The 56,884-nt window shown below is 54.7% G+C and carries 57 protein-coding genes, 1 other RNA gene and 2 riboswitches (2 of these 60 only partly in view); of the genes, 11 read left to right on the forward strand and 47 right to left on the reverse strand.

Annotated elements, in window-relative coordinates; all coding sequences use genetic code 11:
• The 10 genes from rlmN to Q3F21_RS04160 form a co-directional block, all read right to left on the reverse strand.
• Positions 1-284, reverse strand: partial view of a 23S rRNA (adenine(2503)-C(2))-methyltransferase RlmN gene (gene rlmN / locus Q3F21_RS04115; RefSeq protein ID WP_340250203.1) — the 5' end (the start) only. Its footprint begins 787 nt before the window's first position; 284 of the gene's 1,071 nt are visible here — the first part of the coding sequence; its start codon is at positions 282-284; the stop codon falls past the left edge of the window.
• A 201-nt stretch (positions 285-485) separates the two neighbouring features.
• Positions 486-1,832: a 16S rRNA (cytosine(967)-C(5))-methyltransferase RsmB gene (rsmB, locus tag Q3F21_RS04120; protein WP_340250204.1), complete on the reverse strand. Its 1,347-nt coding sequence runs from the start codon at positions 1,830-1,832 to the stop codon at positions 486-488.
• A 3-nt stretch (positions 1,833-1,835) separates the two neighbouring features.
• Entirely contained in the window at positions 1,836-2,786 is a 951-nt protein-coding gene (gene fmt / locus Q3F21_RS04125) for a methionyl-tRNA formyltransferase (protein ID WP_340250205.1), read from the reverse strand.
• A gap of 6 nt (positions 2,787-2,792) precedes the next feature.
• Positions 2,793-3,269, reverse strand: a complete 477-nt coding sequence (gene def / locus Q3F21_RS04130) for a peptide deformylase (RefSeq protein WP_340250206.1) — start codon at positions 3,267-3,269, stop codon at positions 2,793-2,795.
• A 16-nt stretch (positions 3,270-3,285) separates the two neighbouring features.
• Positions 3,286-5,718, reverse strand: coding sequence for a primosomal protein N' (gene priA, locus Q3F21_RS04135; RefSeq protein WP_340250207.1), 2,433 nt, complete (start codon positions 5,716-5,718; stop codon positions 3,286-3,288).
• Positions 5,715-6,950 carry a bifunctional phosphopantothenoylcysteine decarboxylase/phosphopantothenate--cysteine ligase CoaBC gene (coaBC, locus tag Q3F21_RS04140; RefSeq protein ID WP_340250208.1) on the reverse strand — a complete coding sequence of 412 codons (1,236 nt, stop codon included), beginning with the start codon at positions 6,948-6,950 and terminating at the stop codon, positions 5,715-5,717. Before coaBC ends, priA begins: the two co-directional genes overlap by 4 nt.
• A gap of 95 nt (positions 6,951-7,045) precedes the next feature.
• Positions 7,046-7,252 (reverse strand): DNA-directed RNA polymerase subunit omega, encoded by a 207-nt coding sequence (gene rpoZ, locus Q3F21_RS04145; RefSeq protein WP_340250209.1) that lies wholly within the window; start codon positions 7,250-7,252, stop codon positions 7,046-7,048.
• A 3-nt stretch (positions 7,253-7,255) separates the two neighbouring features.
• Positions 7,256-7,870, reverse strand: coding sequence for a guanylate kinase (gene gmk / locus Q3F21_RS04150; RefSeq protein ID WP_340250210.1), 615 nt, complete (start codon positions 7,868-7,870; stop codon positions 7,256-7,258).
• A 20-nt stretch (positions 7,871-7,890) separates the two neighbouring features.
• On the reverse strand, positions 7,891-8,151 hold the full coding sequence (gene remA, locus Q3F21_RS04155; RefSeq protein WP_003386147.1) for an extracellular matrix/biofilm regulator RemA: 261 nt from the start codon (positions 8,149-8,151) through the stop codon (positions 7,891-7,893).
• A gap of 25 nt (positions 8,152-8,176) precedes the next feature.
• Positions 8,177-9,064: a YicC/YloC family endoribonuclease gene (locus tag Q3F21_RS04160; RefSeq protein ID WP_340250211.1), complete on the reverse strand. Its 888-nt coding sequence runs from the start codon at positions 9,062-9,064 to the stop codon at positions 8,177-8,179.
• A 213-nt stretch (positions 9,065-9,277) separates the two neighbouring features.
• Between Q3F21_RS04160 and Q3F21_RS04165 the strand changes: the two genes are divergently transcribed.
• The 3 genes from Q3F21_RS04165 to Q3F21_RS04175 are packed head-to-tail and all read left to right on the forward strand — an operon-like array spanning position 9,278 to position 11,903.
• A complete protein-coding gene (locus Q3F21_RS04165; RefSeq protein WP_340250212.1) occupies positions 9,278-11,017 on the forward strand; it encodes an Rqc2 family fibronectin-binding protein in 1,740 nt (579 codons plus the stop codon).
• 35 nt (positions 11,018-11,052) lie between these two features.
• The gene (locus Q3F21_RS04170) at positions 11,053-11,397 is read left to right on the forward strand and encodes a DUF2512 family protein (protein WP_340250213.1); all 345 of its coding nucleotides are present in this window, start codon (positions 11,053-11,055) and stop codon (positions 11,395-11,397) included.
• Positions 11,398-11,429: 32 nt separating this feature from the next.
• Positions 11,430-11,903 carry a hypothetical protein gene (locus Q3F21_RS04175; RefSeq protein WP_340250214.1) on the forward strand — a complete coding sequence of 158 codons (474 nt, stop codon included), beginning with the start codon at positions 11,430-11,432 and terminating at the stop codon, positions 11,901-11,903.
• 94 nt (positions 11,904-11,997) lie between these two features.
• On the opposite strand, the gene ssrS is transcribed toward Q3F21_RS04175, so the two are convergent.
• The 5 genes from ssrS to Q3F21_RS04200 form a co-directional block, all read right to left on the reverse strand.
• A non-coding RNA gene (gene ssrS / locus Q3F21_RS04180) (6S RNA) lies at positions 11,998-12,192 on the reverse strand.
• Between the two features lie 74 nt (positions 12,193-12,266).
• Complete coding sequence (locus Q3F21_RS04185; RefSeq protein WP_340250215.1) at positions 12,267-13,037, reverse strand: enoyl-CoA hydratase/isomerase family protein; 771 nt, start codon at positions 13,035-13,037, stop codon at positions 12,267-12,269.
• Positions 13,038-13,063: 26 nt separating this feature from the next.
• Positions 13,064-14,194 carry a CaiB/BaiF CoA transferase family protein gene (locus Q3F21_RS04190; protein ID WP_340250216.1) on the reverse strand — a complete coding sequence of 377 codons (1,131 nt, stop codon included), beginning with the start codon at positions 14,192-14,194 and terminating at the stop codon, positions 13,064-13,066.
• Between the two features lie 616 nt (positions 14,195-14,810).
• The gene (locus Q3F21_RS04195; protein ID WP_340250217.1) at positions 14,811-15,743 is read right to left on the reverse strand and encodes a DMT family transporter; all 933 of its coding nucleotides are present in this window, start codon (positions 15,741-15,743) and stop codon (positions 14,811-14,813) included.
• A 23-nt stretch (positions 15,744-15,766) separates the two neighbouring features.
• Positions 15,767-16,711: a GntR family transcriptional regulator gene (locus Q3F21_RS04200; RefSeq protein ID WP_340250218.1), complete on the reverse strand. Its 945-nt coding sequence runs from the start codon at positions 16,709-16,711 to the stop codon at positions 15,767-15,769.
• A 142-nt stretch (positions 16,712-16,853) separates the two neighbouring features.
• Between Q3F21_RS04200 and Q3F21_RS04205 the strand changes: the two genes are divergently transcribed.
• Positions 16,854-17,024, forward strand: coding sequence for a YjzC family protein (locus Q3F21_RS04205; RefSeq protein WP_003386157.1), 171 nt, complete (start codon positions 16,854-16,856; stop codon positions 17,022-17,024).
• A 50-nt stretch (positions 17,025-17,074) separates the two neighbouring features.
• On the opposite strand, the gene Q3F21_RS04210 is transcribed toward Q3F21_RS04205, so the two are convergent.
• Entirely contained in the window at positions 17,075-17,311 is a 237-nt protein-coding gene (locus Q3F21_RS04210) for a hypothetical protein (protein WP_340250219.1), read from the reverse strand.
• Between the two features lie 87 nt (positions 17,312-17,398).
• Between Q3F21_RS04210 and Q3F21_RS04215 the strand changes: the two genes are divergently transcribed.
• Complete coding sequence (locus Q3F21_RS04215; protein WP_340250220.1) at positions 17,399-17,944, forward strand: DUF309 domain-containing protein; 546 nt, start codon at positions 17,399-17,401, stop codon at positions 17,942-17,944.
• On the opposite strand, the gene Q3F21_RS04220 is transcribed toward Q3F21_RS04215, so the two are convergent.
• Positions 17,908-18,114 carry a hypothetical protein gene (locus Q3F21_RS04220; RefSeq protein ID WP_340250221.1) on the reverse strand — a complete coding sequence of 69 codons (207 nt, stop codon included), beginning with the start codon at positions 18,112-18,114 and terminating at the stop codon, positions 17,908-17,910. The genes Q3F21_RS04215 and Q3F21_RS04220 overlap by 37 nt on opposite strands.
• Positions 18,115-18,312: 198 nt before the next feature.
• On the reverse strand, positions 18,313-18,996 hold the full coding sequence (locus Q3F21_RS04225; protein ID WP_340250222.1) for a CPBP family intramembrane glutamic endopeptidase: 684 nt from the start codon (positions 18,994-18,996) through the stop codon (positions 18,313-18,315).
• A 171-nt stretch (positions 18,997-19,167) separates the two neighbouring features.
• Between Q3F21_RS04225 and Q3F21_RS04230 the strand changes: the two genes are divergently transcribed.
• Together Q3F21_RS04230 and Q3F21_RS04235 are read left to right on the forward strand one after the other, a co-directional pair.
• Positions 19,168-20,370: an MFS transporter gene (locus tag Q3F21_RS04230; protein WP_340250223.1), complete on the forward strand. Its 1,203-nt coding sequence runs from the start codon at positions 19,168-19,170 to the stop codon at positions 20,368-20,370.
• A gap of 104 nt (positions 20,371-20,474) precedes the next feature.
• Entirely contained in the window at positions 20,475-20,960 is a 486-nt protein-coding gene (locus Q3F21_RS04235; RefSeq protein WP_340250224.1) for a CcdC family protein, read from the forward strand.
• A gap of 70 nt (positions 20,961-21,030) precedes the next feature.
• Here Q3F21_RS04235 and Q3F21_RS04240 read toward each other — a convergent pair whose 3' ends face one another.
• The 12 genes from Q3F21_RS04240 to Q3F21_RS04295 form a co-directional block, all read right to left on the reverse strand.
• On the reverse strand, positions 21,031-21,849 hold the full coding sequence (locus tag Q3F21_RS04240) for a VOC family protein (protein ID WP_340250225.1): 819 nt from the start codon (positions 21,847-21,849) through the stop codon (positions 21,031-21,033).
• Positions 21,850-21,907: 58 nt separating this feature from the next.
• The gene (locus Q3F21_RS04245) at positions 21,908-23,632 is read right to left on the reverse strand and encodes a glycerol-3-phosphate dehydrogenase/oxidase (protein ID WP_425341213.1); all 1,725 of its coding nucleotides are present in this window, start codon (positions 23,630-23,632) and stop codon (positions 21,908-21,910) included.
• A gap of 103 nt (positions 23,633-23,735) precedes the next feature.
• On the reverse strand, positions 23,736-24,302 hold the full coding sequence (locus tag Q3F21_RS04250) for a glycerol-3-phosphate responsive antiterminator (RefSeq protein ID WP_340250226.1): 567 nt from the start codon (positions 24,300-24,302) through the stop codon (positions 23,736-23,738).
• A 49-nt stretch (positions 24,303-24,351) separates the two neighbouring features.
• Entirely contained in the window at positions 24,352-25,122 is a 771-nt protein-coding gene (locus Q3F21_RS04255; RefSeq protein ID WP_340250227.1) for an HAD-IIA family hydrolase, read from the reverse strand.
• Positions 25,123-25,135: 13 nt separating this feature from the next.
• Positions 25,136-26,845 (reverse strand): ABC transporter permease, encoded by a 1,710-nt coding sequence (locus Q3F21_RS04260; RefSeq protein ID WP_340250228.1) that lies wholly within the window; start codon positions 26,843-26,845, stop codon positions 25,136-25,138.
• Complete coding sequence (locus Q3F21_RS04265) at positions 26,842-27,969, reverse strand: ABC transporter ATP-binding protein (RefSeq protein ID WP_340250229.1); 1,128 nt, start codon at positions 27,967-27,969, stop codon at positions 26,842-26,844. The genes Q3F21_RS04260 and Q3F21_RS04265 overlap by 4 nt, the downstream gene beginning before the upstream one ends.
• A gap of 12 nt (positions 27,970-27,981) precedes the next feature.
• On the reverse strand, positions 27,982-29,058 hold the full coding sequence (locus tag Q3F21_RS04270) for an extracellular solute-binding protein (RefSeq protein WP_340250230.1): 1,077 nt from the start codon (positions 29,056-29,058) through the stop codon (positions 27,982-27,984).
• Positions 29,059-29,340: 282 nt separating this feature from the next.
• Complete coding sequence (locus tag Q3F21_RS04275) at positions 29,341-29,928, reverse strand: copper amine oxidase N-terminal domain-containing protein (RefSeq protein ID WP_340250231.1); 588 nt, start codon at positions 29,926-29,928, stop codon at positions 29,341-29,343.
• Between the two features lie 79 nt (positions 29,929-30,007).
• Positions 30,008-30,388, reverse strand: coding sequence for a BlaI/MecI/CopY family transcriptional regulator (locus Q3F21_RS04280; protein WP_340250232.1), 381 nt, complete (start codon positions 30,386-30,388; stop codon positions 30,008-30,010).
• Between the two features lie 192 nt (positions 30,389-30,580).
• The gene (glpK, locus tag Q3F21_RS04285) at positions 30,581-32,074 is read right to left on the reverse strand and encodes a glycerol kinase GlpK (protein WP_340250233.1); all 1,494 of its coding nucleotides are present in this window, start codon (positions 32,072-32,074) and stop codon (positions 30,581-30,583) included.
• Positions 32,075-32,171: 97 nt separating this feature from the next.
• Positions 32,172-33,422 carry a homoserine dehydrogenase gene (locus tag Q3F21_RS04290; protein ID WP_340250234.1) on the reverse strand — a complete coding sequence of 417 codons (1,251 nt, stop codon included), beginning with the start codon at positions 33,420-33,422 and terminating at the stop codon, positions 32,172-32,174.
• 83 nt (positions 33,423-33,505) lie between these two features.
• Positions 33,506-33,617, reverse strand: a riboswitch (SAM riboswitch).
• An 81-nt stretch (positions 33,618-33,698) separates the two neighbouring features.
• A riboswitch (SAM riboswitch) is annotated at positions 33,699-33,810 on the reverse strand.
• Positions 33,811-33,878: 68 nt separating this feature from the next.
• On the reverse strand, positions 33,879-34,103 hold the full coding sequence (locus tag Q3F21_RS04295) for a hypothetical protein (RefSeq protein ID WP_340250235.1): 225 nt from the start codon (positions 34,101-34,103) through the stop codon (positions 33,879-33,881).
• Positions 34,104-34,434: 331 nt separating this feature from the next.
• Here Q3F21_RS04295 and Q3F21_RS04300 point away from each other — a divergent pair, with 331 nt between their 5' ends.
• Complete coding sequence (locus tag Q3F21_RS04300) at positions 34,435-35,637, forward strand: saccharopine dehydrogenase family protein (protein WP_340250236.1); 1,203 nt, start codon at positions 34,435-34,437, stop codon at positions 35,635-35,637.
• Positions 35,638-35,760: 123 nt separating this feature from the next.
• Complete coding sequence (locus Q3F21_RS04305; protein ID WP_340250237.1) at positions 35,761-36,906, forward strand: polyamine ABC transporter substrate-binding protein; 1,146 nt, start codon at positions 35,761-35,763, stop codon at positions 36,904-36,906.
• A gap of 60 nt (positions 36,907-36,966) precedes the next feature.
• On the opposite strand, the gene Q3F21_RS04310 is transcribed toward Q3F21_RS04305, so the two are convergent.
• The 5 genes from Q3F21_RS04310 to kynU form a co-directional block, all read right to left on the reverse strand.
• Positions 36,967-37,224, reverse strand: a complete 258-nt coding sequence (locus tag Q3F21_RS04310; RefSeq protein WP_340250238.1) for a hypothetical protein — start codon at positions 37,222-37,224, stop codon at positions 36,967-36,969.
• Positions 37,221-38,456, reverse strand: a complete 1,236-nt coding sequence (locus Q3F21_RS04315; protein ID WP_340250239.1) for a dicarboxylate/amino acid:cation symporter — start codon at positions 38,454-38,456, stop codon at positions 37,221-37,223. The genes Q3F21_RS04310 and Q3F21_RS04315 overlap by 4 nt, the downstream gene beginning before the upstream one ends.
• Positions 38,457-38,668: 212 nt before the next feature.
• Positions 38,669-39,364 (reverse strand): tryptophan 2,3-dioxygenase family protein, encoded by a 696-nt coding sequence (locus Q3F21_RS04320; RefSeq protein WP_340250240.1) that lies wholly within the window; start codon positions 39,362-39,364, stop codon positions 38,669-38,671.
• A gap of 65 nt (positions 39,365-39,429) precedes the next feature.
• A complete protein-coding gene (gene kynB / locus Q3F21_RS04325; RefSeq protein ID WP_340250241.1) occupies positions 39,430-40,065 on the reverse strand; it encodes an arylformamidase in 636 nt (211 codons plus the stop codon).
• A 46-nt stretch (positions 40,066-40,111) separates the two neighbouring features.
• Positions 40,112-41,398, reverse strand: a complete 1,287-nt coding sequence (gene kynU / locus Q3F21_RS04330; protein ID WP_340250242.1) for a kynureninase — start codon at positions 41,396-41,398, stop codon at positions 40,112-40,114.
• A gap of 150 nt (positions 41,399-41,548) precedes the next feature.
• Between kynU and Q3F21_RS04335 the strand changes: the two genes are divergently transcribed.
• A complete protein-coding gene (locus tag Q3F21_RS04335; protein WP_340250243.1) occupies positions 41,549-42,166 on the forward strand; it encodes a TetR/AcrR family transcriptional regulator in 618 nt (205 codons plus the stop codon).
• A gap of 111 nt (positions 42,167-42,277) precedes the next feature.
• Positions 42,278-42,892, forward strand: coding sequence for a YdcF family protein (locus tag Q3F21_RS04340; protein ID WP_340250244.1), 615 nt, complete (start codon positions 42,278-42,280; stop codon positions 42,890-42,892).
• Here the strand turns inward: Q3F21_RS04340 and Q3F21_RS04345 are convergent.
• The 12 genes from Q3F21_RS04345 to Q3F21_RS04400 all read right to left on the reverse strand — a co-directional run.
• Positions 42,883-43,770 carry a tetratricopeptide repeat protein gene (locus Q3F21_RS04345; protein ID WP_340250245.1) on the reverse strand — a complete coding sequence of 296 codons (888 nt, stop codon included), beginning with the start codon at positions 43,768-43,770 and terminating at the stop codon, positions 42,883-42,885. The genes Q3F21_RS04340 and Q3F21_RS04345 overlap by 10 nt on opposite strands.
• On the reverse strand, positions 43,751-44,203 hold the full coding sequence (locus Q3F21_RS04350; protein ID WP_340250246.1) for a hypothetical protein: 453 nt from the start codon (positions 44,201-44,203) through the stop codon (positions 43,751-43,753). The genes Q3F21_RS04345 and Q3F21_RS04350 overlap by 20 nt, the downstream gene beginning before the upstream one ends.
• 232 nt (positions 44,204-44,435) lie before the next feature.
• The gene (nfsA, locus tag Q3F21_RS04355; protein ID WP_340250247.1) at positions 44,436-45,176 is read right to left on the reverse strand and encodes an oxygen-insensitive NADPH nitroreductase; all 741 of its coding nucleotides are present in this window, start codon (positions 45,174-45,176) and stop codon (positions 44,436-44,438) included.
• A gap of 228 nt (positions 45,177-45,404) precedes the next feature.
• On the reverse strand, positions 45,405-46,049 hold the full coding sequence (gene pyrE, locus Q3F21_RS04360; RefSeq protein WP_425341209.1) for an orotate phosphoribosyltransferase: 645 nt from the start codon (positions 46,047-46,049) through the stop codon (positions 45,405-45,407).
• 22 nt (positions 46,050-46,071) lie between these two features.
• Complete coding sequence (gene pyrF, locus Q3F21_RS04365; protein ID WP_425341210.1) at positions 46,072-46,839, reverse strand: orotidine-5'-phosphate decarboxylase; 768 nt, start codon at positions 46,837-46,839, stop codon at positions 46,072-46,074.
• 18 nt (positions 46,840-46,857) lie between these two features.
• On the reverse strand, positions 46,858-50,070 hold the full coding sequence (gene carB, locus Q3F21_RS04370) for a carbamoyl-phosphate synthase large subunit (protein WP_340250248.1): 3,213 nt from the start codon (positions 50,068-50,070) through the stop codon (positions 46,858-46,860).
• Positions 50,054-51,151 (reverse strand): carbamoyl phosphate synthase small subunit, encoded by a 1,098-nt coding sequence (locus Q3F21_RS04375; protein ID WP_340250249.1) that lies wholly within the window; start codon positions 51,149-51,151, stop codon positions 50,054-50,056. The genes carB and Q3F21_RS04375 overlap by 17 nt, the downstream gene beginning before the upstream one ends.
• A 12-nt stretch (positions 51,152-51,163) precedes the next feature.
• The gene (locus tag Q3F21_RS04380) at positions 51,164-52,447 is read right to left on the reverse strand and encodes a dihydroorotase (protein ID WP_340250250.1); all 1,284 of its coding nucleotides are present in this window, start codon (positions 52,445-52,447) and stop codon (positions 51,164-51,166) included.
• Positions 52,417-53,361, reverse strand: a complete 945-nt coding sequence (locus Q3F21_RS04385; protein ID WP_340250251.1) for an aspartate carbamoyltransferase catalytic subunit — start codon at positions 53,359-53,361, stop codon at positions 52,417-52,419. The genes Q3F21_RS04380 and Q3F21_RS04385 overlap by 31 nt, the downstream gene beginning before the upstream one ends.
• 190 nt (positions 53,362-53,551) lie before the next feature.
• A complete protein-coding gene (locus Q3F21_RS04390) occupies positions 53,552-54,907 on the reverse strand; it encodes a solute carrier family 23 protein (protein ID WP_340250252.1) in 1,356 nt (451 codons plus the stop codon).
• A gap of 154 nt (positions 54,908-55,061) precedes the next feature.
• The gene (gene pyrR, locus Q3F21_RS04395) at positions 55,062-55,601 is read right to left on the reverse strand and encodes a bifunctional pyr operon transcriptional regulator/uracil phosphoribosyltransferase PyrR (protein ID WP_340250253.1); all 540 of its coding nucleotides are present in this window, start codon (positions 55,599-55,601) and stop codon (positions 55,062-55,064) included.
• Between the two features lie 248 nt (positions 55,602-55,849).
• Positions 55,850-56,884, reverse strand: partial view of a hypothetical protein gene (locus Q3F21_RS04400; protein ID WP_340250254.1) — the 3' portion only. It continues 333 nt past the right edge of the window; the window shows 1,035 of its 1,368 coding nt (coding positions 334-1,368); the start codon falls outside the window, past its right edge — the gene reads right to left on this strand; its stop codon occupies positions 55,850-55,852.

The raw sequence follows: 56,884 nt of genomic DNA on the forward strand, positions 1-56,884 counted from the left end.
CCGTCAACGAGCTTGAACAAAAACTTGACGGTCCCGTCCTGCGAGGTTTGGTGGGTGATCTCTTCCATCGCCTCGATCCGGAAGGTTTCCGCGAGCTTTTGGCGCAGGTTCTTTGACAGGTTGGTCATTTCCTCAAAGGAACGGACGCGCTTGACGTACAGCCAGTCAAAAATCTGCTGGGCGCGAAACGCCTTGTCTCCGATTTCAACGAGCCATTCTTTCATCTCGTCCGGTGTCAAACTGTATATGAGCGGCTTTTCGCTCGTATAGGAAGTAAGTGGCATTCTTCTTTTTCACATCCTCAAGTCATTGGCTTGGTGCAAATCGTCATCTTATCATTGTACCCTGCATTGTCTGCCGCATCAAACAAGAAATCGGCGGCACACCCGAAAATGCATCGCTTCTCCTAGTGTAAACCATTCTACCCGAGTACAAACGGCAAGGGAGCGGCTTATCCGGAAAACGGCATGCCACCCCCTTGTTTCCTACGCTTTTCGCTTCAGTCGGGCGATGAAGAAGCCGTCACTTTCAAAGTGGTGCGGCAATACTTGCACAAAGCCCTTAGCTGCATTGATTTTATCACAAACAGACTTAGGCAGATCATCCGCAAGCGTACCATCCAGCTCAAACGCCGGGTGATTCTGCACAAACCGCCGAACGACCATCTCGTTTTCCTCCGGCTCGATCGTGCACGTGCTGTAGACGAGCAATCCCCCGGGAGCCAAGAGCTCCGCCACGCTCTGAAGGAGCCGGTACTGAAGCTCTGCTATCGCTTTTACATCATCGGGCGTCTTGTTCCACTTGAGATCCGGCTTTCTCCGAATCACGCCAAAGCCGGTACACGGCGCGTCCAGCAAAATCCGATCGAACAAGCCCAGTTTTTTCTCGCCAAGCGCAAGTGCGTCGGAAACGATCGGCTCAATCATGGTGATCCCCAGCCGCTTTGCATTTTGCGCGATCAAATCGCGCTTGTGCGGATGCACATCGCTGGCGATTATTTCTCCTTCATTCTTCATCAGTGCGGCGATATGGGTCGTTTTCCCGCCCGGAGCCGCACAGGCATCGAGCACTCTCATACCCGGAGCGACAGCCAGCGAGGGGGCTACAAGCATGGAGCTTTCGTCCTGAACCGTAAAGTACCCCTGGCGAAACAGCTCCATCCCCGCCGCGTGTCCGCCCTCCATGACAAGGCCATCGGGGCTGACGGCGGAAGGCACTGCCTGCGGAAATTGCTGCTTCAGCTTGCCGAGCAGCTCGTCTCTCGTCGTCTTCAGCGTGTTGACCCGAATGGAAGTGCGTGGCGGACGGTTGTTGCTTTCACAGATCAGCCTGGTCGCCTCGATACCGTACTGCGCCGTCCACCTGCGCACGAGCCATTCCGGATGGGATTGCTCGACCGACAGCCGCTCTACCGCATCTCCGCTCCCGAGCTTGTCCCAAAGATCGGGACTGCGAAGCGCATTGCGCAAAACGCCGTTTACCATCGAGGCGATACCTTGATGTCCTCTGCGTTTGGCGATTTCCACCGCCTCGTGGACGACCGCCCGATCGGGAATCCGGTCGAGGAAGCGGATCTGATACAGACTGAGACGGAGCAAATTCTTCACCCACGTCTGCACCTTCTTGCCCCGTATGAAACGATCCAGCGCCGCATCCAGCGTCAGTCGGCGCTGGATCGTGCCATACACCAGCTCCGTCACCAGTCCGGCGTCGGGAGCGCGCAACTCCTCGCGGTCCAGGACGTGTTTAAGCTCGAGATTGCTGTACGACTGATGTTCCTCCACCCGGTTCAGGACATCGAGGGCAATGTCACGCGCACCTTTTTTTGCCACTTGTCATTCTCCTACCTTTGTGCCGATTTCCAAGCTGCCGCCCGCTCCCCGCAAGAAGTCGAGAGCGCTCATCCGTTTTTTCCCTTCCGGCTGCAATTCCGTGATCTTGACCGCTCCGCTGCCGCAAGCAATCACCAAGCCGTCCTGTTCCAGGCCGATAATCGTCCCTGGCTCTGCGCTCTGGCTGGTTGAAGAATGCTTTTCCACCCGCCATATCTTCCAGCTTTTCCCTTGGTACGTAGTAAAGGCGACCGGCCACGGGTTAAGCCCTCTTACCTGGTTGTACACGTCTTCCGCCGCTTTCGTCCAGTCGACCTTCTCCTCGGATCGTTTGATCGTCGGTGCAAATGTCGCACGCTCATGGTCCTGCGGCTCAGGTACGATCTCTCCCGCCAGGAGTCCGGGAAGCGTTTTTACGAGCAGCTTGGCGCCTTCTGCCGACAGCTTTTCAAACAGCGTTCCCGCCGTGTCCCGCTCTTCGATGGGGACTGCGACCTTGGACAGCATGTCGCCGGCGTCGAGAGCTTCAACCATATACATGATCGTCACGCCCGACTCCTTTTCTCCCGCGATGATCGCTTTATGGATCGGAGCCCCGCCGCGGTATTTGGGGAGCAAGGAAGCGTGAACGTTAATGCAGCCGAGTCTTGGGGCGTCGAGCAATTGTTTCGGCAGGATTTGCCCGTACGCTGCAGTGACGATCAAATCGGGACGAAGCGAAAGCACTTCCTCCAGCGCTTCAGGCGCTTTGATCTTCTCAGGTTGCAGTACAGGGATGCCGTGCCGCAAAGCCGCCTCCTTCACTGGCGGCGGCGTCATCACTTGTTTGCGTCCGACAGGCCGATCCGGCTTGGTGACGGCCGCGACGATCGTATAGCCCTCCGCGATCAAAGCCTCCAGGCAAGGAACGGCGAAATCGGGCGTTCCCATAAAGAGTATGCGTACGTCTTTCAATTCGAGTTATTCCCCTTCCTCATCCGGGTTCACCGTATAAACCCGGTCTGCCACATCGATAAACAGAATGCCGTTCAGATGATCGATCTCGTGCTGGGCGCAGCGGGACAAAAGGTCATCGGCTTCCATTTCAAAGACATTGCCGTTGCGGTCTTGCCCGCGCAGCTTGATCCATTTGTGGCGGCGAACATCCCCGCGCAGTCCCGGAATGCTCAGGCAGCCCTCGGGATAGTCAAACTGCTCTCCCTTGTGCTCGATGATTTCCGGGTTAACCACTTCGATCAGACCCTCTCCGCAGTCCATCACGATGACTCGTTTGGAAATGCCTACCTGCGGGGCTGCCAATCCTACTCCGTCCGCATCGTACATCGTATCCGCCATATCGTCGAGCAGCTTGTGCAAATTGGCGTTGAAATTTTTGACCGGGATTGCTTTCTCCCGCAGAATCGGATCTGGGTGTTTGACAATTGTGCGAATAGCCATCTGTTGTTTATCCTCCCTAAAGCAGCACGTACGGATCGACGTCAATCGTCATCAGTACCCTCTGCTGTTTGTTCCATTCTTCAAATGCGGATGTCGCCTGTGCCAAAAGGTCCGGCAACCGCGATTCATCCCGATATTTTAACATGATTTGGAACCGAAATCTATCTTTGACGCGTGCGATGGGCGAGGCGACAGGTCCCAGCAGGATCGTCGTCTCCGCCAAATGGGGGCGCAAGTAATCGGCGACCAGATGCGCCGCCTTGATGACGACCGGCACGTCTTCGTGGGAAAACGTGATCAGGACGAGCCGGTAATACGGCGGATAGCCCGTTCGCCTGCGCTGTAGCATCTCTTCCCGGTAAAATGAGGGATAATCATGCCTGGTCGCGTGAATGATGCTGTAATGCTCCGGGGTATAGGTCTGTATCACCACGTCCCCTTCCAGTTCGTGGCGTCCCGCTCGCCCGCCTACCTGGGTAAGAAGCTGGAACGTTTTCTCCGCAGCGCGGAAATCAGGCAAAAAGAGCGATGTATCCGCGGCGATGACCCCTACCAGGGTGACTCGCGGAAAATCGAGTCCTTTGGCGATCATTTGCGTACCGAGCAGCACATCTCCCTGTCCGGTGCGAAACTTGCGAAGCAGCTCTTCGTGCGCCCCTTTTCGCGAGGTGGTGTCGACGTCCATGCGGATGACCCGGATACCGGGGTATAAACGGGCCAGCTCCTCCTCCACCTTTTGCGTCCCCGTGCCGAAAAAGCGGATGTGCTCGCTCTGGCACTCCGGGCAGTGGTTCGGCTGCTTGATCGTATAGCCGCAGTAGTGGCAGCGGGCCGTGTGGTTGGTCCGGTGGTAGGTCAATGAGATATCGCAGTGGACACAGCGAAGCGTGTAGCCGCAGGAACGGCACATGACGAACGTGGAAAACCCCCGTCGGTTCAAAAACAGCACCATCTGTTCCTGACGGGCAAGCCGCTCGCCAATCATTTCATGCAGTTGACGGCTGAACATCGAGCGGTTTTCGGAACGAAGCTCTTCTCTCATATCGACTACGTGAACGCGGGGAAGCGGGCGATTTCCAACCCGTTCAGGCATCGAGAGCAGCGTATAGCGGCCCCGTTCGGCCAGGGCGTATGTTTCCAGTGCGGGTGTCGCGCTGCCCATCAGCAGGACGGCGTTGTTCTCCTTTGCCCGCCAGATGGCGACCTCTCTAGCGTGGTAGCGGGGCGTTTCCTCCTGTTTATACGAGCTTTCGTGCTCCTCGTCGATAACGATCAGCCCCACGTTTTGAAACGGAGCGAAGACGGCGGAGCGGGCTCCCACGACGACGCTCACTTCCTTGCGGATGATTTTGCGCCACTCGTCATAGCGTTCCCCCTGTGACAGGGCGCTGTGCAGGACAGCTACCTCATTGCCGAATCGGGCCTTGAATTTCTCCACCATTTGCGGAGTCAAAGAGATTTCCGGCACGAGAAAAATGGCTTCCCGTCCTCTGGCCAGCGTTTCCTCGATCGCTTCCAGGTACACCTCTGTTTTTCCGCTACCCGTTACTCCATGCAAAAGGAAAGCGCCGTACTCGTTTTTCTTGATCGAAAGCTGCACCGCTTGCAGCACATGCTCCTGCCGGGCGGTAAAGACCGGCTTTTGCGCGGCTGCGAAGCGTCTGTGCGCGTAAGGATCTCTGTATACCTCCATCTGCTCGATCGCGATCCAGCCGCGGCTTTCCAGACTTTTCAGCGGGGAACGGGTAATGCCCAGCTCCTCCCGCAGCATTTTGACGGAAAAAGACTGGCCCTCATGCTCGAGCAGCAGCTGAAGGACCCGCCGCATTTGCTCCGCTCGCGCCGGCAGGGACTCGAGCGCTTCAACCAGCTCTTCGCGAGCAAGCAGACTGCGGACGAACGATTGCTGTTTTCGCGTCGCTCGATCAGTCACTTGATAACCGGTGGAAACGAGCCCGCTCGAAATCCACCCGGGCACCAGCATGGCCTCGTCGGGAAAATGCTTTTCCACCTCGGCCAGCGGAAGCTGCTTTCGTCTGAACAACTCCCACAACAGCGGCGAGCGGCCGCACATCTCTGCCTCCAACTGTTCCGAGGCGAGCAGCCACTTTTCCGACTTCCCCTTTAGAACCGCAGGGATCATCGCTTGCAAAGCCGTTACCCAGGGACATAAGTACTGTCTCGACATCCACTCGCCCAGTCTGATCAGTTCGTCGGAGAGCGGCGGTTGGTCGTCGAGAACCTGTTCGACGTCCCGCAGCTTGCTTGAAGCACCTTGCTTACAGGTCTCCTCCAAGCCGATGACGTACCCCTGCAGCTTGCGGGGGCCGAACGGGACGATGACCCTGCTGCCCGTTTTCATGAGCGGCACGAGCCAGTCCGGGACACGGTAGTCAAAGGGACGGTTCGTCCGGTTTACGGGAACGTCTACAATCACGCGGGCGATCATAGCTTTTCGGGCAGAGGCTGATGGTTCAGCTTGAGCAAGATCGCATCCAGCAGCTTGTCGGCGACCTCCCGCTTGCTCAATTTGTCCAGCGCCACCTGCTCTCCCTCCCTTGTCAACAGGGTGACGATATTGGTGTCGCTTCCCATTCCGGCGCCTTCCAGCAAGACGTCGTTGGCTACGATCATATCGAGATTTTTCTTCTCCAGTTTCCCTTTTGCGTGCTGCAGCACATCCTGCGTCTCAGCGGCAAATCCGACGACGAACTGCTTGTCTTTACGCTTCCCTACCTCTTTCAGGATATCGGGCGCCTTGTCCAGCTCCAACACAAGCGGTCCCTCGCCTTTTTTCATTTTATGCTCGTGCACCGTTCTTGGCCGATAGTCGGAGACTGCAGCCGATTTTATGACGATATCGCTTTCGGATAGCTTTTCCATGACAGCGTCGTGCATCTCTTGCACGGATTCCACAGGCACGAGACGGACCCCGGCAGGCGGCGTCAGATTTGTCGGTCCGCTGATCAACACGACCTGCGCTCCACGGGCCTGTGCGGCTTCGGCGATGGCGTAGCCCATCTTTCCGGAGGCGTGATTTGTGATATACCGTACCGGATCGATTTTTTCCCGCGTAGGTCCGGCGGTGACGAGCACCCTTTTCCCTTGCAAATCCTGTTTTTTCTGGGTCTGCCCGGCAAAAAAGCGGACGATTGCCGATACGATTTCCTCCGGCTCGGCCAGCCTACCTTTTCCGACCCAGCCGCAGGCCAGCAGCCCCTCGCCCGGCTCGATGAAACGGTATCCGTAGTCGGTCAGTTTTTGCATATTGTTGGCCACTGCCGGATGGTCGTACATATTGACATTCATCGCAGGAGCCAATATGACTGGCGCTTTTGTGGCCAGCACAGTGGTTGTGAGCATGTCATCGGCGATTCCGTTTGCCATTTTGCCAATGACATTGGCTGTAGCCGGCGCGATCAGCACCAGGTCCGCCTGATCGGCCAGATCGATATGGCTGATCACGCCTGGATCGGGCTCCGCAAATACATCCGTGTAAACCGGCCCGTGGGACAAGGCTTGAAAGGTGAGCGGCTGTACAAATCTTGCAGCGTTTTCTGTCAAAATAACCCGTACAAGGGCCCCGGCCTGGGTTAGCTTGCTTGTAAGCGCTGCGGCTTTGTAGGCGGCGATTCCCCCTGAAACACCCAATACGATTTGTTTGCCCGTCAAAGGAAGCATTCCTAATCTCTCCTCTCTAGGTGGGTATCTCCAGTCCGAAAAAAAACAACCTGCGCGAGGTTGTTGGGTAAGCAAGTACGCGGGTGACAGTCCGCTTATTTACGAGAGTCGATCGTGTCGTGGATCAGCTGGTCATGGATCAGCTCTTCCAGCGCTTGGCCGACAAACTTTTTGGATTTCGGCTTTTCCACCTGGACGGGGCTATTCTCACGGATTTGACGAGCGCGCTTGGAAGCGATCGTCACCAGTGTATATTTGCTTTCAGCTCTTGCAGTCAGCTTGTCAATGGATGGATACAGCATACGTTATTCTACCTCCTTGAGCCATTTGCGGAACTTGTGGATTTGGCGTTCTTTCTTTAAATGTTCGGCTGTAATGATCGATTGAATACGCTCGCAGGCACATTCAATCTGGTCATTGACTACCACATAGTCGTACTGGTCCATCAGTTCAATCTCGGTGCGAGCCATTTCCATGCGGTGACGGATCGTTTTCTCAGACTCGGTGCCCCTGCCGACGATCCGGTTTTCCAGCTCGGCCAGATCGGGCGGGGCAAGGAACAGGAACGTCCCCTGCGGAAACTTTTGCTTGACCTGCAAAGCTCCCTGCACTTCAATTTCGAGGATGACGTCGCGCCCGCTGTCCAAAGTCTCTTCCACGAACTTGCGTGGCGTTCCGTAGTAGTTTCCCACGTACTCCGCCCATTCGAGCAGTTGATCCTGCTCAATCATCTGGCGGAACTTTTCCTTGCTCGTAAAAAAGTAGTTCACTCCCTCTACTTCACCCGCACGCGGCAAACGCGTCGTGGCGGAAACAGAGTATACGAGATCCGGCATGCGCTCCCGCAGAGCTTTGCAAACCGTGCCCTTCCCCACGCCAGACGGCCCGGAGAGAACCAGAAGGAGACCCCTATCGCTCATGAATGTATTCAACTCCTGCTTTATTCGTCCGATTCATCGTCTTTGTTCGTCAACCGCTGCGCCACCGTTTCCGGCTGAACCGCGGACAAAATGACATGGTCGCTGTCCGTGATGATGACGGCCCTCGTTCTCCGGCCGTATGTAGCGTCCACCAGCATGTTGCGGTCTCTCGCCTCCTGGATGATCCGCTTGATCGGCGCGGACTCCGGACTGACGATGGAAATAATGCGGTTGGCATTGACGATATTGCCAAACCCGATATTAATAAGCTTAATGGCCATGACGGCACCGTCCACCCCTTCATCGCTACTCGATGTTTTGAATCTGCTCTTTCATCTTTTCCAATTCTGTCTTGATCTCGATGGCCGACCGCTGAATGGAAAGATTATTTGCCTTGGCGGCTATCGTATTCGCTTCCCGATTCATCTCCTGCAGCAAAAAGTCGAGCTTCCGCCCGATCGCATCCGACTGTGCCAACAGCCCCGAGAATTGGGCGCAATGACTTTCCAGGCGCGTAATCTCTTCGCTGATATCGCTTCGATCCGCAAAAAAAACCACCTCTTGCGCCAGCCGCTGCATATCCGCCTCAAACGGCGTGCCCTGAATCCATTCACTTACGCGCTGATTGAGCCGGGCCCGGTACTCCTCTACCACGACAGGAGCGCTTTGAGCGATTTCTCTGGTCCAGGAGACGATATCGCCAAGGCGTCTGCTGATATCTTCCTCCAGCTTTTGTCCCTCTTTTTGTCTCATCGACAGAAGGTCTTCCGCAGCTTCTCGCGTCACTTCCAAAAGCGGCTCACAAAATTCCTCAGGCTTTACCGCTTCTGTCTCCTTTCCGGAAAGCACCGTGGGCAGCAGCAGCAAATCCTTGGCAGCCAAAGGCGCATCAAGGGAAAACCGATCATTCATTTCGCGCAACGCCCTGACGTATTGTTCTGCGGCGTTCCAGTTTATTTGAAACTCTGCCTCGCCGGATGCCGCTTCATCGATCGATACCGTCACTTCCACCCGCCCGCGGCGAATGTACTCCGCCACCAGCTTGCGAACCGGCTCTTCCAGCACACCATAGGCTTTCGGCAGTCTAACGATGATCTCCGCAAAACGGTGATTGACAGCCCGCATCTCCACGGACAACCGGAAAGCTCCGTACATGGTTTCCTTTCGGCCGTAACCAGTCATGCTTCGGACCATGGATATCACTTCCACTGTCGTAAAATCGTTAATTCATTATAGGAGACAACTCTTTGCAGTGTCAACCAAAGCCGAACCCACGCTGCCAATACCGTCCATGGTGGGAATGTGTTACACTGTGACTGACGCTAAGCGAAATCATCCTTATTTCTCATAAAAGGTCATGAACCGTTCACAGCGTATTTTGCATTTTTAGAGCTAGAGGTGAAGAAAATGGCTTTTGACGGTGTTGTGACTCGTGCCGTTATCCATGAATTAAAGCGATGGGAGGGCGCGCGGATTGCGAAAATCCATCAGCCCCATTACAGCGATATCGTCATGCAATTGCGCATGCAGGGGGAAACGGGTAAACTGCTGCTCTCCGCAAACCCAACCTATCCCCGGCTCCATCTGACAACCGAAGAGTTTGCCAATCCGATGGAGGCGCCCATGTTCTGCATGCTCCTCCGAAAGCATTGCGAAGGCGGTTTGATCGAATCGATCGAGCAAGTCGATATGGAGAGGATCGTTTTCATGGACATCCGCGGCCGCGACGAGCTGGGCGATACGACACGCCGCCGGATTGTGATCGAAATCATGGGGAAACACAGCAACATCATCCTGCTCGACAAGGCGACCGGTGTGATCCTGGACAGTGCGCTTCACGTAACCCTTGCCATCAGTCAGTATCGACAGGTGCTTCCGGGCAAGACGTATGTCGCCCCGCCTAGTCAAGACAAAAAAAATCCGCTGCACGTATCCCAGCAGGAATTCATCTCCCTGTTTAACTGGAACGCAGGCCGTCTTGACAAGCAATTGGTCGAGACATTTACCGGTGTAAGCCCGCTGCTCGCAAAAGAAATCGTTCACCGTTCCGGACTGCCGACCCGGGAAGCCCTGTGGCAAGCTTTTTCGCAGGTGCTGCAAGGCATTGCCCGCCACGACTATGCCCCGCATTTGGCTGAAACCAAAGACAAAGCATACTTTCACGTCGTATCCCTGACCCATCTGAAGGATGCCGCCATCACTTCTTTTCCTACCGTCAGTCAATGCCTGCAAGGGTATTTTGAGGGCAAGGCGCAACGGGACACGGTCAAGCAAAAGGTTCACGACCTGATCCGCTTTGTCACCAATGAACGGAACAAGAACGTGAAAAAAATCGATAAGCTGGAGCAAACCTTGGCCGAAGCGCAGGAAGCCGAGCAATTTCGCCTCTACGGAGAATTGATTACGGCCAACATGCATGTGCTGAAACGCGGCGATACCGTTCTGGAAACGGTCAACTGGTACGACGAGAACGGCGGCATTGTGAAAATCCCGCTCGATCCGTTAAAAACGCCTTCGGAAAACCTGCAGGCGTACTATAAGCGATACAATAAAGCGAAAAACAGTCTGAGCATTGTAGCCGAGCAAATTGCCCAGGCTGAAGAAGAAATCGTTTATCTGGACGGCCTTCTGGTCCAATTGGAGCATGCGACACTGCAGGATACGGAGGAGATCCGGGAAGAACTGGCGGAACAAGGCTATATCCGCAACAGGCAAAAACGGCAGGGCAAAAAGAAAAAGGACCACCGCCCCGCGCTTGATGCCTACACCTCATCAGAGGGAGTGGAAATTCTCGTAGGCAAAAACAACAAGCAAAATGAATACCTGACAAACAAGCTGGCATCCTCCAGCGATACGTGGCTTCATACAAAAGACATTCCCGGCTCTCACGTCGTGATTCGCGCTCGCCATTTCTCCGAGCAGACACTCAAAGAGGCAGCGCTGCTGGCCGCCTATTACAGCAAAGCCCAAAGCGGCAGCCAGGTTCCGGTCGATTACACCCTGGTAAAGCACGTGAAAAAACCAAGCGGCGCCAAGCCCGGATTCGTCATATACGAACAGCAGCGCACCATCTACGTCACGCCGGACGAGAGCAGTGTACGCCGATTAAAGTCGAATTACCGCGATACGAATAGCAAGACTACCTAGGATCATACTAAGAGCATGAAAGGAGGTGTTCGTTCTTGAGCATCTTAGTCAAGCTCCTCTCAAACGGGATTATCGCCGTTCCGGGGCTGATATGGTCGGGAACGTCACTCTCATTTGCGCTCGTCGCCAGTGTAGTCATCAGTCTCATCTCTTATGCGGTCGGAGATTGGTTTATCCTTCCGCGTACAAACAACACATTCGCCAGCACCGCCGATTTCGGGCTCGCCTTTGCCCTTCTCTGGATGGCCTGTGCCCTTTTTGCCGTGCCCTACCGTCTTTCCGGGTTATTTTTAACCGCTTTTGCCATCTCCATCGTGGAATATTTCTACCATAACTACTTGCAGCACCGCGGTGTACACCATTCCAGGCACCCCGGGTGATGCGCGACTTTTGAGAACAAGGGAGGATCGGGATGAACGTCATCGGGATCATCCAGACGGACTTGAATGAATTTAGCGTCCTGTTTGAGCCAGAACAAGGCGGACAGCAAAACGGGCAAGGACAAGGACAGCAATCGCAGCAGGAGGGAGCAGGTCAGAACGACGACTCCATGTTCCTCAGCTTCCTTGAGGAGCAAACCGGCGACAGCAGCGGTCAAAGCCAAGCGGGAAACAACGGCAGCGGCAATCAGCAGCAGAACGGTCCCCAGGAGCTGACTGTCCGGATCAAAGGAATTCCGGAAGGCCAAAAAGCAAACTTCCTGCAAATGTATCAAATCATCCAGGATGCCAAGGACAGCAAGGCACTGGAGCAGTCCCTGACCATCGTCAACAATAGCGATCAGCAAAACCAGGGAGCCGGCAATAACAACATGGGCGGAAGCGGGAATAACGGAGGCAGCGGCAACAGCTTTTCCGGAGGCTCCAATTCGTCAAAAAACCAATGACAACAAAAAAACCTGAAGCCACGACGCCTCAGGTTTTTTTATGTATACAAATTGTGCAATTTGAATGGAAATTACTTTCCAGGCTTGGACAAAAAAATCCCCCGCTCTGCCGTCCGACCTAATGTTTCTGTAACCTGCGCTCACACAGGTGGGTGACCCGTCCACGTTTTTGCCTTCCCATGCGTCCCCAAAAAGGGAGGTGGGCCTGACATCTGCGTGAAGTTCCGTCTCCCTGAAAATACGTATAAGGTTAGAAACATATACAGTCTAACGTACATCGCAGGATCTTGTTGTTATTTACTTTACCATAGGTGCGCCCTGTTCTCAATGGATAATTTCTCCAGAAGAGCCAAAGAATTTCGCTTACTCCTTTTTCAGCCGCTGACGAATGACCGACTGAAACTCGGGATGAGCGATCAGCTTGGGTTGCTGCTGCTTTTCCCAGGCAAGCGCCTCTTCCATATTGAGCTCCAGACAGGCAGTCAACCCCATTTTGGTCGTCTCCCACGCCAGCCTCGGCATCCTCAACAAAACTTTCGCTAGCTGATCTACTTCCTGTTCGAGCGAGGCCGCGTCGACAGCCTTGTAGATCAAGCCAATCCTTTCGGCTTCGCTGCCGCTTATTTTTTCTCCCAACAAGGCCAGCCGTTTGGCCTGTGCCATGCCAACGAGCCTCGGCAACAGATGCGTGCCGCCAAAGTCCGTTGTCAGCCCGATGTGGACGAAAGGCTCCTGCAGCACGGCTTCCTTCGCAGCCAGAACAAAGTCTGCATGCAGCGCCAGGTTGAGTCCGGCGCCAACTGCTGCACCCTCCACCATTGCAATCACCGGTTTGGGCAAGTGATGCAATTGCAGGAGAAAGTCGTTGATGATGGTGAGCGCTTGATGAGCTTGATCCGATTCGCTCAGCATGCCGAGCACGCTTAAATCGGCGCCGGAGCAAAAATTCCCGCCTGCTCCCCGAAAGATGACCGCTTTGACCTCTTCTTCGTTTGCCGCATAGGAAATCGTATCTTTCAGGAGCGAAAACATCTCCAGTGTCAGCGCGTTCAGTACGCGCGGACGATTCAGCATGATCGTCAGGATCCCTTCATGAAGTTCGGTGTAGAGGGGAAGCGCTTGCTGATCCTTCATTGCCATAGCCTCCATTTCTTTTTCTTTTATGCAAACGGAATGACTCCGTCCCTTCCCAGTTCCTCCAGCTTTTCAACGGGCAACCCCAGCTTCCGCCTGAGTACCTGCCATGTATTTGCGCCGTACTCTGCCTGGGATGCCGTATCCCCGTTCAGCTCCTCTTTGCCGGCAAGGGCGCTTTGGGCGTGAACCTCCAAACCTTTCCCGTGTTCGTCCGCTCTATCCTGCTCCATTTCCGCCACTGGGGTCAGACAGCAATCGACCTCGCTGCCCAGTTCTCCCCACTCCTGCTGAGTACGCGAGAGAAAAAGCGCTTTCAATTCTTCGTAAACATGCGGATATTCATCGAGACGGACCCCATGCAGGCCTTCCCAATCCTCACGGCCGACAGCCCTGCAAAAATTGAGCCAGAACTTTTCCTCCAGGGCCGCGAGAACGACGTATTTCCCCTCTGCTGTCTCGAAGATTTGATAGGCAAGGCGTCCTTTAAAAAATCGGGCCATCTCCGCTCCTGCCGAGTATTGAGCGAAAAGCGCATGCATCCCCATCCAGGAAGACAATGAATCGACCAAAGAAAGATCCAGATACGCTCCCTCACCTGATTGAAACCGTCTGACCAACGCCGCGCAAATTTGCTCAGACGCATACATACCGCCCGCATAGTCGGCGATCGGGACCTCGGCGATGACCGGCTTCCCGTCCTCGTCGCGGATTGTTGAAAGAAATCCGCTGACTGCCTGAAAGTTCAGATCATGTCCGCCGAGCTGCCGCATCGGGCCGCTCTGTCCGTACCCGGTAAGCGAGCAATAGACGATGGACGGGTGATTTTGCGAGAGCCTCTCGTAATCCAGCCCGAGCAGTTTCATTACTCCCGGACGAAAGCTTTCGACGACGACATCTGCCTGCCGAGCCAATTCATACGCCAGCTCTTTGCCAATCGACGTTCGAAGATTAATTGCCATACTTTGCTTGTTTCGGCTGGTAGAAAGAAACATGGCTCCTGTCTGCCCGATCCTCGGTCCCATCACCCGCCCAGGGTCCCCGGACGGATACGTCTCCACCTTGATCACTTCTGCTCCCAGGTCAGCCAATCTCATGGTGCAAAACGGTCCGGGAAGATGGCGCGAAAAATCGACTACCGTAATCCCTGTCAACATGGCTTTGACCGCTCCTTTCCAACCCTTTCCTAGTTCATTTCGTTTCGATTGCTTCCAATCCTCTTTTTTCCAATAAATAAACCGTTTCGGCTGGAAAAGACGGCAGCGTCAAGCTTTTTCCCATGTTGCAGGGACGGTTCTTTCGAAAAATCATGCCGGTGGTTTGAAAAAAAAACCGGACAGACCTGCGTAACAGGATCTGCCCGGCGCTCGTTTGTGAAAAAAGGCTCGCTGCCTTCCAATAAATGCGATAAGGCCTTTTTTGCAGCAGGCGCATGCCCCGTTAAAGGAGATGCGCCCGCTGTTTGTTAATAACGGCTGTCGTAGCCGGAGCCGGAGGAAGAGGAGTCGTAACCGTAACCACCATATCCTTTGTGGCTATGGCAGTCGTACTTATAAACGGGTTTGTAATAGCATTTTTTCTTGTAGTATTTCTTTTTACAGCACTTTTTGTGGTAGCAATGGCCGTAAGACTTTTTGCATCCGCAGCTCACTCGCTTCACCCCCCTCTTCGTTGGTACAGTTACAAAATATGTCGAGGGGCGTGCTTCGGAACGGTACATTCAACTATCTGATCCGAAAATAAGCATCTGTCCTGCATGAAGTTCATGCTTTTCTACACGCTTTTTGTTTCGAGGAGCTCGGCCTGCGAATTCCTCCGCTTTTTCCGCTCCGCCCAGACTACTCCGGCGAGAACGAGAAATCCCCCCAGTACGGTCATTGCGGTCAACGGTTCATGAAGAAACAGAATCGCGGTCGTTACATTAATCAGCGGTGTCGCGTTCAGGTATACGCCTGCCCGGGCTGCCGATACCGTCTTCAACGCCTGGTTCCACATACTGTAGGCGCAAACCGTGCACCCCAGCGTCAGAAAGAGGAAGCAGGCGAATGTCTTCCCGGAAAAAACAGGCAGTCCGTACAAACAGACCTCTGCCAGCGCGAACGGGATGACCATGATCCCTCCGATCAAGAGCGTCAGGCAGGTAAACCATTCACTCGGCATCTTCTCTTCCCCTGCCGGCCGTTTTTGCTGAATGACGTAGATCGCAAAAACAAATTCGCCAGCCAACACCAGCATATCTCCCAAAACCGAGAAACTCGCTTTGCTTTGGGACTGGAGTGTGATCATCAATACCCCCGCCATTCCGACCAGCAGGCCGAGCCACTGGGATAACGCAACCCGCTCCTTTAGGTAAAAGGCAGCCAGTGAAAGCGTAAAGAGCGGCAGCATTGCTGCGATCATGCTGGCGTGAACGCCACTGGTAAGCGACATGCCGGAAAAGTTGCAGAGAAAGTACCCGGCCACGCCTGTAAAGGAGAGCATGGTCATCCGCTTCCATGGAATCGTCCATTTTTCTGATGCTTTCCCCGCATGTCGGGCTGTCCTGGCATTTCGTTTGGCAAAGAAAAAAAGAATGAGTCCGGCTGTCAGCAAACGCATGCACATCAGGGAAAAAGGATGCAGGGTTTCCATGGCCCACTTTACCGGGACGACCGTAAGGCCCCACAAGAACACCGCTCCGGTCAGCATAAGGGTTGCTTGTTTCATGAAAATTTCATCTCCGTTGGCTTTTACTGAGTGACGATTTTCCTTAGCTCATTGATCCCGTGGTGATCAGGAATTTCCTGAAATTCCTTCACCTTTGGCAGCGTCAGGAGATGGGGGCGGGTCATGTAGCCCGGTTTGGAAATGTAAACGACGTCACAATGGGCGATCAGATCAAACACATCCGGGGAGTTGGCTTCAATTGTGCGCAAATCCAGATGGGTAATGCCCGCATTATGCAGATCGGCGATCATTCCTTCAGCTCCTCGCAGTGTTGCGCAAATCAGCCCGACCTTGGTGTGCCGGGGATACGCCTCCATGGCCGGGATGACCGTGGTCGGATCCGGAATAAAATCAAGGCTGACGATCGGCGGAGATTCGCGGGGCAAGGCCTGCTTCACTTTGGAGCTGACCGAAGGATGCGTGACAATCGCTTTATACTGATGCAGCACGCTCCCCTCCTTATCCAGCCATTCCCAAAAGTCATCCAGTGTTCGTCCTTCCACCATCGCACTTGGTATATGGTATTGAACCAATCGCAGATATTCAGCAAGCTCCAGCTCGGTAAAGCGAATGAAAAGGACGGGAAACTGATTGATCTCATGCATGACCACGGAGAGTACGCGGGTGAATTCCTCCATGGAATACCCCATCGCCTTTACTTTGTGTATCGTCTCCTTGGCGAGCAGCGCCAAATGCGCGGGGTTGCGCGTCAACAAAGGATCGTTGACGACATTGCTTACTATCGTTCCTCTCCCTTGTCTGGAGTCTACCAGTCCTTCCTGCTGGAGCCGCAAATAGACGCTGCGGATCGTGTTGTAATTTACCTTGAGCTGCGCGGCCAGTTCCCTGACCGTGGGGAGCTGAGCGTGGGGCGGCAATTCACCGCTGCGGATGGCGGCTGCGATCTGCTGGTACAATTGTTCGTGATACGAAACATTGGAATCCTTTTGCAAAGACAGGCGAAGCACGTGGCAACCTCTCCTATATCATTTGATTTCAATCGTAAATCAATTCTGAATGTATCGTCAATATGAACAATCAGGATGAAGCTTGTTTCCGCATGAAATACTAATCGAGACAATCATATCGCATGGAAAGAGGGGTTTAACGATGGGTGAGCGCAGCCGTTTTCACGAAGGCGACAAGTCTCCGAAGAATGCCGTTTACATGGAAATCGGGGAGACCGGAGCCAGCGTCCAGGACCCGATGATCATCGAGCTGGGGAAAGGGGACAAATTCCCTCCCACCCGGAACAAAAATCGCGTCTGGACCCAAAAGTAACGGATAAATAGAGAAGAACCAACCCCCAGCGGACGGTTGGTTCTTTTTCATCAATCAGCTTCTTTCTCTTCTTCCTCATCATCTTCATCTGTCACATAAATAATCGAAACCCCCATGCTCTCAAGCAGCTGGAGCACTTCCCGATTCAGCGTCTCATCCCAGAGCAGCCCCAGACTTTCAACCAGCTCCAGCTCCTCCAGATCACCCGTTTCCGCATCTTGGATCAGTTCGATCACATCGGTCAATTGCTTTTCTTCCAGGACGGCTAGGATTTCTTCTTTGGTCATTTTGTTTCCTGCACCTCGTTTTCTGTATGGATCCTCCTCTATAATAGTACATAGTGAAAACGGAAAACAAAAGAGTGAGGTCGTCGTATGTACCCCCAACCATATCTGGAGTACCTGATACAGTTCCATGCCGAACGGGATTATTTTGAATGCCATGAAATACTGGAGGAATATTGGAAAGAAAGTCCGCCTGGAGAAAGAAAAGCGGTCTGGGTCGGCTTGATTCAAATCGCCGTCTCGCTCTACCACCAGCGCAGAGGAAACTTTGCCGGCGCGGTCAAGATGATGGGCAGCGCCATCGGCATACTCAAAAGAGAGAGGACCGATGTCCAATCGCTCGGCCTCGATCCGGATGCTGTCATTCAAACACTCAGCCAGCTGCTCGCCGAAATGGAGGACCGCAAGCCTTATCGCAGCATCCGCTTGCCCATTTCCGATCCGGCATTGCTGGATGCTTGCCAGAAGCTTTGCTCAGCGCGAAGCCTCCACTTTGACAGCGAAAGCGACTTGCTGGACGCTTTCCTTTTGAACAAACACACGCAGCGCGACCGGGCCGATGTAATCGCCGAAAGGCAGCGTCGTCTGGCCGAACGCAGTCAGCAGCGCTCCCGCAGCACCGATGCTGACAAGTAAGCGGGAGGAATCGCCTCGGCAAAAAAATACTGCTCCGAGCCTTGAAAAAAGCGTATCTTTTGCTCCCACGCGTCATGGGCATTGACCGCAAGCACAGCCAGCGTCCCCATCTCTTCACCGATCAAGGCCGGGCTTGCGGCCAATTGCACATACTCGCTGGCAATCGGCAAAAGCCCTCCTTCTGCTATTTGAGGAATCAGCTTTCGATGTGTGCTTTAAAACAGCAGCTCTGGCGGCTCCACCTCGTCGCCTCTTTTTTTCGGTAAAGCACGGGCTGTTCTCCGTTTTGTCTAAGCGCGGAGAGCAGCCTTTTCCGCAGTCTCTGTTCTTCAAAATCCTTGAGCATTGGGCATCCTCCTATTGTCACGTCAGTAAACCCACAAGTGCAGGACGAGAACGATCCCCAGGTCCGCCATGAGATGGCTCAGCCACGTCGTGTAAATCGAAGGAAACAGCCCTTTCATCCAGCCCCACATAAGACCGGTACCAAACACGAGTGCTGTAATCAACACTCCCCATAACAGACCGAACAAAATGACTCCGACGATGAGATGATACAGGCAGTAAAAAAATCCGCTGACAAGGACAGCGGCAGGCCGGGCCAGCGCATGCAGCAGACGCTCCAGAACAAAGCCTCGCCAGAGCAATTCTTCCAGCAGGGAATTGACAATCACCAGATATAAAGAAAACGGGAGAAGCCAGCCCGGCGTTACCCCCCATTTCATCAACGTATGTCTGACGTGACTGGCGTCGATGACTCCCCCGTCGATCAACAGCCACGCCCCCGTCATGACGCCCGTCATGAGCATCGCTCCGATCGCCAGGCCGTAGGACATGCCTTCCCGATCAAAGGGTATCCATGCGCGCTTCCACTGTACAGACAGCTTTTCTTCCCACAAGCCGTGAAGCAGCGGCACCAACAGACAAACGAGCAAATGAAACGATACAAAGGTGACCATCAGACTGCGTCTTTCCACCAACCCCAAAAATACAGCCAGGGTGGCCGAAAAACCGTATGCCACCAATAACAGCAATGCGCGCTTTCGTTTCACACCAGAAGCACCCTTTTTTCCTTTTGACACTTTTGACAAGAGTAGGGTTCCCCATGTTCACGGCATGCATACGACTGCCGTGAATGAATATACAAAATTTTGGGCAAATGCTATACTGTGTGAATCCGATTATAATAAAAAAATTTTGAATAGGCAGAAGGAGTGGCTAACATGTTGTGGCGCAATCGTACCTTTCTCCTCCTGATGACAGGGGAAGTGATCGCTGGTGCCGGTATGTGGATTTCCATTATCGCCAACCTCCAGTTCATGCAGCACATGATCCCTTCCGACACCGTAAAGGGATTGATTCTAATGAGCGGACTGATCGTCAGCATTCTCTTGTCGCCCAAAGCCGGCGTCACAATCGACCGTTACGACAAGGGAAAAATCATGCTCTATGCGAGTCTCGTGCGCTGTCTCAGTCCGATTTGCATGCTTCCTGCGATCTACTACGGCTCCCTGCTCTGGATGGTCGTCTCCCTGATCGTGATGCAGGTCTCGGCGGCTTTTTATTTTCCGACCGTGCAGTCTTCCTTGCCCGCCATCCTCAGTCCCGCCGACTTGTTGAAGGCAAACAGCGCTTACCTCAACCTTTCGACGCTGTCGCGGATCGGCGGAACAGCCGTTGGCGGCATACTCGTCGCGAATATGGATTTATCGCAGCTTTACCTCTTTTCGCTCGGCGCTTATCTTGCTCTGGCCTTTGTGACCAGGTTTTTGCGGATCCCTGCAGTCGATTCCCGCAAGCGCAAGGAAAAGGTCGAGTTTCGCGAGGTGCTTACCGTTACCAAGAAAGACCCTGCGCTGTTGGTTGCTTTGCTCAACACAGGATTGATTACGCTGTTCCTTGGCGGCTTTAACCTGCTTGTGCTCAATTTCAGTGAAATCCAGCAAAGCCCCGAACTGATGGGCTGGATTTATACGGTAGAGGGCACGAGCATTCTAGCCGGCGGACTTCTTGCCAAGCGCTGGATTGGCGGACGCAACCTGATCGCGGCGTCGACCGTGCTGCTGTTCTTTTTTGCTCTTTCCCAGTACGGCATGTCGTTTGCAGACAGCCGGTTCATGGTCCTGGCTTCGTTTGGCGTGTTCGGCTTTGCCGTCGCTTTCTTTTTTCCCGTGACCACGACGATTTTTCAGCGCCGCCTGCCGGAGCATCAGCAGGGCCGGTTTTTCTCGTTCAAAGGAATGCTCGACCGCGGTTTCTTTCTCGTCGCATTGGGAACGACCGGGGTTTGCCTCGATTTGTTCGGGGTCTCCGGCTATATGCTCGGGATCGGCTCCGTTACGCTGCTGATGGCCGCAATGACGATGGCGTACAGCAAGAGGCACAAGCTCGATGTTCGCGAGACGGATGAGCCTGCCGTCGCCTGACAACGGTCTGGCTGCAATTGTTGCCGAAATGGAGGGGACCGCTTTCCTCTTTTTTAAAAAATGGTGTACACTAGTACCATCATGGAGTAAGGAGGAGCATTTCCATGCACATCCTGTCAACGACCGCTCTCGGGATGCTAATCCCGTTACTCATGGCAACGGCGGTTATCTTTCTGCGACTTCGCGGACAGAAAAAACCGGTTTCGGCACGCCGGATCATCCTGCCGCCTCTGTTCATGTCAACCGGCTTTGCCATGTTTCACTTTCCGGAAACGGCCACGCCGCTGATTTATCACGTCATTGCGTTTGGTGCAGGGATGGTTTTATCCATTCCGCTGATTTTGACGTCCCGTTTTGAAATTGTCGGACAGGACATATATTTGAAACGATCCAAAGCGTTTTTTATGATTCTATTGGCCCTCCTGGTGATTCGGACCGGGGTCAAGCTGTGGGTCAACGACTCGTTTTCGGTCATGCAGACAGCCGGTCTGTTCTTTGTGTTGGCGTACGGCATGATTGTTCCGTGGCGGCTGGCGATGCTGTACATGTACCGTCAATTTACCAAAAATCCGGCCCGCACAGGACCGTGACAAGGCCCAAACTGCATGTTAAACAAAAAAAGAGCAGGCCCCTGCTAACGTCAGGACACTGCTCTTTTTCTTATTCTCTCGACGTCCATTCGTACACGCCGCCGAAAATTCCCTCGCTGTGCACAACAGGGCCGAAACCCTCGAAGCGGATGAGAAAGGGGCGCTCCCCTCTTGTGGACAACGCATCCCTGGCAATCCCCGCTCCCATCGGTTGACAGAGCAGCAGATCGGCTCCGCCGCAATGGATGAGTCGGCACTTGGCTTGCAGCCGTTCGTCCGCAAATGCTTCGCCTGCCTCCAGACCGAGCCACGCCCGCCAGTCTCGGGCCGCTTCGTCCAGGTTTCCTGTAGCCAAAGCGATGCAAGATATTTCTTGTGATCCGTTTTCATGCGGAGCGATTATCCTTCGCCTGGTCAAATCATTCACTCTGGCCTCATCCAACTCCTCCCATTGGATCAAAAACGGAATGCGCCGCTTGCTTTCAGACCCCTCGGCAAAAAGCATTTTCCACTCGATCAGCGTGCCGTCTTCCCGCTTTCTGCTCCCGGGCAGCGGACCTGTCACCCTGTATCCCCGCTGTTCAAACCGTTCGGCCCACCGCTCGATCTCATCGGTGCGAAAGGCAAGCTGTCCCATTCCTTCGCCGATTGTCGCCTCGGCGATCAATTGCCGGACGAGCGGATTCTCGGCGTTTGCGGCAATATCGGGAAATTCTACGGCGAGAAATTCAACGTAGGAAAGACCGAAATAACTAAGGCTGTTATAGGTTCCCCACATTTCATGCCGTCCGCCCGCCACTGTATGAAAGCCCGCCTTTTTCAACCGATCGGAAGCCTCCAGGGGTGGTCTGTGAAGAAAGTGAACAAGGTGATCAAACGAAAGTTTCATCCTATCCGCCCTCTTTTCTTGAACGTCCTCAATAATGATTGTTTCAAAAAATGGTACCTCATTTTTTGGAAATGTCAATTGATTCCGCAAAATGATCGGACAGTTCCCCCTCATTTCGCGGGAGGTTTTTCAGGGCATGCAGATAGTCCCCAGCTTCGGCATTTTGCCGGACCGTCTCCTCATCGCTCCATCCCAGCCCCTCTGCCATGAGCCGGACGACCCGTTCTCTCTCCTCCTCGGCCTTGTTTAATTGAAAATAGGTCCACCCTGTACGAAGACGCAGGAAATCTACAGCTTGCACAGTCATTTCTTCCTCGATTGCGTACTTGATCTGAGCCGCGAGCAACTGCTCGCGAGTGGGAGCGGGCCCGGAAATTCGCTTGTAAATGTTCAATGTGTTGCTTCCAAAGGTTTCTATCCACTCCTGGGCTACCTCCACGTCTACGCCCAGAGCAATTCCCTGACGGAGCATCTCTTTCTTCCAATCCTCGTACCTTTCATGCCCATGGCGTTCTCCCCCGCTGATGACAATGCGATCGGTAGAACAGGCTGGATACTCCTTGCCTTCTTTTTCATTCAGCTTTTGCGTGATCGTATCGACCACTTTCTCCGCCATCTTGCGGAAGCCCGTCAGCTTCCCTCCAGCAATCGTGATCAATCCCGTGGGCGAGTGGAAAATCTCGTCCTTGCGGGATAATTCCGACGGCCCCTTTCCCTCCTCGTAAATCAGCGGCCGAAGCCCTGCCCAGTTGGAGTGGACATCGGACGGCTCCAGCCTGACAGACGGGAACATGCTGTTCACTGCGCGGAGCAAATAATCCCGGTCTTCCTCTGTCGTCCGCGGGTGGTCGATGGAAAGCTTGTAGGCCGTGTCCGTTGTTCCGATGTACGTAATCTTTCCTCTGGGGATGACAAATACCATCCGGCCATCAGGGGTGTCAAAGTAAGCTGCCTGCTTGACCGGAAGTCTGTCTGCCGGCACGACCAGGTGCACACCCTTTGTCAAATAAAGCCGTTTGCCTTGGAGGGAGCCATCGGTCTGCCGGACGCCATCCACCCACGGCCCTGTCGCATTGACGACATATTTGGCGCGGATCGGATAGTGCTTGCCTGTGACCCGGTCCGTAACGAGCGCTCCCTGCAGCGTTCCATGTTCGTACAAAAACTGATCTGCCTTCGCATAATTAACCGCTGTAGCACCTAATCCGACAGCCGTTTTCATGATGTCAAGCGTCAAGCGGGCGTCATCCGTCCGGTACTCAAAATAAAGGCCCGCCCCTTTTAATCCTTCCGGCTTGAGCAGCGGCTCCAGCGTGAGGGTTTCCGCTCTCCCCAGCATCTTGCGCCGTTCCTTCCGCGCCACTCCGGCCAGCCAATCGTACACGTACAATCCGACAGAAGAAGCCAGGTAACCGTAGGTGCCTCCCTTGTAAATCGGCAGAAGCATCGGTGCGGGAACGACCAGATGAGGGGCGTTTTTATACAAGATGGCTCGCTCGCGCCCCACCTCCTGCACCAGCCTCACTTCCCCTTGCTTTAAATAGCGCAGACCTCCGTGGATCAGCTTGGTCGACCGGCTGCTCGTGCCGGAGCCAAAATCGTTCATTTCCACCAAGCCTACCCTCAGTCCGCGCTTGCTCGCATCAAGCGCAATGCCGGCACCGGTAATGCCTCCTCCGATGACGAGCAGGTCAAGCGTGTCTGTGGCCATTTGCTGCAGATGTTCTTCTCTGTTCCGTGCTGAAAATCGGTTGCCCACTGGCTGCCTCCTCTCCGGCTCCATGCCGGATGTTTTTCCAAGCGAAAAAACCCCCATGAAAAGACCGGCCTGCCATGCAGACATGCCGCCTTCCCAAAGGGGTATCTCCTCATCTCTTCCCTTTTTCCTATTCAGGTGAAAACCAAAACTCTTTTGTTCCAACCGATACCGCCAATGCTCCCGCCGCCAGCGCCTCGTCGATTTCCTGTCTGGTGCCGATCAGGCCCCCCGCTATTATCGGCAGCGGAGTGAGCTCGGTCATTTCCCGGATGACCCTGGGCATCACTCCCGGCATGATCTCGACCGCATCCGGCGCACTTTGCTCGACTACCCTGATCCCTTTGCTCACGGCGTTGCGGTCGATTAAAAATATGCGTTGAATCGCCATCAGATTCATTTCCTTGGCGACGCGAATCAGGTTGCTTCTAGTAGAAATAATACCCGTAGGGGCGATGTTTCTCGCCACATAGGCGACCCCGCTCTTGTCAGGAGCAATCCCCTCGATAAATTCCATGTGCAGAAACACCTGCTTGCCCGCCTGTTTGCTTCTGTCGACAAGCTCCTGAACGTTAAAAATCGAGCCTGTCAACAAAAAGATGATATTGACATTGCCTCTGAGCGCGTCATCCAAATCGGCTTCGGACTGGACGGCAGCAATGGTTTCATGCTCGACAAGGTCTACAATAGGATACATCCGTTACCTCCATATGGCGCTTGGTTGCTCCCATTATAGCATCCTCTGTCTAAAGATTCACAATTTCTTTAATACTGTTTAAAATGTACCGCGGATTGTATTCGCTTCTCTCGGCCATTTCCCGGGTCGAGATTCCAGTCAAGACCAAAACGGAGTTCATGCCGGTGTCGTTCCCCATTTTTATGTCCGTTTCCAATCGATCCCCTACCATGTAGCAAGCATTGTAGTCCAGTCCCAGATGACGGACGGCCGCTTCGGCTGCAATCGGCGAAGGCTTGCCGACGACCAGATCGATCGGCTTTCCCGTCGCCCCTTCAAGCGCCCCGATAAACGCTCCTGTGTCTGGAATTTGTCCATCCTCCAGCGGGCAGGTGCGATCCGGGTTGGAGGCAATCACCTTGGCACCGCGAATGGCTGCCTGGTACAAATCGTTTAAACCATCGTAGGTAAACTGTCGATCCCATGAGAGGACCACATACGTCACCTCGGTCGGGTCTTCACTCATCCGTATGCCGTGTGCAGAAAGTTCGTCTCGAATCGGCTGCTCGCCGATCACCAGCACTTTATCTGTCGGCGTCAATACTTGCTGCAGGTATCTGGCTGCGATCAAAGATGAGTTGAGCACATCGTCTACTGTCGTCGGAATCCCCATTTGGGTCAGCTTTTCGGCATAGGATTGACGGGTTGCGATCGGCTTATTGGAGAGAAACACGACCTTGTCGCCGCGCTCTCTCAGCGCCTGGATCGCTTCGGCTGCACCCTCGATCAAACGGTCTCCGAGGTACACCGTACCGTCGAGGTCGAAGATAAATCCCTTCACTGGTCCTTCCTCCTTAGTACAGTTGATCCTTGGTCAACTTTTTCGCCAAATATTGCAGGAAGATGACGATCGCGATGATCAGGATCGCCATGGCTGACGCGGTGTAGTATTCACCCCGCAGCAGGTTTTGAAATACAGCCAGACTCATCGGCGCCCAATCCGTCGGAGCCAGAAGCAAGGAAATACTCGTTTCCTTGATCACCGTGACGAATACGAGAATGGCGCCCGCGGCGATTCCGGGCAGCATCAGCGGTCCGATCACGGTCACGGCGGCGAGCAGGTTGGAGGCCCCCATATTGACCGCAGCTTCCTCAATATCCTTGCGAATCGCCATCATCGAGCTCATCGTCGAGCGAATCATGTACGGCATGCGTCGAATCGTATAGGCGATAATGAGCAATATCGCTGTTCCCGTCAGCTTCAACGGAGCGGTGTTAAACGTCTGGATGAGCGCGATCCCAAGCGAAATGCCCGGAACAATCAGCGGAATGGACGAGATAAAATCAAGTCCTCCGGAATTGCGCCTCACGACAAAGTAGGACACGAAAGTGGCGATCACCACGCTCAATACCAAAGCCCCGCCGGCAAGAACCAGACTGTTTAGAATATTTTTATGCGACGTGCTGAAAATCGTCAGATAGTGGCTTAGCGTATAGCCGTCCGGCAGCGCATGACGTCCCCATGTAGTCGCGAGCGACGACAGGAAAATCGAGGCGACGCCGAGCACCGGAATCAGCACAATCAAAAAGGAGTAGGTGGTCAGTACGGAAACCACTCCCTTGTGATCGTTGAGCTTTTGGCGAGTCGGTTTTCCCGAGATGGTGCCGTATTCCTTTCCCTTGATCACGAGACGCTGGAGCCAGAAGAAGAAGGCAGCGACCAGAAGCATGATGACAGTCAGTACCGCGGAGCCAGCCCAGTTGAAGAACCCGGCCATTTCCCGATACGCTTCTACCACGATCAGGTTGAGGTCCTTCGGCGCGAGAATAATCGGCGTCCCGAAGTCGGAAAAGCTCACGGTAAAGATCAGCAGCATGCTGGAGACGATCCCCGGCATCGCAAGCGGCATCGTTACCCGCATAAACGTGTACCAGCTCTTGGCACCCAGGTTTTGCGACGCTTCTTCCAAGGTCAGGTCGCTGATCTTGAAGGCCGCCACCATCGGCCACAGGGCGTACGGAAAGAAGAAAAAGACCTGCACCAGCACAATCCCAAGCATCGACTGGATGTCAAAGAGCACGCCCTCCCCGCCGATCGCTTGATAGATGTGATTGACCCACCCCGTTTTTCCGAACATCAGCATGAAGGCGTAGGACGAAATGAAAGTCGGTACGACCAGTGGAATCGTACACAGCGTGGCAAACAGCCCCTTGAACGGCATCTTCGTCCGCGCAAAGGCGTAAGCGATCGGAATGACGATGATCGTCACCAAAAGGGCCACCCCGGTACTCAGCTTCAGGCTGTTCAGCAGGGCATTAAAGTACCCCTTGCCCTCAAACAGCGAAGAATAGGCGTCCAGCGACACATGGGACAGCTTCTCGATTGTCTTTCCGAGCGTTTTTTGACTGACCAGACTGCCAAACAGGTTGATCGGCTCGCCCGTAAAGCTGACAAGCAAAATCGAGAACAAAGGAACCAGGAGAAACAGGAAGAAAAACAAGTAGATCAACCATTTCAGGACTGTAAACCCGCTCAACGATTCGAGAATTCGCTTCTTCTTCATAGGATCACCACGAGATGAGGATCGATGGAAAGACTGACTTTGCTGCCCGGAGGAAGCAGCGGCGTTCCTGCTTCAAACGTCTTGTCCACTTCGATTTGCATATTTCCGACCTGTACGTCATAGCGAATGCTGGGTCCAAGGTAGGTAGACATGGTGATGGTACCCTCTATCGATTTGTCACCTGCATCGGCCGATTCTCCGGCAGTCAGGCGAATGCTTTCAGGGCGTATGATTACTTCTACATCTTCTCTTTTCGCAGAAAAAGCGGATGTGAGCAGCTGCCCACCCTCAAGCTGAATCACGGTGCCGTCTGCTTCCTTGCCTTTTACCTTGCCTTTGAAAATATTGGATGAACCGACGAAGTCCGCTACAAAAGTCGATCCCGGGTTGCTGTACAGCGACGTAGGCGTGTCTACCTGGACCAGTTTGCCTCCCTGCATGACCGCGACCCGGTCAGCCATGCTCATGGCCTCTTCCTGATCGTGTGTGACAAAGATCGTCGTAATCCCTACCTTTTGCTGAATCCGGCGGATCGTGACCCGCATGCTGTTGCGCAGCTTTTTGTCGAGGTTGGAGAGCGGCTCATCCATCAACAGGACAGCCGGCTCCATGATCAAGGCCCGTGCGAGCGCCACCCGCTGCTGCTGACCGCCGGAAAGCTGTCCCGGCAGCCTGTCGGCCAAATGACCCAACTCCACGAAATCCAGTGAATCTCTCACCTTTTTTTCCGTCTCTTTGTCCACTTTGCTCAATTTCCGGTTCAGCATATTGCCGAGCACTGCCAGCTTGGTGCCGAGGCCGCCCTGGTAAAAACGGCGGACCTGAAGGCTGTAGGCGACGTTCTCAAACACGTTCAAATGCGGGAACAGCGCATAGCTTTGAAACACCATTCCGCAATTGCGCTGGTTGGCAGGGACGTTGCTCACATCGCGGTCTCCGATAAAAATCTTGCCGGATGTGGGACTCTCAAATCCGGCGACGCAGCGCATCGTCGTCGTTTTTCCGCAGCCGGACGGACCGAGAAGGGCGAAAAACTCTCCCTCCCGGATGTCCAGACTGACGTCTTCCAATGCGGCGATTCCGTTAAACGATTTGTGCAAGTTCTCAATTTTGACCGACCCCATGGAAGAACCTCCTTATTGGAATTTTTGCCGCCATTCGTTTCGTACGCGGTCGTAGTTTTGCACGACCCAATCCACATCAAGCTCCTGCGCGTGCGGAACGACCTTTTCCAGCGTGAGCGGCGTCTTCGATTCCACCTCTTTGGAAATCGGGATATGGTACCAGTTGGCAAGGGTTTGCTGTCCTTCCTTGGACAGTAGGTAGTCGATCAGCGCCTTGCCGCCGTCAGGGTTTGGCCCATCCTGCACCAGGGATACCGGGTTGACGATGACCGGGGTCTTCTCAGGCACGATAAAGTCTACCTTCTCCCCTTTTGCCTTCATTTCGTACGCCATGAAGTCAAATGCGATCGCGATATGGGCTTCACCTTTGGCTACCGCTTTTCCCGGAGCCGAGCCGGAGTCAGGCATCGCACTCATCTGATCCACCAATTTTTTAAAGTAATCCCAGCCCGGTTCTTCCCCGCGAGTCATCAATTGGCTCAAAACGGTAAGCGTAGCTGTTCCCGATGCCGCCGGATTCGGCATTTGAAGCTTGCCCTTCCATTTCGGGTCGAGCAGGTCGTCCCATGTTTTCGGAGCTTCTTCCGGTTTTACCAGGTCCGTATTGTACACAAAGCCGAGCACAAACACCTCTGCTCCGATCCATTTCCAGTCCTTGTCGCGGATTTTGATCCCGTCGCGAACCTCCGGCCAATCCTTGATCGCTTCGGGCGTGTAGGATGTGATAATATCCTTGTCTTTCGCCGACTCGAACGGCAGGAAGCCGCCGCCGCCGTACCAGACATCCCCCATCGGATTGTCCTTCTCCGCAATCATTTTGTTCACGAGAACGTTGGTGCCGGCGTACTGAATGTTCACGACCGAACCTTTGAAAGCCTTTTCAAAATTTTGGCCGATTTCTTTGGTCATATCAGGTGTCTCAGGAGAGTAGAGAGCGATTTGACCGAGCTCTTTTCCGGCACCTGCACCCCCGCCAGCTTCTCCCGTGCCTGTACCGGATGAACCTGTATCTCCGGAGGAACACCCTGCTACCACAACCGTCGACAACAACGCAGCGGTCGCTACGACATTAAGCCACTTTTTCACCATTTGTCAGACCCCTCTTTCTGTTGTTTTTCCGTTGATCGAATAGTTTGACGATAACGAATAAAAAGAAAACCCTTACGTGTAAAACACACTCCTCCCCTAAAAGGAATGTGTTTACGGGTAAGGGTTTTCTCCGTTTTCTCCGCCTAACCGTATTTCCGTATGTTCACCTGCTGCACGATCAACTTTTCTACAGTATACCCACTTTTTTTATTTTCTGTCAATGATAATGCTTACAAATTTATTGGCGTTTCCATCCGCCGCTGTGTCCGCAAGGTATCCGTCCTATTCGCTAGTAAAGGTGGCGAGCCGTTTTTCTCCATCCCATTCGACTTTAATGCCAAGCACGTCGGCAAGCTGTTTGACGGGTAAAAATGTCAGATTCTTTTTCCTGGTCGGTACGGCATCCTCAAAAATTACCTTTTCGCCGTCAACCAGCATCTCCGACTTTCCGATATGCATCACGATATTTTTGCCTTCTTTTTTCAGCGTAATTTTTCCTTCGCTTTCCTCCCACCCTACTTCAAATCCGAAAACGTCCGCTATTGCCCGTAACGGAACCATCGTCCGACCGTTGTCGATATACGGCTCTCCTCCGGTTCCGGCAACCGCATGCAGATACTTCCCATTGACGCGGACTAAGACACGGGTTTTCATCGCCTCTTCGCAAGAGGGGAGCTCTTCAGTAATTGTCGTGCCATCTTCCTTCTTTATCATCAGTTCCTTGAGCGATCCGTCCCTGCTTTTGCTACAAGATGGTATGGGTACGACATCAGACCAAAAGAAATCCCTGGCAGCATACGTTTTGTTTCCGGATAACAGCACAACAAGCAGGCTGAGTATCGTCATGCATTTCCATTTTGCTTGAAACAAGATCATCATCTCCTGACTCTGATTCTTTTATTTTGACTTTTGAAGCTTCGAGCCATGATTCCCGTTAAAGAAAAAACGATCATTTTTTGTCCGCCTCACGCATAAACCATTCTTTCAGCTCTGTAATGTCATCTTGACTAAGTTCATCATCGTCAACCAGAGCTGCGAAAAAATTTTTCACCTCCCCGTTGTACAATCGACCGAGAAATGTTTTGTTTTCGTATTTTTGGTATTCCTTCCAGTTCAAAACAGGCTCGTAATAATTCACATTGCCGCTCATTGATTTGGTCAGAAAGCCTTTTTCAATCAGCCGTTTCAAAATGGTCGACATCGTTGAGGTTTTCCACCCTTTGCTTTCAAACATGTCCAGAAGCTGCGCAACGGTCACTGGAGCCGAAACTTTCCAGATCGCCTTCATGATTTCCATTTCTGTTTCCGACAATTTTCCTAATTTCTCCATCGCATACACCTCCCGCTTTTTATGCGACAACTTGTCGCAAAATCAATATACGACAAGTTGTCGCATCGTGTCAATGAGAGAGTAAAAGTTATTGCTTTTGTCCATATGTGCCCACAAAAATAGCGGGCTCTGCACAGCAGCGCAGACCCGCCAAAGACCGTCCAAGGGATTCCACCAATTGTCATAAAATGCCTACACAAATGCCGCCGCGGCACGGACTGCTTTTTGCCACCCGGCGTAGAGCTTGCTGCGCTCCGCCTCATCGAGTCTCGCCCCGAACGAACGCTCCACCTGCCAATTGTGCCCAATCTCCTCCTTGCTTTTCCAAAAACCGATGCCCAAGCCGGCCAAATAGGCGGCTCCCAGCGCGGTCGTTTCATGCACCTGGGGTCGTTCGACCGTGACACCGAGAATGTCGCTTTGAAATTGCATCAGGAACTGATTCGCAACCGCCCCGCCATCTACGCGCAGCTTGCTCAGCGGAACACCCGCGTCTGCCTCCATGGCCGCCACCACGTCCTTGGTCTGATACGCCAATGATTCCAGTGTGGCCCGGATGAAATGCTCTTTTTTTGTCCCCCGCGTCAGCCCAAAAATCGCCCCGCGTACCTCGCTGTTCCAATAAGGAGTGCCCAAGCCGACAAAGGCAGGGACGACGTAGACGCCGTCTGTGGATGACACGGCTGTCGCGTAGCGCTCGCTGTCCGCCGATGTTTTGAGCATGCGGAGGCCATCCCGCAGCCATTGGATGGCAGAGCCCGCGACAAAGATGCTTCCTTCCAGCGCATACTCCACCTTCCCGTCAAGTCCCCAGGCAATCGTCGTCAACAAGCCATGCTCGGAGCGAACGGCCTGTTGCCCGGTGTTCATCAGCAAAAAGCAGCCGGTTCCGTATGTATTTTTGGCCATGCCCCGCTCAAAGCAGGCTTGCCCGAACAAGGCAGCCTGTTGGTCGCCTGCCGCACCCGAGATCGGAACCTCGACGCCAAAGAACAGGTCCTTGTCTGTCACCGCGTACACCTCCGAGCTGCTTCTCACCTCCGGCAGCATGGAACGCGGGATGTCGAGCAGGGTGAGCAGCTCATCGTCCCACTGCAAATCGAATATGTTGTACATCAGCGTTCGCGACGCATTGGTATAGTCGGTCACGTGCGCCTTGCCGCCGGACAGCTTCCAGATCAGCCACGTGTCAATCGTGCCAAACAGCAGGTCCCCCTGCTCCGCCAAGGCTCGGGCTCCTTCCACATTGTCGAGAATCCACTTTACCTTGGTGCCTGAAAAGTAGGCATCGATCAACAGGCCGGTCTTTTTCCGAAACAATTCGTCGTACCCCCGGCTTTTCAGCTCTTCGCAAATATCCGCAGTCTGCCTGGACTGCCAGACGATCGCGTGATAGATCGGCACTCCTGTATGCCTGTTCCACACCACTGTCGTCTCGCGCTGATTGGTGATCCCGACCGCTGCGACTTCCTGGGCCGAGACATTGTGGCTGGCCAAAACCTCCCCGATCACGCCGACGACCGATGACCATATGTCCAGGGCATTGTGCTCTACCCAGCCTGGCTGGGGAAAGAGCTGGGCAAATTCTTTTTGGGCCATCCCGGCGATGCTGCCTTGCCTGTCGAACAGGATGGCCCGGGAACTGGTCGTCCCCTGATCGATTGCCAGCACATACTTTTTATCCATGAGCTACCTCCTTCAGCACGGGGCTCGGACACCTTTCACCTCTATCGTTGGCTGGGAGCATGAAGGCTGTTGCCCCGAAGCTTTGGGCCGTCTTTGCTCACAACACGGGAAACACTTCCGTTTTGATGCCGAAATCGCGGTGCAGCGCCTCCTGATGCTCCTCTGCAAAACCGCGGGCAATCATGCCGATGCGCAAGACGCTCGCCCAGTCATATTGTATTCGCTGTTTTTCCACCGCAACTCCTGCACGGTCCAAAAAAAGCATGACCTGATCGGGCGTTCCCCGCGGCGTTTCACTTTCCAAATAACAGAAGCACCGTTTTTCCCCGGCTTCCTGCATGCTGACCGGCTTGCTTTCCTTCCAGGCAGGCTGAGGAGTAAAGCTCTGCGTCAGCAAATAGGCCAAATCTTCCACAACGGCGCTCGCTGTCGGCAGCTCCCCAGCCCCTTTGCCCATGAACAACAGGTCTCCGACGATGTTGCCCGACACCTGCACGGCGTTGTGCGCATCCTGCACCTGGGCCAATGGATGGTCCAGCGGTACAAGCGTCGGACGGACGGAAAGCTGCAGAACGCCCTCTGCCCTGGACGCCTTGGCCAGCAGCTTGATCCGGTGCCCCAGTTCGCGGGCGAGGCCGATCTGCCCAAGATGCAGCCTGTCGATTCCCTGTCTTACGGCTGCATGCAGCGGCAGGGACTCTCCGAATACGAGCTGGGCCAGGATGTACGATTTGTACAAGGCATCCCAGCCCTCTACGTCAGAGGCCGGGTCTGCTTCCGCGTAACCAAGCTCCTGTGCCTGCCCGAGCACTTCGGCGTAGGGAAGCTTCTCCTGTTCCATCCGCGTCAGGATGTAATTCGTCGTTCCGTTTAAAATGCCGCTGACGGATACGATGTCATTGGTCCGCAGAAACTGGCGCAGCACGCCGAGAATTGGAATCCCGCCTGCCACGCTTGCCTCGTACGCCAGCTGGACGCCGTGCCGATTGGCCAGCTGAACAAGCTCCGTTCCGTGTTTGGCGAGCAGCTCCTTGTTCGCTGTGACGATGTGACAGCCCTTTTCCATCAATGCCCGGACATAGCCGTACGTAGGATCAATTCCGCCCATTACCTCGAGGACGATGTCCACGTCCGACTCCAGCACCTCTTCAAACCGGGTTGTGACCAAATCGTTCTCAAGCTGCACGGATCGCTGTTTTTCCGCATTGCGGACCAGCGCCTTGACCACCTCGACACGCCTGCCCAACCGATCCGAGAGCTTTTGCTGCTGGGAGCGGATCGTTTTCAACACGCCGCCCCCTACCGTTCCGACGCCAAGCAACCCTACTTTTACCACACTTGCACTCATGTCCCCACCCCTTTTTCTCATTTGAAACATCAAAAAAACCTTCTTCCGATGAGGAAGAAGGCTCGCGATTCACAGGGGCCTCCTTCTCATCTGCCAAGACATACTGTCGTCTTGCAGGAATTGGCACCTTGTCACAAATTGCGTGACGGTTGCCGGGCTTCATCGGGCCAGTCCCTCCGCCTCTCTGGATAAGAAAGAAGGTATGAAATTGTGTATAAATAAAAAACCTTCTCCAGCTAAGAAGAAGGTTGGCATCCGATATGGACGTGCTCCCGCTTCTTATCTGTCAAGACTGCCATCAGTCTTGCAGGAATTGGCACCTTGTCACAAACTGCGTGACGGTTGCCGGGCTTCATCGGGCCAGTCCCTCCGCCTCTCTGGATAAGAACAGTATTTTCCTGTTGGGAACATTGTAAGGAATTCCGTTTGCGCCGTCAACCAAATATTTCTGATATTTCATACCCCGATGTTTCCTTTCATTTTTGAAAAGAAGCGTTTCTCATTTTTTATAAGCGGCTCTCGTGCTGGCAGCGATGCGATAACTGGCAGCTCCTGATTCCCTGTTTTGGCCTGTGCTTTCTCAATCGTGAGAATAAGCGTGCTGACAATGATGCTGCGACGGAAGCGACTGATCATTTGGTATCGTTCTTGCATATTATTTTCGGAAAAGTCAGAGTTCAATTCTCTACTTCTATTCGCATGGGACGTCAGGTCAGTCGAATATACATGAATTAACAGATGCTCCACTCTGACTCTTTTTTCGGGAAGGGAGGTGCTGCTTTTGCGAAGGCTGCGGCCTGTCTGGGTACATGATCGTCCCACTTAGCTCGGTTCCTATTTATTATCTGCCTGTGCGCAGAAGGAGGGTGTTTGGATGAGACTTCGTCCGCGTGAGCCAATCGATGTTGCGACACAAGTAGCGGTATTTCCCGCTACGATCGATCTGCATTTGCAGAAATGGCTGTTTCGAATGCGAAGATAGAACGCTGTAACCATATGGGAGGAGGACTCTATGAGAGTCGCTATTTTAGGAGTTGGCGGTGTAGGACAAGTAAGTGCGTGCGAAATCGTGAAGTCAACGTACCTGCAAAAACTGGTGCTGGCGGATATTTCGATCGGCCCGGCGGAAGAGCTGGCCGCCGAGCTGCGCCGGGAAACAGACGTGGACATCCAGGTGAAACGCGTGGACGCCCGCGATGTATCGAGCGTTCAATCCATTTTGACCGATATTGACGTGCTGCTTCATATCGGTTTGCCGGAAAACAACTTTGAAGTGATGAAAGCGTGCCTGAACACGCAAACCCATTATATAGACACGGCTTCGAGCGGCCCGCAATGGCTCCGCAAGCAGCTTGCCTGGAACGACAAATTCAAGGCTGCAGGCATTCTTGGGATCATGGGCCTCGGCTGCGACCCGGGCTTCTCCAATATCGCGGCGCGGTACGCCGTGGACCAGCTGGACGAAGTCGACGAAATTCTGATTCGCGACGGCGACAATTCCGTCGTGGACTACGACGGCTTCTGCTCCTTCTTCAGTCCGCAGACAGCCATTCAGGAGTGCTTGGCCAAGCCGAACTTCTGGACGGCCGACAAAGGGGAACAATACCTGCCTACCCCGTTTGCCAACAAGGAGGAGTTCGAATTCCCCGAGCCGATCGGCTGGCTGGACTGCTACAACGTGGAGCACGAAGAAGCCACCACTCTTGGCGAGACGATTGGCCGCGCGAAAGGGTGCAAATACGTGGATTTCAAGTACGCGCTCCATCCCGACTTTGTCAACACCCTCAAGGTGCTGAGCTATCTGGGACTGGACAGCGATGAAGAGATCGAGGTCAAAGGCGTCAAGGTAGCGCCGCGCGATGTGGTCGTGACGACCATGCCCAAACCCGCCGATCTCGCCGGAAAAATCCACGGCTACTCCTCTGTCGGGGCACTCGTCAAAGGCAAGAAAAACAACAAGCGAAAAGAAGTTTACGTCTACACGATCGCCAATCACGATGAGGTATACTACAAGACGGAATTTCAGGCAACGGTCTGGCAGACAGGCATCCCGCCAGTCGTCGCTGTCGACATGATCGCCGAAGGATTGTTGACCACGACCGGCTGCATACCGCCGGAGCTGATCGACCCGCTTCCCTTTTTGGAGAGGCTAAAGGCTCGCGGCATGACCTGGGATGTCATCGAAAAAACTGCCCCTCTCAGGCAAATATCGTAGTGCGTAACTTGAGTATAGAGAGATCGGGATTGGCATTTTTTCGCCGTCCCGATCTTTGTCAAATGAGCTTTCGGAATGCTTCCCGATCTATCGATCCTATCAGAAACGAAGGTGAGGTCTGACATGATGGAGAAAAAACGGACAAGCCTCTTTTCGCTCGTCCTCCTGCTGATCGCTGCCCTGCTGACGGGCCTAACCGGCTGTGGGAGCAGCTTAGCCCAGCCTGTTCAACAGGGGCAGACCGCTGGCGCTTCTGCGCCGGGAAACGACGCTGCCAAGGCGGAAGCTGGCAGCCAAGCCGGTCTGTCCAAATCTCTCAATCTCTTTATCTGGTCAGAATACATCCCGACTAGCGTGCTGGACGCCTTTGAAAAAGAGTACGGCGTGAAGGTGAACATCAGCACCTACTCGTCCAACGAGGAAATGTTTGCCAAACTGTCCGTCCATTCATCCGGCTACGATCTTGCCGTTGCGAGCGATTACATGGTAGACTTGATGCGCAAACAGCAATTGATGGAAAAGTTGGACTACTCCAACATTCCCGACATCAAAAACATCGGCCCGGAGTTTTTGAAACGCTCCTCTGATCCCGAGGGGGCTTTTTCTGTGCCGTACATGTGGGGAAATGTCGTGATTGCTGTCAATGCGGACAAGGTTTCCATCCCCGTTTCCGGTTACCGGGATCTGCTGAAGCCCGAGCTGAAGGGATTGCTGGTCGTACTGGATGACGCCCGCTCGATGATCGGCATCGCCAATCAGATGCAGGGCAAATCGCTGAACGAAACGGACCCGGCCGTACTGGATAAATCGAAAGAACTGCTCAGCCAATTGATGCCCAATGTGAAGGCATTTGACAGCGACAGCCCGAAAACGCTCCTCGTGTCCGGCGAGGTCGCGGCCGGTATCGTCTACGGTGCCGAGGCTTCGCTTGCCCGCCAGGAAAATCCCGCGATCAAAACGGTATTGCCACAGGAAGGGATGGAGCTTTGGCAGGATAATTTCGTCATTCCCAAGGGCAGTCCAAACAAGAAAACGGCAGAGACGTTCATCAACTTCATTCTCCGCCCGGACATCAGCGCTGAAATCTCCAAGCATTACCCGTATGCAAACCCCAACCTGGCCGCTCACGAGCTGATCGACAAGGAAGTATTGGAGGACTCCGCCGTCTATCCGCCGAAGGAGGATTTGGCGAAAGGGGAATACATGGTTGACATCGGGGATGCGGCCAAGCAGTATGACCGGATTTGGTCGGAAATAAAATTAGAGTAAAAGGTGGATGAAGCGTGAAACAGACAACCTGCCTTCTGGCAAGCCTGTCTGTTTTTTTCCTTACATTTCCCCTTCGCTGCCATCCGCGTTGAAATAGCGCATGGAAAAATCGGCAGCGTCTGACCGTTCCATCCACATGCACCCGTCAGCTTCCAGCGCCGTTTCCCGTTTGCACAGCTGACGGGCGATTGTTCCGAGCTCTTTGCCCTCCCATTTCCCTTGCCGATTGTCCATAATCAAAAAATCGTTCCCGCAGCCGTGCATTTTTGCGAAAGAAAAGCAAACGCTCACGGCTTTCCATGAATTTTCGACACTCATGCTTTGCTCATCCACCCTTTGCCCTCAAGGATGCGAGAAACGAGCATGCTGGCGACCGTATCTCCCGTGGCGTTGACCATCGTGGCCGGCGGGTCGACCAGCGTCCCGATCATCGCGACGATCGGCAGCGCTTCGGGCGGAAAGCCGTACATCGTGACAATCAGCATTTCACCGATAAAGCCGCCGCCCGGAACGCCTGACATGACCACGCCGCTCAGGACTGCGATGACAATGGCCGTCACGTATGTCTCAAATCCGTGAAACGGCATTTGAAACAAGCCAAACAGGAACGAAATTTTCAAAATGGCGCTTAGGCACGAACCGTCCATGTGGGCGGTGGCCCCGAGCGGAATGACGATCTCGCGAATGTCCTTTGGCACGCCGAGACGGGCCGTCGCTTCCAGATTGACCGGAATGGTCGCGACGCTGCTCGATGTCGCAAGCGAAGTGACGGCAGGCGAAACGGCTGCCCGCCAGAACAAGCCCGGACCGCCCTTCCCTGCTGCCATGTACGCGTACAAAGAAAAGAAAAGGAAGAAATACAAGATGGCAATCGGATAGTAAACCGACATCGCCTGAGCGTACGAGCCTAGCAGTTCCGGCCCGAATACGCCGACAAGCGTGGCAAAGTAGGCGCCAAGCCCGATCGGAGCATAGTACATCAGCAATTTGATCAGCTTGATCATGACGTCCGACAAAAGGGAGAGGCTATCTGCTGCTTTCCTCCCTTTTTCGCCAGTGAGACTTACCGCCAGCCCGAATAACATGGAAAATACGATGAGTGCCAGCATGTTTTTGCGCGACAGCAGATCGCTGAAATTGGGCACGGTAAAAGCGTTCACAAACTGCTCTCCGGTGTGCAGCGGCTTCAGCTCGTCCGGCGCTTTAAGCTCGATCTGAACACCCTCTGCCGGCGGAAATAGCGAAACGCCGACGATCATCAGCACAGAGGAAAGGATGCCCGTAGCCACAAAGACAGCCAGCATCACTCCCAGAATTTTGCCCAGCCGCTTCAGGTTGGCGATGCTGGCGACCGCGCTGCTGATGTTGACAAAGACTAGCGGCACGACGATCGTGAACATCAGGTTGATAAAAATGTCTCCGAGAGGTTTGAGCACATCCGCCTTCGGCCCGGTGAGCCAGCCTACTACGCCGCCAATGAAGATCGCTGTCAACAAAACGATGGGATACCGGTAAGCTTCCCACACCCGATTTTTCCCAGATTCTTCCATGCCATTTCACCCCTTATTGGACTTGTGAAGAGTTGTCTTCTTAAATATACGGGGAGATATTACATACATTTCTGAAAATTAATTACAAGTATGCATTGGCTGATCGAAGCCCGGCGGAGAATTGCTTTTCCCCCGGCTTTTGGCTCGAATGTTCCCGCCTGACAAAAAAACCTCTCTCGACTGGAAATATCCTTTCCATCGAGAGAGGCTGATTACTCGCCGAGCGGCCGCGGATTGTAGCTGGAGCCGGTCCAGTCGGTCAACTCGCCGACTGCCTTCCACAGCTCTGGATAAAACTCGTACCGGACCCCCTTCTGCAGAGCCTGGGCAGGAATCCCCTTGAGGCTGTTTGTCGCAAGGCCGATCATTCGCCGCACCAGCTGCAGATGGTGGTAACGAAAGCTTTGAAAGCCTTCGTCAAACTGAATCAGCTCCTGCATCAGGCAGTACAAGGCGTGATGTGCCCCAGGCTCTTTGTGTACGTCCAGAGGTGACAGACCCTTTTCGCCCAGAAGCCTTTCAAACGGTTCCCAAAGCGTCGGGCCAAACGAAAGGATTTGATTGAATCCCGGCGAATCCTGTCCGCTGCCCCTGCCCAGCGCGAGCCGAATCGTATGGTAATCCAGCGGACTGATGACTTTGACCATCGCAAAGATTTCAGGCAGATGCTTTATGTGCAGATTGACACGGCGCAGCTGTTCGCTTGCCTTGTCGGGCTCCCCGGCGGCCATCGCCGCTTTGGCCGTATGCAAGTATTGCATGACGAGTTTGAAATGAAGCTCCGCAATCTGGTGAACCACCTGAAACGTCAGCTCATCCGCACACGCCAGTTGATCTTCACGCTTTTGCAACCCGAGCAGTTCCTCTGTCCGAATGTATTTCTCGTAATCCGACAGTTCTCTGGTCAACGGCCTTTCCTCCCTTTTTCAAGTAACCGCGAGCCGCATGGCCAACCCATCGGGCCCCAAGCTGCTCATTCGTCTCCCGGCTTTAGACGGCGAAGCACGGCGCGAACGGGACTTCCGTCCGCTTGGGCGAGCGGCAGCGGAAGCGCTATCAGCTCGTAATCTCCCGGCTCCACGTGATCGAGGAGCAGGCCCTCCAATATGTGAATATCCCGCTTGTGCAAGCCGTGATGGGCCGGCAGCTCCTTGCTGTCCAGCGGATCGACCGACGGGACATCGACACCGATCAAGCGAATCCCCCGCTCCGCCAAAAGGGAAGCCAAATCCGATCGGAGATGGCAGATTTCGGAAGGAAAGCGCGCCAGATCCGTCCACGAGCCAGTGCGGAGCAAAAGCCGCGTCACGCCTGCCAGATCGAGCCCCTTGAGATCGTCGGCGCCGATGCTCTTTTTCCCCGATACATCCAGAACCCTCGCCGGGCCGATGTAAATTTCGATCGGCAAGTCAAGAATTTTTCTCCCGTCATCGTCAAAGTGATACGGGGCATCTGCGTGTGTACCTGTGTGAAGACTCATCGTCAGCTTGCCTACATTGACGGAGCCGCTTTCGGCTTTCGGCCAGCTCACTTCGTAGAGAAGCGGCGTATCTCCAGGCCAGGTAGGGGCGCCGGAAGCGAGCGGACGCGATATATCTATCAAATCCATCTTCCCTGCAGCTCCTTTTTCGCTATTCGGGCAACTGTCATATGCCTCAGGCAACCACGCCGCGCTTGTTTTCGTATCGTTCATACGTCCGCTCCTCCATGATCCGCTTCAGGATTTGTACGGCACGCCATACATCATGGTATGAGGTATACAGGGCTACCGGTGCCAGGCGAATCACGTTTGGAGCCCGAAAGTCCGGAATCACGCCGTTTTCTTTCAAAGCCTTGCAGATCCGGGCTGCTTCCGGGTGCTCCAGGCAGACATGGCCCCCTCTTCGCGCATCGCCAGGTGGATTGCCGATGGCAAAGCCGTGGCCAGAAAGCTCGACGGCAAGAAGCTCCATCAAATAGCCCGTCTGCCGCAACGACTTCTGGCGAATCCGGTCAATCCCCGCCTCTTCGAACATGGACAGCGCTCCGAACAGCGGCGCCATGCTCAAAATATGCGGCGTCCCGATCTGGTACGCTCCGGCGGTCTGCGCTGGTAAAAAGCTCAGCTCCATATCAAACTGTTTTCCTTTATCCGATCCGAACCAGCCGGCCAAGCCCGGCAATCGCCCGAAGTGCCTGCGGTTTACATACAGTGCCCCAACACTGCCAGGCCCTCCATTGAGGTACTTGTAGCTGCACCAGAAGGCAAAGTCGACGTCCCATTCGCTGAACCAATGCGGAATCGCCCCGACTGAATGGCAGCCGTCAAAACCGATCATAATCCCCCGCTTATGGGCTTCCTCTGTCAAACGAGGGATATCGAGGAGCTGTCCGCTTCGATACAAAACGGTGGGAAGGACGATCAAGGCGATCTCTTCATTCATGCAAGCGATCAGATCGTCTTCCTCCAGGAAGCGTCCATCGCGGCTGGCTGTCAGGAGCAGATGCTCATCCGGATCGAACCCCCTGAGCCTGAGCTGGCTCTGCAGCGCATAAATATCGGAGGGAAAGGTAAGCTCATCGGCGAGAATTTTCGTCCGGTTCCCCTCAGGCTGATAAAAGGTAGACACCAGCTGATGGAGATTGAGCGTCGTGGAACCGCTTACAATCACTTCCTCGGCATCAGCTCCGACAAGTGGCGCCAGGCAAGCACCCAGCCGCTCCGCCTGATAAAACCACGGCCGTTCCCCTTGGGTCCAGCCGTCGATCCCCATCCGTTTCCAGTCGTTCAGCGCGTCCAGCAAGGATCGTTCGGCTCGGACTGACAACATCCCAAGCGAGTTCCCATCCAGATAAATGCCCCCATCCGGCAGGTAAAACTCTTCGCGAAAACGGGCCAAGTCATCTCCATTGTCCAGCTCCAGGGCATATTCCTCGGTAGACAAAAACGGTGATTCCTTCAAAGGAAAACCTCCTTCGCATCGGTTGTTAGCACAAGATTACAGAAAAGTTGACATAGTGTCAATATTTAGAAATGAACGACTGCAAACGCTGTCTCCCTTCCTTTTTCCCATTTTTCCCTGTATCCTAGTAGATAAAGGAGGAGCCGGGCAGTGGAAGAGACAAAGATTGTAACGGATGGCCGCCATTTACGTTCGCTGCAGACGCGGCTCAAGCTGCTGGAAGCAGCCAAGGAAGTATTTCGCGAGGAAGGCTTCCACAAAGCGACCATCTCCCAGATCATCAAGCGGGCAAAAACAGGCTACGGCACTGCCTATGTCCACTTTACAGGCAAGGATGACCTCCTCATTGTCCTGATGGAGGACGTGATGACGGCATTTTACAGCATCGCGGAGCAGCCCTTTACCCCCGCCTCCCGCGCGGAAGCCGAGCAGCTCATCTTGCAGCAGACGACCGCATTTTTACGCATGGCTGAGTCTGAGCGCAAAATGCTCCGGGTGTTCGGTGAGGCGATCGGCGTCTCGGTCTCCGCACAGCAAAAATGGGCCGAAATTCGGGAGCGTTTTATCAACAGAATTGCCCAGGACATCGCCTATTCCCAGCAGCACGGCTTGGCGCGCACCGGACTGATGCCGGAACTGGTCGCACGCGGCTGGTTTTACTCGCATGAAATGTACCTCTGGGAAATCGTTCGGAGCGATCATCAGGCTCCGCTGGATGAGATCGCGAAAACATTGGCGGCCATCTACACGGGCGGATTGTATTCATAAGCAGCGCAAAAAGAGACTTGCGGTCCGGTTGCTGACGGACAAGTCTCTTTTTTCCGGCACTTTGTATTATTGCCCGGCTTGACGTTTTTCCATTTTCATTGGGGGTTATTCATGAAAAGGAAGCGAATCACCCGATTTTTCCTGTTGTTTTCGCTGCTTTTGTCGATCATCGTTTTGCACGCAGCCTACAGCATCTGGTCCTTTGCCTCTGTCCGCCATTGGGGGAAAACAGATGCGGCCCTCGTCCTCGGAGCAGCCGTCTGGGATTCGCAGCCTTCCCCTGTTTTTCGGGAACGGATCGATCACGCCATTTGGCTCTACCAAAACGGGTATGTAGGAGGAATCCTGTTTACAGGCGGCAAGAGCGCGGACAGCCCCGAGGCGGAATCGGAGGTGGCCCGCGACTACGCCATCAAGCATGGGGTACATCCTGCGGACATCCTCGCGGAGGACCGTTCCACCATTACGGAAGAGAACCTTTCCTACGCCCTTGAGGTTGCCCGGTCCGCAAACTGGCACAGCTTCACGATAGTCAGCGACCCGCTGCACATGAAACGCTCTATGGCCATGGCCCACGACCTGGGGATGGAAGCATACTCCTCGCCAACCCCCACATCAGCCTATCAGAGTCTAAAAACAAAGGCTCCTTTTTTTCTTCGCGAGCTCTTCTATTACCTCGGCTATCAAGCGAACAAGCCGATCAGATGGCTGGGGCTTTACCGATAGCCGCCCAATTTTCGCACTCCCCGGTAAATAAGCGGAGAAACCCATGTGTAAATGCAGAAAGGAATGTAGACCATCGCGAGAATTTCCCCAGCCGTGTTCCAGTCTAGTCTGCTGCATAGAAACAAAGCTCCAATGAAACAAATCCACCAGATGACCGGCCCACCTGTTTTGTGCAGCAGCCGATTGGGCAAAAAGACCGGGTGGATGATCTCGTCGATTTCTTCGATCGCTTGCAAGAGCTGTTTATTGCCGGGGTCCATCAAATAGGCCTGCCGGTAACACTCTCGGGCTTCCCGATAATGTCCCCGATCCAGGGCGGCCAGGCCCATTTTCAGCAGCTTGTCAACATCGCTTCCGGCGATTTCATTGTACTTTCGGATCGTTTCCTGCTGTGCCTCGACCTCATCGTACGCCCGCAAAAAATGGTAGTGGTAGTGCAGGACGACTTCGCTTTCCGGATCGATCCGCATGGCTTCGGCCATCAACAGCTTCGCCTTTTCCTCGTAGCCGGTGACCAGCATCAAGTACGCGTACTGGGCCAGCAAATCGCCGTCCTGCGGATTGTGTGACAGGCCGGTCAGAAAGAATTCTTCCGCTTCGGCGTACGCTCCCTTTGCCTTGCAAATGATGCCGAGGAGCGAGTATACCTCTTCCCCGAAGTAGCCGACGCGCAAAGCCTCGCGGGCAAACGTCTCGGCTTCGTCCAGTTGGTCCAGTTTAAATGAGCAATAGGCCACGAAGAACAGCAGCTGACCGTCTTCCTGACTCCTCGCCAAAAACGGCATGAATTTCTCCTTTGCCTGTTCATAGCGCCCCATCTGGTACAAATGCATGGCTTCCTGCCAGGCAACGTTGTTCTCATCCCTGATCAAAGACATCGTGAATCCCCTTCCCCATCGTCACCAGCCAACTGTCGAATATGATTCCCGCCACCACGGCAAGCAGTCCCCACGCAAAGATCGGTTTGTCCTCGCCGTTGATCACGGAATGCAGCTTGTAGCGCTTGCGTTGCGCGTATCGATAGATAGCTGCCAGCGCGACGCCCATGATGCGCGAAATAAGCGCTACGCTTTCGGCTCCCGTCCAGGCGACGTAACCGAGCTTCAATGTGCAGAGAAGCAAACTGACTCCGAGCAGGATGGCGATCATTTGCTTGCTGCATCGCAGCCAGATCGCATTTCTCGTACCCAGAATCATGACGGGCAGCACGCCGCCGAAAAAGCCAAGATAAAAAAAACGATCAATGTCGTAGGACTTGGTTACACGTATCTCTCCATTCTTCAAAGAAGGCTGTAAAAGCTCCCGGTTCAACAATTGTCACTCCAATCCCGATTGTGAAAACACCACTAATCTTACTAGCATACCAAGTATTGTCAAGAATTGAAAAACAAAAAAAGTGCCCCGTCTGAGTCTACGAGACTTTGGGCACTTTCTGCGCTGAAGCTCTTCTGTCAGGCGGTCAATAAGACTCCTCCCGCTTCGCGTCCATAATCCGCTGCTGGAGATCATCGCCTCTCTTGTCCGTGGCGCCTTGTCATTTGTCCTATTTCAAAGGAAATCCCTGCTGCCTTAAAAAGTCGCCCAGATGCTGGCGACGCGGTTTCTTCAAATAGTCGGCCATCTGCCTGGTCCAGCCTTCCGTAAGCTCTCCCTTTGTTCTGCGGCTGTAATATTCGGCGGAAATCGCTTCGTACTCCTCCAGCGCTGCCGGCAAGTGTTCCGTCCGATACTCCTCTTCGTGGATGACCGCGCGCTGGGGCAGTCTCGGCTTTTGCTCCACATCCTGATCGGGATATCCCAGGCACATCCCCATGATCGGCGCGGTGAGTTCAGGCAGCTGGAGCAGGCGGGCAACATCCTCCGGCTGGTTGCGGATCCCGCCGATCATCACTCCGCCCAGACCGTGGGAACGCGCGGCGACCAGAGCGTTTTCCGCCGCCAACGCCGTATCGACCGCCGCTACCAGCATATTTTCCACCTCATCCGCCAAAAGCTCGGTTCCACGCATGTCACAGGTCAGCTTCAACCGATAAAAATCAGCGCAGAACACCAGAAAGACAGGGCAGGTCTCTACCCATTTCTGTCCTCCGCAAAGCTGGGCCAGCTGTTTTTTCTTCTCCGCAGAGCGAACGACAATGATGCTGTAGGCTTGCACGTTGTGCGAGGATGGGGCCCACTGGGCGCACGCCAAAACATCCTCCAGCACTTCTTCCGGGATCGGTTTGTCTATGTACTTGCGGATGGAGCGGTGCGATTGGATCAATCTGGTTACATCTGTCTGCATCGTATGCCTCCTTCAGTTGGTAACGACTGTTAGAATCAAGTTTTTCATCCCATTTGGCTTGCGGACTCGTTTTCCCAAGAAACCTGATACCACTATTATAGCTTGTCAGCCCCACTTTTCGTCAGAACGGCAAAAAAGCCGCGGAAAAAAATCCGCAGCTTTTTTGAACAAGTGCGAGTATCGACGTACGAAGCTTACTTGCGCTCAGCATCTTTGGCTTCCGCAGGATCAGGAAGCGAAAAAGGTTCTCGGCGATTTTCGCCAATCGGCGAGGATCGCTTCCTGTTCAGCTGTTATGACTCCGTTCTCTCTGGCGGCTTCCAGCAATGCCGTATAGTTGGACAAGGTGGTCACGCCAATGCCTGCCTCCGCAAACAGGGCTGCAGCGTCGGGGAATTGGTAGCTGAAAATCGCGATCACGCCAAGCACTTCGGCGCCTTCCTCCAATACAGCCTGGGCAGCTTTCAGCGAGCTTCCGCCTGTCGAGATCAAGTCTTCGATGACGACTACTTTTTGACCTTTGGCGAGGGCTCCCTCGATTTGATTTTGACGGCCGTGTCCTTTCGCCTTATCCCGTACATAGATCATCGGCAGATCAAGAATTTCCGCCACCCATGCGGCATGCGGGATGCCTGCGGTCGCCGTTCCCGCGATCACTTCCGCTTGCGGGTACTGCTCGCGGATCACTTTGGCAAAAGCCTGCGCGATTTGGCGGCGAACAGACGGATGGGACATCGTGATCCGGTTGTCGCAATAAATCGGAGACTTGATCCCCGACGTCCAGGTGAACGGTTGATCCGGCCGCAGATGCACGGCACCGATCTCCAGCAGTTTTCCCGCGATTTCCTTGGCAGTGGTTGTATTTGTCATCATTGTTCTTCCTCCCCCATGCGCGTTAGATACGTGCCGCTTCGGCCTCTTGCACAATGCTCTCCCATGCTTCCGCCGGGTCCGGAGCGCCCGTGACCGCCCGGCCGATGACCAGGTAGTCGCTGCCTAGCTGAAAGGCTTTCTCCGGTGTCGTGATGCGTGTCTGGTCGCCTTTATCCGAGCCAAGCGGGCGTATCCCCGGGGTCACGGTGATAAACGAGCTGCCTGCCGCCTGTTTGATCATGGGGACCTCCAGAGGAGAGGCGACGACCCCGTCCAAGCCCGCTTGCTTCGTCATCATGGCGTAGTGAGCGACCACATCCTCGACGTTCCCGGGAATAGCCAACTCCTGGTTCATCGTCGCTTTCCCCGTGGATGTCAGCATTGTGACAGCGATCAACAACGGGCGGGAAGCACCCGCCGGCGTTCCCTGCTCCAGACCTTCCCGCGCTGCCGCCATCATCAGCGTACCGCCAGCGGCATGGACGTTGACCATGTCCACCCCGTGACGGGCCAGGCTTCTCATCGCTCCTTTGGCCGTGTTGGGAATGTCGTGCACCTTCAAGTCGAGGAAAACTTTGAGGCCCTTCTCTTTCAGAAAGTGAACGATTGCCGGACCTTCAGCGTACGCCAGCTCCATTCCCACCTTGACATAGCGAACCCGTCCATCCAGTCGGTCCAGACATTGTTTCACTTCATCCACAGTGGAAAAATCCAGCGCTACGATCATCCGCTCGCGAACATCTGTTGGTTGTGATTGCACACTGCTCTCCTCTTTTCTATCCCGTTTCATTCAAGCTCATCTTTTCCCTTACATGGTTACCGCGACTTGAGCGCCCGAGCGCTGCGCAGGCATCGCCTCCGTAGAGAAGGTGATCGTCTCCAGTACGTGCAGCAGAGCCGTCGCCGTATCCAGCGAGGTGAGACATACCGCTCCGTTTTCCACCGCTTCGCGCCTGATGCGGAATCCGTCACGCTGCGGCGTCTTCCCTTTTGTCAGAGTGTTCAGGACGATATTGGCTTCCCCTCGGTGAATCATGTCCAAGAGGTTGGGGGTGCCCTCTGACAATTTGTTTACGCGGGTGACAGGGAGGCCTGCCTGCTCCAGATAGTCAGCCGTCCCTGCCGTTGCCAGCAGTTTGAACCCGAGCATGCGGAAGCGTTTGACGATCTCCAGCGCTTCCTCTTTATCCTTGTCGGCCACGGTAACCAGCAGGGAGCCGTGAGTCGGGATGTTCATGCCCGCAGCCACCAGCCCTTTGTAAAGCGCTTTGGCCAGTGTGCTTTCACGCCCCATGACTTCCCCTGTCGATTTCATCTCCGGTCCGAGCGTGATGTCCACCCGGCGCAGCTTGGCGAAGGAGAAGACAGGCACTTTGACCGAAACCATCGCTTCTTCCGGATGGTAGCCTGGTGTAAAGCCTTGCTCCACGATCGAGTGGCCGAGGATTGCCTTTGTCGCGATATTGGCCATCGGAATGCCGGTTACTTTGGAGAGAAACGGCACGGTTCTCGACGATCTCGGATTGACTTCGATCACGTACGGCCGGTTTTTGTAGATGACAAACTGGATGTTGAGCAATCCCTTGATTTGCAGCGCACGCGCCAGCTTGGTCGTCATCTCGATCAATTCCTGCTTGATGGCGTCTGTCAGAGACTGCGGCGGATAGACCGCGATAGAGTCACCGGAGTGGACCCCAGCGCGTTCGATGTGCTCCATAATTCCCGGGATCAGGACGTTTTCGCCGTCACAGATCCCGTCGACTTCCGCTTCCGTGCCTACCATGTAGCGGTCGACCAGCACCGGGTGGTCAGGGTTTACCTTTACGGCCTTTTCCATGTACTCCAGCAGCTCGTCATTGTTGTAGACAATCTCCATCGCGCGTCCCCCCAGCACGTAAGAGGGGCGTACCAGTACCGGGAAGCCGAGCTGCTTTGCTGCCACGACCGCCTCTTGCACCGAGGTGACCGTCTTTCCGGGCGGCTGGGCGATGTTCAGATTGCGCAGGAGAGCTTCGAACTTCTCCCGGTTTTCTGCCGCGTCAATGTTCTCCAGGCTGGTGCCCAGAATTTTGATCCCCTGTGCCGCCAGCTTGTCTGCCAGATTGATCGCTGTCTGACCGCCGAACTGGACGATCACGCCTTCCGGCTTCTCTGCATCGATGATGTTCATCACGTCTTCGATGTACAGCGGTTCAAAGTAGAGCCGGTCCGATGTGTTGAAGTCGGTGGAGACCGTCTCCGGGTTGTTGTTGATGATGACCGCTTCGTAGCCCGCTTCCTGCAGCGCCCATACAGCGTGCACGGTCGCGTAGTCAAACTCGATCCCCTGTCCGATGCGGATCGGACCCGAGCCCAGCACGATTACCCGCTTTTTGCCGGTCTCGATGCGCTCATCCTCTACTTCGTAGCTGGAGTAGTAGTAAGGCGTTTGCGCCTCAAACTCAGCCGCGCAGGTGTCCACCATTTTAAAGACTGGCGTAAACCCGTGCTGCTTTCTGAGAGCGCGAACAGCGTCTTCGGTTTGGCCCGCAAGCTCGGCGATTTTCCTGTCCGTAAATCCGAGGCGCTTTGCCTGGTACAGCTTTTCTTCATTCAACCCTTGAGCCAGCTCCGTTTCAAAAGCCACCAGCTTGTGGAATTTGTGCAGGAAGAAGAAGTCGATTTTGGTCAGCTCGTGAAGCCTCTCGAGGCTCCATCCCCGGCGCAGCGCCTCAGCCAGCAGAAACAGCCGCTCGTCGTCGGCAAAGATCAGGCGAGCAGTCAGCTCCTCCTCGTCAATCGCCGATGCGCCTTTTATCTCCAGGTGATACGTTCCCACTTCCAGCGACCGGATCGCCTTCATGATCGATTCCTCGAACGTCCGCCCGATCGCCATCACTTCTCCCGTCGCTTTCATCTGGGTTCCCAGCTTGCGGTTGGCCGACTGAAACTTGTCAAACGGCCAGCGCGGGATTTTGCTCACGACATAGTCGAGTGTCGGCTCGAAACAAGCGTACGTTTGTCCGGTAACCGGATTGCGCAGCTCATCCAGGGTGTAGCCGATCGCGATCTTTGCCGCCATCTTGGCGATCGGATAGCCGGTCGCTTTGGAGGCCAGTGCCGAAGAACGGCTGACGCGCGGGTTTACCTCGATCACGTAATACTGGAAGCTGTACGGGTCAAGCGCATACTGCACATTGCAGCCGCCTTCGATGCCCAGCGCGCGAATGATGTTCAGCGCAGAAGAGCGGAGCATTTGGTACTCGCGGTCCGACAACGTCTGGCTGGGAGCGACGACGATGGAATCTCCCGTATGCACGCCTACCGGGTCGATATTTTCCATATTGCAGACCACGATGCAGTTGTCATTGGCGTCGCGCATCACTTCGTACTCGATTTCCTTCATGCCGGCGATGCTTTTCTCGATCAGGCATTGCGTAATCGGCGAGTATTTCAAACCGCTGGCGACAATCTCGCGAAGGCTCTCCTCGTCCCCGCAAATGCCTCCGCCGGTGCCTCCCAGCGTGTAGGCCGGACGGACGATGATCGGATAGCCGATCTCGTTAGCAAAATCGACAGCCTCCTCGACCGTGCTGACGATCGTCGAATCCGGCACAGGCTCGCCGAGCTCCTTCATCAGCGCGCGGAAAAGCTCGCGGTCTTCCGCTTGTTTGATGGAATCCAGATTGGTGCCGAGGAGCTTGACGTTTTCCGCTTCCAGCACCCCTGCTTCCGCAAGGGCTACCGCCATGTTCAGGCCGGTCTGTCCGCCGAGCGTCGGCAAGAGGCCGTCCGGCTTTTCCTGCCGGATGACACGGGTAACAAACTCCAGCGTGATCGGCTCGATATACACCTTGTCTGCCATGTTGGTATCCGTCATGATGGTGGCCGGGTTGGAGTTGATCAGCACAACCTCCATACCCTCCTCTTTCAGAGCCTGGCAAGCCTGCGTACCCGCATAGTCAAACTCTGCCGCCTGCCCGATTACGATGGGCCCGGAACCGATGACCAGGATTTTTTTCAAATCAGCGTGTTTTGGCATGCGAACTCTCCTCCTTGGCATTTTCCATCATCTCGATAAAGCGGTCGAACAGATAACCCGAGTCGTACGGGCCCGGCGCTGCCTCCGGATGGTACTGGACCGAGAAAGCCCGCTTTGCGGCAAAGCTCAGCCCTTCCACTGTTCCGTCATTGAGAGCCGTATGCGTAACCGTAAGACCCGTGCCCGCGATCGACTCTTCCTTCACTGCATAGCTGTGGTTTTGCGAGGTGATATACGTGCGTCCCGTGGCTAGTTCCTTGACCGGATGATTGCCTCCGCGATGTCCGAATTTCATCTTCATCGTGTCCGCTCCCGAGGCGAGCGCGAACAGCTGGTGGCCCAGACAAATTCCGAAGACCGGGTATTCTCCGAGTATTTCGCTGATCATCCGAATCGCCTGCGGGACGTCTTTCGGATCGCCGGGACCGTTGGAGAGCAGGATTCCGTCCGGCTGCAAGCGGCGAATTTCCGCGGCTGTCACGTTGTAAGGAACGACGACCACGTCGCACTGACGCTTGGTCAGCTCGCGCAGGATGCCGTGCTTTGCGCCGAAATCGACCAGCACCACGCGATGTCCCGTTCCCGGACAGCTGAATACGCTTTTGGTTGACACGCGGGCCACCTGATCGGTCATGAGCGGAGCGCTGCGCAGCGAACCCAGCAGTTCGGAAAGCGGAGCGTCGCTCGTAGTGATGAGTCCTTTCATCGTCCCGTGGTACCGGATTTTGCGAGTCAGCATCCGCGTGTCCACGCCGGCGATTCCCGGAATGTCGTACGCTTTGAGCAGTTCGTCGAGTGTGCTGGTGTTTCGCCAATTGCTCGGTTCGTCGCAGTGCTCTCTGACCACGAATCCGTGAATGTACGGGCGAACGGCTTCGAAGTCATCGCGGTTGATCCCGTAGTTTCCGATCAGCGGGTAGGTCATCGTCACGATTTGTCCACAGTAGGAAGGATCAGACAAGACCTCCTGATAACCCGTAAGGCCCGTGTTGAACACCACTTCACCGTGGGTCTCCGTCACTTTTCCAAACGCCGTGCCGACGCATTCCGTTCCGTCTTCCAAAATCAGTCTCGCTCGCATCTTCGCTCCTCCTTATTTCTGTTCGCGGTATACGATCTTGCCTTCCACCAGGGTTACGACAGGCCATCCCTTGCATTTCCATCCGGCAAACGGCGTGTTTTTGCCTTTGCTCGCAAACGTCTCCGGATTCACTTCTTTTTCCGTATCCAGATCAATCACAGTCAGGTCGGCCGGCGCTTCGATTTCCAGGCGTCCGTATGGCAGCTGGAAGCAGTCAGCCGGTTTTACCGTGAGAAAATCGACCAATTGTTTTAACGTAAGCTCTCCCGTCAGAACGAGGTTTGTGTACAGCAGCGGAAAGGCGGTCTCCAGACCGACGATGCCAAAGGGCGCGCGTTCCAGCCCGTTTGCTTTTTCCTCTGCCGTATGCGGGGCGTGATCCGTCGCGATGATGTCGATCGTGCCATCCTTCAGACCCGCGATCAGCGCCGCCCGGTCGTCCCGGGACCTCAGCGGCGGATTCATTTTCCAGTTCGTGTTCAAATCTTCTGGAATGTCTTCATCGCACAGAAGCAGATGATGCGGCGTTACCTCGCAGGTGACGTTGACTCCGGAGCGTTTTCCGTCGCGAACCAGCCGCACGGATTCCTTGGCGCTGATGTGGCAGACGTGATAGTGTACGCCTGTCTGTTCAGCAAGCAGAATGTCGCGTCCCACATGGATCGACTCGGACTCCGACGGGATTCCGGGCAGTCCGTGGCGGGCGGCCACAACTCCGTCGTGCAGCGCGCCGCCCGGAGGCAGGAGCGTGTCGTCCTCGCAGTGGGCCACGATGGAGAGGCCCAAGGCTGTCGCTTCCTGCATCGCTTTTTTCATCATGCCGGCCGATTGCACCCCTACGCCGTCGTCTGTGAGAGCAAAAATCCCCGCTTCTTTCAATCCGGCAAAATCGGTCAGCTCCTTGCCCAGCTGGCGGATCGTAATCGCGCCGTAAGGCAGGACGCGGGCGGTACCGGCATCGCGCGACTTATCGAGGATGTAGCGGACTGTCTCCACGCTGTCGATGGAGGGACGGGTATTCGGCATGCAGGCGATGGTCGTAAATCCGCCTCGCACAGCCGCGTTTGCGCCTGTCGCGATCGTTTCCTTCTGTTCCAGACCCGGCTCGCGAAGGTGAACGTGCACATCGATGAAGCCGGCGGAAATGAGGCCTCCTTTGCAATCGATCCACTCGTGTCCGTCTCTGTCGATCCTCTCCGAAATCGCCGCGATCCGTCCGTCAGTGACCAGCACTTCGGCCGGGACCAGCTCTCCAGTCCGATTGATCAGTTTGCCGTTGCCAAGGATGATTCCCATTTCGCTTCGCTCCCTTTCAGTAATGTTTCCATGACGGCCATGCGTGCCGCTACGCCGTTTGTCACCTGTTTGTGGATCAGCGACCGCTCGCAGTCGACCAGATCCGTGTGAATCTCCACTCCGCGGTTCACCGGGGCAGGGTGCATAATCACCGCTCCCGGCTTCATCATGCGGGCTCTCTCCAGGGTGAGGCCGTGCGCCTGGTGATACTCTTCCTTGGAGATGAACAGCGAAGACGTGTGCCGCTCCAGTTGGACGCGGAGCATCATGACCACATCAGCCGTCTTGACTGCTTCGTCGATTTCGACGATTTTGACCCCGCCAGGTACAAGCTGGGGTTGCGGCATCATGCTGGATGGTCCCGCGAGCAGCAGCTGCGCTCCCATTTTCGGCAGGGCGCGCAGATGCGAACCGAGCACGCGGCTGTGTCGCAAATCGCCGATGATTGCGACACTCAACCCTTCGATTTTGCCAAATTGCTGCTGCATGGTCAGCAAATCGAGCAGGCACTGCGTCGGGTGTTCGTTCGTACCGTCTCCTGCGTTGATCAGCTGGAGCTCCACCCGATCTGCCAGCTCTTCGAACAATCCGTCCTTGCGAGTCCGGATGACAGCCGCTTCCACGCCCATCGCTTCCAGCGTTCGAACCGTATCCAGGATCGTTTCCCCTTTTACCGTGGAGGAGGTCTCCGGTATGAAGTTCAGCACATGGGCACCGAGCCGCTTCTGGGCTACCTCAAAAGAGAATCTGGTCCGCGTACTCGCTTCAAAGAACAGGTTGGCGACGAAGCGTCCTCGTAAAACCTCCGATTGTTCTCCCGGTCTCTTTGCCCAGAAATCCGCACGCTCCAAAAGGCTGCTGATCGCTTCCTTGGACAAATCCTTGATGCCTGTCAGATGCCGCATGTTACTCATCTCGAACCCCTCCGTTATTTCCGATTTCTCCAAACCGTTTGTAGATGTGTGCAAAAAAAGCTTCTTGCCGAGCTGCCGCGTGAGGCAGGCATAGGCAAGAAGCTTTTCGCTTCGTTCGACAAGCAGGGCAAACAGCGCCCTACTTCCTTGCCAGCCTCACGGGACTTGCGTTAAAGGAACTTGGAACGTGTCAGGATTGCGCTTCGCGGTGAGCTTCCCCCATCGCCGACTCTTTCCCAGGCAGGATCACGTGCAGGATGATCCCGAGGAAGGTAGCGAAGGCGATGTTGTCAATCGTCAGATTGTGCAGGAATGCCTGCCAGAAGGTAGCGCCTTCGAAGCTTATTTTGTAGCCGCCGATCCCGGTTACGAGGATCGCGGCGGAAATGATCATGTTGCGCTTGTTGGCAAAGTCCACTTTGTTTTCTACGAACATGCGCAAGCCTTGGGCAGCGATGATTCCGAACAGGATAATGGAGACACCGCCGAGCACCGGTGTAGGGATCGTCATCAAAAGCGTGCTGATTTTGCCGACGAAGGCGAACAGGATGGCGCAAACGGCAGCCAGTCCGATCACAACGCGGCTGTACACCCGGGTGATCGCGAGAACCCCGATATTTTCGCCGTAGGTCGTCGCTGGCGGTCCGCCGATGAAAGCGGCGAGCGAGGTCGCGATCCCGTCACCCAAAAGGCTGCGGTGCAACCCGGGGTCTTTCATCAGGTCGCGGTCCATGACCTTGCTCGTCACGAGCAGATGGCCCAAGTGCTCCGCCAGTGTCACGAACGCGACCGGCGCGATGATCAGTGCGGCGACCCAGGCGGAAGGACTCCCGATCACAGCGGCGACTTCGCCGAATTTGAAGTGATCCGTAAACATTTCTCCAAAGCGCACAAACCATTTTGCTTCGGCCACTTTGTTCAGGTCGATCAAATCTGGATGGCGCAGCAAGGTGTACACATATCCTGCGATGATCCCGATCAAGATCGGAATCAGGGCGAAAAATCCGCGCAGCATCACTGCCGCAAGAATTGTCACAATCATCGTGACGAGCGAAATCTCGATAGAGGTCAACGATAGCTGCGACTGTCCGTCCACCGTCACTTTGGTCGCCATATCGACAGCGACGACAGACAAGCTCAGTCCGATCACGACGATGACCGAAGCGATCACGACCGGCGGCAGGACCCGGTCCAGCCACTTGACGCCCGCTTTTTTGACGATGGCCGCCACGATGATGTAAACGAGGCCGGAGAGCAGACAGCCGAGCAGCGCAGTGCCGACTCCGTAAGCTTTGCTTACCGTGATGATCGGACCGATGAAGGCAAACGAGGAACCGAGGTAATTCGGTATCTTTCCTTTGGTGATCCAGAGGAACAGGAGCGTCCCGATCCCGCTGGTAAACAGTGCGGTCGCCACGTCCAGCCCCGTCAAAATCGGCACCAGTACGGTCGAGCCAAACATGGCAAACAGGTGCTGAATGCTGAGCGGCAGAAGCCTGGAGATCGGCGGCGTTTCATGCACATCGACAAAGTTTTTTTGGCTCATTTTCTAAAACCCCCTGTACTACGTATATAACGATTCTGTCCAATAAAAAACCTCTTTGCGCAGGCGCAAAGAGGCATACTCCTTCCGTTGGGAGACGGGAAGCAAGTACCTCTTTGCAACCTCACGGGATTGCCTTTTAAAGAGGCTTATTCTGTTAGATCAACTGGCGAATGGTCACCATGTCCATGGCATCCACCTCAGCCAGCTGCACATCGATAATTTCGGTTCGCGCAGTCGGGACGTTCTTTCCTACGAAGTCCGGCCGGATCGGCAGCTCGCGGTGCCCCCGGTCGACCAGTACAGCCAGCTGAATCATGCGCGGACGTCCGTTGTCGATCAGCGCATCCAGAGCCGCTCTCACCGTCCGACCCGTAAAGAGCACATCGTCGACGAGAATCACGGTTTTTCCAGTGATGTCATCGGGCAGCTGGGAGCCGTGGAGCACTGCGTCCTCAGACTTGTGCTGCAAATCATCCCGGTAAAACGTAATGTCCAGCTGTCCGACAGGAACTCTGACATTTTCGATCAGTTCAATCCGCTCGACCAATCGCTCCGCCAGGTAAATTCCTCTCGTCTTGATGCCGACGACGATGCAGTCTTCCACGCCTTTGTTCCGCTCGATAATCTCGTGGGCAATCCGGGTTAAAGCCCGACGGATCGCAGCTTCATCCATAATCACGCTTTTGTTGATCATGCGCATTTCCTCCCCGACTGACAGCTTTGACGCAATTGACGAGATGAAAAAAGCTTCTTGCCGGTTGACAAGAAGCCACAGGGCATGACAGGGGAGGAGCGGCAGATCCCCGTTCCCCTCTGTCTATGCGATTATCCGTGCCCTTGCCAGCCTCACGGGACTGGATTTAAAGGTTCTCGATTCGTCAGAACAAATTATGTCATGAATCGGGGCAGGTGTCAACACTTTTTCATAATCATAAAATCATTTCACTTGGATTGAATCCAGTGAACACTGACCCACGCCGGCAAATAATTGGCATAGTATCCCGGCTCGCCCGTCACATGGCGGATCAGCTCTTTTTCCTGCCCATCGGCAGTGCGCACGTAGACAGAACCATGCTCTGCGCCATCCAGTCGGACAAAGATCAGCTGCTTTCCGTCCGGCGAAGGATTGGGATACGTATCGGCCGTACCCTCGGGTCCCTTGGTGACAGGCTGCGCACGTCCTTGCATGTCCCGCATCCAGATGCGCTGTCCGGGGATGAGCAACTGCTTTGGATCGTAGTTGCCGAGCCACTTTGCATTTTCAAATCCCCGGACAAAGTACAGGATGTCCGCTCCATCCCTGGACCATCGCGGCAAGGCGTCCGCTTGCCCGGGCTGTCCGGCGCGCGTGACAATGCCTTCTTTGCTTGCGAGAGTGAGGTGCTTGTTTTCCGAAGCGATACGCCCGCTCCCATCGATAAAAGCCAGCTGCGAGCTGTCTTTCGACCAGGAGAACCATTCTGGATAGGCCAGCCCCTCCCCGATAGCGACAGGCTTCTGACCCGGCTTGGTCAAGTCAAACAGCTGAATGCTAACACCATCGGCCGACAGAGAGCCCGATGTGACTCGGACGTAGTAGGACACTCGTTTGCCGTCGGGGGACAATGTGAGTCCTTCGGCCGAATAAGGATAGATGCCTTCCTCGACTTTGGGCGGATCCCCCAGCCGATAGGCAGCCAGCTTTTTCCCCGTCAGGTCGGTCAGCTCAAGGGTAATCGGGCGTTCCTTGGCAGCAGGCACAGACAACAGCAGACGCTGTCCCATCGGCATCCAGGCGAAATCCGCGATCTCCCTTTTTTGCTCCCGCAGCTTCTGTACCCGGTCCCCGTCCAGCCTGGCCACGACGAACTCGGGTGAATACGTGCCGTCTGCATGGCCTGTTTGCGCGGATTGAACAATGTACGCAAAGTTCTGTCCATCAGGCGCCCATTTCGGCTGCTCCAGCACCTTGCGCTGATCCACCTGAAAAGCTCCGGT

Source organism: Brevibacillus borstelensis, assembly GCF_037834415.1.
Taxonomy (GTDB): Bacteria; Bacillota; Bacilli; order Brevibacillales; family Brevibacillaceae; genus Brevibacillus; species Brevibacillus borstelensis_A.

What these genes read in the sequence shown, in the direction of transcription:
- def (WP_340250206.1), bottom strand. Translation starts at nt 3,269, where the DNA reads ATGGCTATTCGCACAATTGTCAAACACCCAGATCCGATTCTGCGGGAG.
- priA (WP_340250207.1), bottom strand. Translation starts at nt 5,718, where the DNA reads ATGATCGCCCGCGTGATTGTAGACGTTCCCGTAAACCGGACGAACCGT.
- coaBC (WP_340250208.1), bottom strand. Translation starts at nt 6,950, where the DNA reads ATGCTTCCTTTGACGGGCAAACAAATCGTATTGGGTGTTTCAGGGGGA.
- rpoZ (WP_340250209.1), bottom strand. Translation starts at nt 7,252, where the DNA reads ATGCTGTATCCATCCATTGACAAGCTGACTGCAAGAGCTGAAAGCAAA.
- gmk (WP_340250210.1), bottom strand. Translation starts at nt 7,870, where the DNA reads ATGAGCGATAGGGGTCTCCTTCTGGTTCTCTCCGGGCCGTCTGGCGTG.
- remA (WP_003386147.1), bottom strand. Translation starts at nt 8,151, where the DNA reads ATGGCCATTAAGCTTATTAATATCGGGTTTGGCAATATCGTCAATGCC.
- Q3F21_RS04160 (WP_340250211.1), bottom strand. Translation starts at nt 9,064, where the DNA reads ATGGTCCGAAGCATGACTGGTTACGGCCGAAAGGAAACCATGTACGGA.
- Q3F21_RS04165 (WP_340250212.1), top strand. Translation starts at nt 9,278, where the DNA reads ATGGCTTTTGACGGTGTTGTGACTCGTGCCGTTATCCATGAATTAAAG.
- Q3F21_RS04175 (WP_340250214.1), top strand. Translation starts at nt 11,430, where the DNA reads ATGAACGTCATCGGGATCATCCAGACGGACTTGAATGAATTTAGCGTC.
- Q3F21_RS04185 (WP_340250215.1), bottom strand. Translation starts at nt 13,037, where the DNA reads ATGAAGGATCAGCAAGCGCTTCCCCTCTACACCGAACTTCATGAAGGG.
- Q3F21_RS04190 (WP_340250216.1), bottom strand. Translation starts at nt 14,194, where the DNA reads ATGTTGACAGGGATTACGGTAGTCGATTTTTCGCGCCATCTTCCCGGA.
- Q3F21_RS04195 (WP_340250217.1), bottom strand. Translation starts at nt 15,743, where the DNA reads ATGAAACAAGCAACCCTTATGCTGACCGGAGCGGTGTTCTTGTGGGGC.
- Q3F21_RS04205 (WP_003386157.1), top strand. Translation starts at nt 16,854, where the DNA reads ATGGGTGAGCGCAGCCGTTTTCACGAAGGCGACAAGTCTCCGAAGAAT.
- Q3F21_RS04210 (WP_340250219.1), bottom strand. Translation starts at nt 17,311, where the DNA reads ATGACCAAAGAAGAAATCCTAGCCGTCCTGGAAGAAAAGCAATTGACC.
- Q3F21_RS04215 (WP_340250220.1), top strand. Translation starts at nt 17,399, where the DNA reads ATGTACCCCCAACCATATCTGGAGTACCTGATACAGTTCCATGCCGAA.
- Q3F21_RS04230 (WP_340250223.1), top strand. Translation starts at nt 19,168, where the DNA reads ATGTTGTGGCGCAATCGTACCTTTCTCCTCCTGATGACAGGGGAAGTG.
- Q3F21_RS04235 (WP_340250224.1), top strand. Translation starts at nt 20,475, where the DNA reads ATGCACATCCTGTCAACGACCGCTCTCGGGATGCTAATCCCGTTACTC.
- Q3F21_RS04240 (WP_340250225.1), bottom strand. Translation starts at nt 21,849, where the DNA reads ATGAAACTTTCGTTTGATCACCTTGTTCACTTTCTTCACAGACCACCC.
- Q3F21_RS04245 (WP_425341213.1), bottom strand. Translation starts at nt 23,632, where the DNA reads ATGGAGCCGGAGAGGAGGCAGCCAGTGGGCAACCGATTTTCAGCACGG.
- Q3F21_RS04250 (WP_340250226.1), bottom strand. Translation starts at nt 24,302, where the DNA reads ATGTATCCTATTGTAGACCTTGTCGAGCATGAAACCATTGCTGCCGTC.
- Q3F21_RS04260 (WP_340250228.1), bottom strand. Translation starts at nt 26,845, where the DNA reads ATGAAGAAGAAGCGAATTCTCGAATCGTTGAGCGGGTTTACAGTCCTG.
- Q3F21_RS04265 (WP_340250229.1), bottom strand. Translation starts at nt 27,969, where the DNA reads ATGGGGTCGGTCAAAATTGAGAACTTGCACAAATCGTTTAACGGAATC.
- Q3F21_RS04270 (WP_340250230.1), bottom strand. Translation starts at nt 29,058, where the DNA reads ATGGTGAAAAAGTGGCTTAATGTCGTAGCGACCGCTGCGTTGTTGTCG.
- Q3F21_RS04280 (WP_340250232.1), bottom strand. Translation starts at nt 30,388, where the DNA reads ATGGAGAAATTAGGAAAATTGTCGGAAACAGAAATGGAAATCATGAAG.
- glpK (WP_340250233.1), bottom strand. Translation starts at nt 32,074, where the DNA reads ATGGATAAAAAGTATGTGCTGGCAATCGATCAGGGGACGACCAGTTCC.
- Q3F21_RS04290 (WP_340250234.1), bottom strand. Translation starts at nt 33,422, where the DNA reads ATGAGTGCAAGTGTGGTAAAAGTAGGGTTGCTTGGCGTCGGAACGGTA.
- Q3F21_RS04300 (WP_340250236.1), top strand. Translation starts at nt 34,435, where the DNA reads ATGAGAGTCGCTATTTTAGGAGTTGGCGGTGTAGGACAAGTAAGTGCG.
- Q3F21_RS04305 (WP_340250237.1), top strand. Translation starts at nt 35,761, where the DNA reads ATGATGGAGAAAAAACGGACAAGCCTCTTTTCGCTCGTCCTCCTGCTG.
- Q3F21_RS04310 (WP_340250238.1), bottom strand. Translation starts at nt 37,224, where the DNA reads ATGAGTGTCGAAAATTCATGGAAAGCCGTGAGCGTTTGCTTTTCTTTC.
- Q3F21_RS04315 (WP_340250239.1), bottom strand. Translation starts at nt 38,456, where the DNA reads ATGGAAGAATCTGGGAAAAATCGGGTGTGGGAAGCTTACCGGTATCCC.
- kynB (WP_340250241.1), bottom strand. Translation starts at nt 40,065, where the DNA reads ATGGATTTGATAGATATATCGCGTCCGCTCGCTTCCGGCGCCCCTACC.
- Q3F21_RS04340 (WP_340250244.1), top strand. Translation starts at nt 42,278, where the DNA reads ATGAAAAGGAAGCGAATCACCCGATTTTTCCTGTTGTTTTCGCTGCTT.
- Q3F21_RS04345 (WP_340250245.1), bottom strand. Translation starts at nt 43,770, where the DNA reads ATGTCTTTGATCAGGGATGAGAACAACGTTGCCTGGCAGGAAGCCATG.
- nfsA (WP_340250247.1), bottom strand. Translation starts at nt 45,176, where the DNA reads ATGCAGACAGATGTAACCAGATTGATCCAATCGCACCGCTCCATCCGC.
- pyrE (WP_425341209.1), bottom strand. Translation starts at nt 46,049, where the DNA reads ATGATGACAAATACAACCACTGCCAAGGAAATCGCGGGAAAACTGCTG.
- pyrF (WP_425341210.1), bottom strand. Translation starts at nt 46,839, where the DNA reads ATGAAACGGGATAGAAAAGAGGAGAGCAGTGTGCAATCACAACCAACA.
- carB (WP_340250248.1), bottom strand. Translation starts at nt 50,070, where the DNA reads ATGCCAAAACACGCTGATTTGAAAAAAATCCTGGTCATCGGTTCCGGG.
- Q3F21_RS04375 (WP_340250249.1), bottom strand. Translation starts at nt 51,151, where the DNA reads ATGCGAGCGAGACTGATTTTGGAAGACGGAACGGAATGCGTCGGCACG.
- Q3F21_RS04380 (WP_340250250.1), bottom strand. Translation starts at nt 52,447, where the DNA reads ATGGGAATCATCCTTGGCAACGGCAAACTGATCAATCGGACTGGAGAG.
- Q3F21_RS04385 (WP_340250251.1), bottom strand. Translation starts at nt 53,361, where the DNA reads ATGAGTAACATGCGGCATCTGACAGGCATCAAGGATTTGTCCAAGGAA.
- Q3F21_RS04390 (WP_340250252.1), bottom strand. Translation starts at nt 54,907, where the DNA reads ATGAGCCAAAAAAACTTTGTCGATGTGCATGAAACGCCGCCGATCTCC.
- pyrR (WP_340250253.1), bottom strand. Translation starts at nt 55,601, where the DNA reads ATGATCAACAAAAGCGTGATTATGGATGAAGCTGCGATCCGTCGGGCT.